This is a genomic window from Parvibaculum sp., assembly GCF_046297875.1.
GTDB lineage: Bacteria > Pseudomonadota > Alphaproteobacteria > Parvibaculales > Parvibaculaceae > Parvibaculum.
Window position 1 is genome coordinate 730088 of the sequence record NZ_JBKBHD010000001.1, and the last position, 56699, is coordinate 786786.

Genomic DNA, 56699 nt, shown 5'->3' on the forward strand with positions numbered 1-56699 from the left:
GGCGGACAGATCCTTCTTCGCCTCATGCCTCGCGATAGCGATAACCCACGCCATAAAGCGTTTCGATCGCATCGAAATCGTCGTCCACTTCCTTGAATTTCTTGCGCAGCCGCTTGATGTGACTGTCGATGGTGCGATCGTCGACATAGACCTGATCGTCATAAGCGGCGTCCATCAGCGAGTCGCGGCTTTTCACATAGCCGGGGCGCTGCGCCAGCGCCTGCAGGATCAGGAATTCGGTAACGGTGAGTACGACCTGCTTGCCGCCCCAGGTGCAGGTATGACGTTCGGGATCAAGCACCAGCTTGCCGCGCTCCAGCACCTGCTGGGCAGCGGCACCGTCCGCCGGCGCGCTCTCGCCCTTCGGCGCGGCGCGGCGCAACACCGCCTTCACGCGCTCGACGAGAAGGCGCTGCGAAAAGGGCTTACGGATATAATCATCCGCTCCCATCTTGAGACCGAAAAGCTCGTCGAACTCATCATCCTTGGACGTGAGGAAAATCACCGGCAGATCGGACTTCTGCCGCAACCGGCGAAGCAGCTCCATGCCATCCATGCGCGGCATCTTGATGTCGAAGACGGCAACATCGGGCGGATTGGCAGAAAGCCCGGCCAGCGCCGCGGCGCCATCCGTGTAGGTCTGAACATGATAGCCTTCGGCCTCGAGCGCGATGCTCACCGAAGTCAGGATATTCCGGTCGTCATCGACCAGAGCAATCGTCGGCATTTGCCCCTGTTCCTTCTGACCGGTCCCGCCCTTTTGGCCGGCCTGGTCTCTACAGTCACCGTCGTCCCGGACCTCTCGCATGGCATACCCCGCACACAAAACGCCGCCCAGCGTGGCGACGAGGCTTAGGGTCGCTTTTGGCCCAAAATGTGGCGGCAGTATAAGGGCTTGAGAGATTGTGCGCCATGCTTGGTGGAGACCGCCGGACGGGACGGCGTTTGACAGGCCGGGCGCCGCCCGCCAAGAGTTGCAAAACCGCGGGATGCGGATGGAGGCGAGGGGGATTTGTCCATGCTGAAGCGAATTCTGATCGGGGCAGGCGCGCTGCTGCTGCTTCTTGCGGCCATCGTCATCGGGCGGACGCTGATGATCCCGGCGGCGGAGCTTGCCGCGTCCGGCGCGCCGGCGAGCATCGATGCCGAGGGCGCGGCCGATCGGCTTGCGCAGGCGATCCGCTTTCCGACGATTTCCCATCAGCGCGGCGCAGACCCGGCCGATGTCGCGCGCTCGGACGCCGCTTTCGAAGGCTTCCGGAACTGGATGGATGCGACCTACCCCGCCTTAACGGGCGCGACCACGCGCGAGATATTCGGCGGGCATACGCTGCTTTACCGCTGGGAGGGCGAGGACGCGTCTCTCGAACCGGTGCTGATGATGTCTCATATCGATGTGGTGCCGATCGCTCCGGGAACGGAGGATCAATGGGAGCATCCGCCCTTCTCCGGCGCAATTGCCGATGGCTATGTCTGGGGGCGCGGCACGATCGACAACAAGGGCTCGCTGATCGCGATGGTGGAGGCGGCCGAGCTTCTCGTCAAACGGGGGTTCCGCCCGCAGCGCACGATCTATTTCGCCTTCGGCCATGACGAAGAAATCGGCGGCGGCGAAGGCAACAAGGCGATTGCCGCAGCGCTGATGGAGCGCGGCATCCGTCTTGCCTGGGTGAAGGATGAGGGCGGCATGATCGGCCACGGGCTGCTGCCCGGCGTGTCCACGCCGGTCGCCACTATCGGCGTTGCCGAAAAGGGTTCGATCTCGCTCGACATCATCGCCTATTCGAAAGGCGGCCACTCCTCCATGCCCTCACCCGCCGCGCAGACGGCAATCGGGCGGCTTGCGCGAGCCCTTGAGAGAATTGGCGATGCACCGTTCGAGTCCCGCGTCGACGGGGCAACGCGGGGCATGATCGAAAGCCTTGCGCCGGCGGTGCCGTTCATGCAGCGGATGGTCTATGCCAATCTCTGGCTCTTCGAACCGGTCGTGCGCGGCGTGATGGAACGGACGCCGACCGGCGCGGCGCAACTTCAAACAACCATCGCGCCGACCATCATCGAGGGTGGCAACAAGGAAAACGTGCTGCCGCCGGAGGCACGCGCGGTCGTCAATTTCCGCATTCACCCCCGCGATACGGCGGATAGCATTATCGAACATGTGCGAGAGGCGGTAGGCGACCCGGGTGTGAAGATCGAGCCGCTCGACGGTATCCGCGAGGCTTCCGCCGTTTCCAACATCAAGGGCGAGGGCTACAGGCTGATCACGCGGGCAATCGGCGAGAATTTTCCGGGCACGATTTCCGCGCCATACCTTGTCGTCGGGGGCACGGATTCGCGCCACTATCTGCCGATCACCGACAATGTGTTCCGCTTTATCCCCATCCATATGGGTCCGGACGACATGGCCCGCTTCCACGGCACCAATGAACGCGTGTCTGTCGCCAATATGGGCGAGGCGGTGGCCTTTTATATACGGCTGATGGAAATGCTGGACGAGGCGGACCGGGCGAACTGAGCGGTAGCTGCCGCTTTTTGCAGCAGCCGGTGCGTTAACCAAGGGAATGCCGCGCCATCGCGCGCAATACCCGTATTGGCGAACGGGTATTTTGCAGTGCAAAACCTCGCCGGACGCGCGCTTTTGCAGCGATGATGGACGCATCGCCGCAGGCCTTGCGAGCCGATTGCAAAGCGGTTGCGCGGAACCGGGGCGGCAACTATGTTGGCGCCGAATTTCCGGGGATCAGGGGCCGGCCCGCAACGGGCGATGGCCCCGCTTTTGCTTTGTCCCGGCAGAAGGCGCAGAAGCGATCTGCGGACTCTGCCAGCGGACAGGGCCCATGATAGAGTAAGGCCTCGCAGACAAGGCGCAGGCGGCAGGCGTTAAAACAGGGATGTTGGCCCGAGCGGCCACTGAGGAGCACGAGGAGAGCAGCGTGAAACAGACCGGGCCCTATATCAGCAAACATGGCGCCGACATCAGCGGCTTCAAAAATCTCGCGGCGACGCACTGGAACTATCGTCCTGCCGCGCTTTACGAAGAAGCGATCCGCCGGGGCGAAGGCCATGTCGCCGCCAATGGCCCGCTCGTCGTGAAAACCGGTGTCCACACCGGCCGCTCCGCGAAAGACAAGTTCATCGTTCGCGACGCCTCCACCGAAAAGACCGTGTGGTGGGACAACAACAAGTCGATGACGCCGGAAGCCTTCGACCTCCTCCATGCCGACATGCTGAAGCACGCCGAAGGCAAGGAACTCTTCATTCAGGATCTCTTCGGCGGCGCCGACCAGACCCATCGCCTCGCGACCCGCATCTACACGGAATACGCCTGGCACTCGCTCTTCATCCAGAACCTCCTCATCGAGCCGAAGGTGGAAGAACTCGACGACTTCCTGCCGCAGTTCACCATTATCGACCTGCCGAGCTTCGAAGCCGACCCTGAAAAATACGGTGTGCGCACCGGCACCGTGATCGCCTGCAACTTCGCCAAGCGCATCGTGCTCATCGGCGGCACCTCCTATGCCGGCGAAATCAAGAAGTCCGTCTTCTCGATGCTGAACTACGACCTGCCGGCCAAGCGCGTCATGCCGATGCACTGCTCGGCGAATGTGGGCGAGAAGGGCGACACGGCAATCTTCTTCGGCCTTTCGGGCACCGGCAAGACGACGCTTTCGGCCGTTGCCACGCGCACGCTGATCGGCGACGACGAGCATGGCTGGTCGGAGAATGGCGTCTTCAACTTCGAAGGCGGCTGCTATGCGAAGATGATCAAGCTCTCGGCCGAAGCCGAGCCCGAAATCTACGCGACGACGCGGCGCTTCGGCACTGTGCTCGAAAATGTGGTGATGGACGATGCGACGCGCGAGCTCGATCTCGACAGCGCGGCGCTCGCGGAAAATTCGCGTGGCGCCTATCCGCTCTCCTTCATTCCGAATGCGAGCGCAACCGGCCGCGCGCCGCATCCGAAGAACATCATCATGCTGACGGCGGATGCTTTTTCGGTGCTGCCGCCCATCGCACGGCTGACGCCGAGCCAGGCCATGTATCACTTCCTTTCCGGCTATACGGCGAAGGTCGCCGGCACGGAAAAGGGCGTGACCGAACCGGAAGCGACCTTCTCGACCTGCTTCGGTGCGCCGTTCATGTCGCGCCATCCGAGCGAATACGGCAACCTGCTGCGCGACCTCATCGCCGAGCACAAGGTGTCGTGCTGGCTCGTCAACACGGGCTGGACCGGCGGCGTCTACGGCACGGGCAACCGCATGCCGATCAAGGCGACGCGCGCCCTGCTCGCCGCCGCGCTCGACGGCTCGCTCAACAATGTCGAGTTCCGCACCGATCCGAATTTCGGCTTCGAGGTTCCTGTGAGCGTGCCGGGCGTCGACGACAAGATCCTCAACCCGCGCGACACCTGGGCCGACAAGGCCGCCTATGACGCGCAGGCGCAGAAGCTCGTGAAGATGTTCATCGACAATTTCGCGAAGTTCGAAGCGCATGTGGACCCGGATGTGCGCGCTGCCGCACCGGCGCCTGCCCGCGCCGCCGAATAAGCATTCGTCAGCGACGAAGCGGAAAAGCCCGGAGGGAAGCCTCCGGGCTTTTTCATTGAGCTTCAGTCGGGCCTACTTGCGCGGATTGTGACCGTCGCCCGCATGGGTGCCGGTCCATGACGGCGGATCGGAGGCGGGGAAGCTTTCATCGAGCGTTTCGTCCACCGCACCTTCCTTCGCCTTGCGGGCCTTTTCGGCCTTTGCCGCGAGACGCTCGGCGCGCGCTGCATCCTTTTCGGGCGAGATTCCGCCGCAGGTCCAGGCCGGTGCGTCGCTGGCCGGCATGGATTCCTTTGCGGCCTCGTTCACAAGCTTCTGCTCTTTCTTCTCGGTGCCGGACATTCCTGTTCTCCTGTTCGATACAGGGATATAACGCCCGGAACGCCTCCTGGTTCCCAGGGCCGCTAATGCGCCTCGTCCCAGTTCTTCGCCGCCCGCGCATCGACATCGAGCGGCACAGTGAGCGCGACAGCAGGCGCCGCCGCGCCCGACATGACGCCCGCGACGAGTTTCGCGGCTTTCTCCGCCTGCTTCTCCGGCACTTCGAAGATCAGTTCGTCATGCACCTGCAGCAGCATGCGCGCATCGAGTCTTGCCTTTGCGATTTCGCCTGGCATGCGGATCATGGCGCGGCGGATGATGTCCGCTGCCGAGCCCTGAATGGGCGCATTGATGGCAGCGCGCTCCATGAAGCTCTTTTCGGCCGGGTTCTTCGAATTGATCGCGGGCAGATGGATGCGGCGCCCGAAGATCGTTTCCACATAGCCGTTCTTGTGCGCGAAGTCCTTTGTGTCGTCCATATAGGCGCGGATGCCGGGGAAGCGCTTGAAATAACGCTCGATATACTCGCCCGCCTCGCCGCGCGAAATGCCGAGCTGGTTTGCAAGGCCGAAGGCGGAGATGCCGTAGATGATGCCGAAATTGATCGCCTTGGCGCGGCGGCGTACCGCCGGGTCCATGCCTTCGATGGGCGTGTTGAACATTTCGGACGCCGTCATCGCGTGAATGTCGAGCCCCTCGGCGAAGGCCTTTTTCAGCGCTGCTATGTCCGCGATATGGGCGAGGAGACGCAATTCGATCTGACTATAGTCGGCGGAAATGAGAAGGTTGCCGTTCTCTGCAACGAAGGCCGTTCTGATCTTGCGGCCATCCTCGGTGCGGACCGGAATGTTCTGCAGGTTCGGATCGGTGGAGGCGAGACGGCCGGTCGAGGTCGAGGCCAGCGAATATGAGGTGTGGATGCGGCCCGTGTCCTTGTCGATGAATTCGGGCAGCGCGTCCGTATAGGTGCTTTTCAGCTTGGACAATCCGCGCCAGTCGAGCACGCGCTGCGGCAGGTCGTGACCCTGCGCGGCGAGCATTTCCAGCGTGTCGGCATCGGTCGACCAGGCACCCGTTTTCGTCTTGCGGCCGCCTTCGAGGCTCTGCTTGTCGAAAAGGATTTCGCCAAGCTGCTTCGGCGAGCCGATGTTGAAGCGCTCGCCGGCGAGTTCGTAAATCTCTTCTTCGTATTGCGCCATCTTCTGCGCGAAATCGCCGGAGAGGCGCGCAAGCACCGTCTTGTCAACCTTGACGCCTGCACGTTCCATGTCAGCGAGCACAGGCACAAGCGGGCGCTCCAGCGTTTCATAAACCGTCATTCGATGCTCGGCGACGAGGCGCGGCTTCAATATGTGCCAGAGGCGGAGCGTCACATCGGCATCTTCAGCGGCATAGGCCGTGGCACGATCAATCGGCACCTGATCGAAAGTGATCTGCGCCTTGCCCTTGCCTGCGACTTCCGAAAAAGGGATCGGCTTGTGTCCGAGATGAAGCCCGGAAAGTTCGTCCATGCCGTGGCCATGCACACCGGCATCGAGCGCATAGGACATGAGCATCGTGTCGTCATGACCCCGAAGCTCGATCCCGTGCTGGCGGAAGACGAGCATGTCGAATTTCAGGTTCTGGCCGATCTTGAGGACAGAAATATCTTCCAGCAAAGGCTTCAGAGCCTTCACCGCTTCCTTCAGGGGGATTTGCGGCGCGGCACCGGTATCGGCGAAATCGAGACTGCCGCCTGCGCCATGCTGCAGCGGGATGTAGCAGGCCTCGCCAGGCACCAGTGCGAGCGAAACGCCGACAAGGCGCGCCTGCATGGGGTTCAGCGAGTCCGTTTCCGTGTCGACCGCGAGATAGCCCTGCTCTTTCGCGCGATCGATCCACGCCTTCAGTGTTTCGGTATCTGTGACCGTGCTGTATTTCGCGGCAGCAAAATCCGCATCGACACCCTTTGGCGTTGCGCTAGGCACGCCGCCTTTCGCCGTGCGGCTTACTTCCTGTTTTTCCTTCTTGATATCCTTCGTGCCGGTGTCTTCCGGCGGGTGGTCGCCTGCGGCCTCGATTGCATCGACATCGACATTGAAGCGCTCGCCGACGCGGCGCGTCAGTGTGGAAAATTCCATGTCCTTGAAGAAGCCGATCAGCGTTTCGGGATCGGGCTCGCGGACACCCATCGTCTCCAGCGGCTCGTCGATAGGGACATTATTGTCGAGCTCGACAAGCCGCCGCGAAATGCGCGCCTGCTCGGCAAACTCGATGAGATTTTCACGGCGCTTGTTCTGCTTGATCTCCGCGGCACGTGCGAGCAGCGTTTCGAGGTCGCCATATTCCTCGATCAGTTGTGCCGCCGTCTTGATGCCGATACCGGGGACACCCGGCACATTGTCCGTGCTGTCGCCCGCCAGCGCCTGCACATCGACAACCTTTTCCGGTGGCACGCCGAATTTCTCAATTACCTGATCGCGAGCGATGGTTTTCAGCTTCATCGTGTCGAGCATGTCGACGCGGTCGTTCACGAGCTGCATCAGATCCTTGTCGGAGGAGACGATGGTGACGCGGGCACCCGCCTCCGCCGCGAGACGTGCATAGGTTGCAATGAGGTCGTCGGCCTCGTAGCCGAGCTTCTCGATACTGGGAACGCCAAAGGCACGCGTCGCATCGCGCACCAGCGCGAATTGCGGGCGCAGGTCTTCCGGCGGCTCGGCACGGTTTGCCTTGTATTCGGGATAGATGTCGTTGCGAAAGGTTTTGGACGAGGCATCGAAGATGACGGCGAGATGGGTCGGCTCAAACTCGTCTTTCGTGTCTTCGATGAGCTTGTAGAGCATGTTGCAGAAGCCGGCGACGGCGCCGACGGGCAACCCGTCCGATTTCCGCGTCAGCGGCGGGAGTGCGTGATAGGCGCGGAAAATATAGCCCGACCCGTCCACCAGAAAGAGATGATCTCCCTCCTTCAGGGGCTTTCCGTCCGAAGATGCCTTTGCCGGTGCATTCTTTTGCGCCTTGCCGCTTGCCACGCGCCTCGCCTTTCCTATCTATCGGGGGTCTTCTATATTCCCTGTCTCGCAGGGCCGCCACTATAGCGCCCGGACACCCGCCCGCCAAAAGAAGAGCCCGCCCATGGCCCATTCGCTTGCCGATGTCGAACCGACCTATGATGAGCGCGTTCCCGGGGAACCGGCGCCGCGGGGCGACACCCCTCACGCCATCGAGGCGAAGGCGCTGCGCAAGGTCTACAAGGCGAGCGGCAACCAGCCCGCCAAGGAGGCACTCAAGGGGATCGATCTCGCCATACCTCGCGGTTCCATATTCGCGCTTCTTGGGCCGAACGGGGCGGGAAAATCGACCTTCATCAATATTCTTGCCGGGCTCGTTCTCAAGACTTCGGGATCTGCCTCGGTCTGGGGCTTCGACATTGATGTCAATCCGCGCCAGGCGCGGGGTTCCATCGGCGTGGTGCCGCAGGAACTCAATATCGACCCTTTCTTCACACCGGCCGAAGTGATGGAGATGCAGGCCGGGCTCTATGGCGTACCGAAGCGCGAGCGGCGGACCATGGAAATCCTGAAAGCCATGGGGCTCGACGACAAGGCGGATGCCTATGCGCGCACGCTTTCGGGCGGAATGCGGCGCAGGCTGCTGGTCGCCAAGGCGATGGTGCATAACCCGCCCGTTCTCATTCTCGACGAGCCGACGGCAGGTGTCGATATCGAGCTGCGCCGCCAACTCTGGGACTATGTGAAAGGGCTTCACGCGCGGGGCACGACGATCGTGCTCACGACACATTATCTTGAAGAAGCTGAGGCGCTTTGCGACACGATCGCTATCATAGACAAGGGGCAGGTCGTCTGCTGCGAGCCGAAGGAGCAGCTTCTGGCGCGGATCAGCGACAAGAAGCTCATCGTCCGCCCCGCATCCCCTGCCCGCACATTGCCGGCAGTACTGGAAGGCATGAAAGCAGAGCTTCGCGCCGATGGCTCGATCGCGGTGCAGTATAATCCCGCCGAAACGAGCGCCATGAAGATACTTGGGGCGCTGAATGCGGGCGGGATGGAAATTGCCGATATCTCGACGGTCGAATCCGACCTTGAGGATGTATTCCTGCAGCTGACTTCGAAATGAAGATCAGGCCGACGCGCGTTTCAGCAATTCACCCATGACCATGTCGACCGCGCCGCTGCCTGTCGTGAGCGGCATCAGCACGGCCTCGACTTCCGTTGCTGGGGCTTGCGCGAATGAGGCGCTGCCATACAGCCGCAAGGGACGGCGGAGCTGGCAGACAATGCCGAAGAGCTTGCCGATGGCGGCGGCGGATTTTTCCGCGAATGCGCCTTCGAGGCTTGTGCCCGTGAAATCGCGCGCGAAGAGATCGTTGAGCGCGGTGCCCATAAGGCGCACACGGAAATCGCCGATGGAAAGTCCGGGCGCCACGACATCCACCAGGAAGAGCGACGGCAGATGGCTGACGATTTCAGCCGGACTTACATCGGCGCGGGCCGGGAAGGGACGCCCCGCCCGCTTCTCCTCCCAATAGGCATACATGTCGCGCAGCCGCGCATCCTGAAACGACAGGAGCGGATCGATGAAGAGATCAAGGGGTGCAAGCCGCAATGGCTCCGACATGGAACTCAATACTTTCATGCCTTGCCCGACTGGGGCGCGCGGTTTTCCGGGGGCTCCTTCCTATAGGCCAAATCGGGACATGCGCCAAGCGCCTCGGAGGGCCACCCTATTTTGGTATATTGACCAATATTTTTCTTGTGCCTTCGCAATCCGCCGCCATAAATTGGTCATTAGACCAATATGAGGCAGGCAAATGACCATTGAAATCGTGAAAGCCGCGGGCGCGCAAGCAGCAGAAGCCGCGGCATATGTTCCAGACCTCGTGCTCGCCACAGGGCCGCTTTCCTACGACTACATTTTTGGCGGACGGCGGCTCTACGACCCTTTCATCGCGGCTGCGTGGGCGGCACCCGGCAATTTCTTTTCACATGAGCAGTCGGTACTCGCCTATGAGGACGGTGTCTTTTGCGGCGTATTGATCTCGCATGACGGGGCGGACCATTACCGGCTGAAGGATGCCGTCTGGCCGGTGGCTGTGGGGCTCATCGGTCAGCATGGCGTGACGGAGGCAGACATTGCCGCGCTTGCCGGGCGCGCCGAAATTGCGAGCTTCATGAACCCGCATGTGCCGGAGGACTGCAGCTACATCATTGTCGTGTCGGTGCCGGAGGCGGCGCGCGGGCGCGGCGCGGGACGAAAACTCATCGAACACGAGATCGCGCGCGCGCGGGAAAGAGGCTTTTCACGGCTTCATCTGGATGTGATGTCGGACAATCCGGCGGTCGGGCTCTACCGTGCGATGGGTTTCGAAGCGATGGCGGAAACGGTGACACCCATTCCCTGCCGCGAGCACGGACTTGCCATGGAATTGCGGATGATGCTGCGGCTTTGAGCGCGCATCACTCGCGCGAAAGCAGCCGCATGATGGCACGGGTCGCCTCGCGGGCGTTGAAGTCCGAATCGCCCGGCGGCCCCATATGGGGCCTGGTGATCGACATTCCTTCGATCAGGGCCACACATTGACGCGCGCGGCGCGCACGCTCGCGCGGCGCAAGCGCCGGGTTAAGCGTTTTCGCAATATCGCAGAAGAGTGCGAAGTAGATTTCGTAATAGCGCGACAGTGCCTCGGCGATCGTCTTGTCGCGGGCGGCAAAGCCTGCGACTTCGATCATGAAGATACCGCAGTCGCGGCGATAGGCCTCGTCGTTGAGCAGAAAATCGAGCGCGCGGTGGAGGCGCTGTTCGCCGCTGCCCTTCGCCGCGCCGAAGCGCGCCATGATTTCCTCCCCATAGCGGCGGACGAAACGATCTAGCAGCTCTGCAAGGATCGCGGCCGGGCTTGCAAAATAATACTGCACATGGCTGAGCCGCAGGCTCGCCCGCGCCGCGACGCCGCGCGCGGAAAACCCCGCATAACCCTCCTCCAGCAGAAGCGCCGAGGCGGCGGCGAGAATTTCCTCGCGGCGCGTCGCGCCCTTCTCGGTGAGCGGAATTTCGGCAGCGCTGACTGTCTCTCTTTTCATGAGCCGCAGATTACATCGCGGCGGGCCATTGACAAAATTGGTCTTATGACCAATATTTGGCAAGAATGAAACCGGAGGAAAGTTCATGTCGAAGCGGGTGCTGCTGGCAGGCGGATATGGCGTGGTGGGCGCGCAGGCGGCGCGGCTTCTGAGGAAGCACCACCCGGATGTGGAAATCCTGATCGGCGGGCGGCGCGAGAAGGAAGCGGCGAAGCTCGCCGAGGAACTCGGCAAGGCGCACGCCGCCGTGATCGATGTGACGAAGCCTTCGCCGCTCCAGGCGATTGAGGGAATCGACGCTCTCGGCGTCTTCATCCATGAGTATGACGATCACCTGCTCGACGAGGCGGCGAGACGCGGCATTGCCTATATGGACATCACGCGCGGTCTCGATGCGCAGTTGCGCGGGCTTGCGGCGGCGGCACTCCGCGCACCGTCCGCGCCGATGCTTTTCACCTCGCATTGGATGGCGGGCGGGCCTGCCATCGTCGCAAAGCGCCTTGCGCATGATCTGGACAAGGTCTCCCGCGCAGACATGTCGATTCTTTACTATACCGGCGACAAGATGGGCCCGGACTCCGCCAGCGCAGGCGCCGGCATGTCGCAAGGCTTCACGGCGCGCGTGGATGGCGAGTGGCGGAAGGTCGGACCGTTATCAGATGAGCGAGAAGTGCGATTTCCCTCCGGCGCAACGCGCCCTGTCTACCGGATGAACATGGGCGATGTCTTGACGCTCGCGCTTGCCAATGGCGCAAGGGAGGCCGGGGTGCGGCTCGGGCTCGACAGAGGCAATTCGCTTGGCAGCATGCGCCGCCTCATCAAGCTCGGACTTTGGGACCTGCTGATGAATCTGCCGGGCATGAGCGCGATTGCCGCAACGAAGCCGGGGCCGGGGGCCGCGCATGAAATCGTGATCGAAGTGGAAGGCGTCAAGGACGACCGCAAGGTCGCGCGGCGCGCGACGATACTTGACCCGCAAGGCCAGTCGCATCTCACTGCCGTCGGCGCGCTATACGGGCTGGAGCGGGTTTCAGGCCTCGGCATGGCGCCTCTCGGGCCCGGCGCGGCTCTGCCCGAGACCGGCTTCACGATGGCCGGCTTCGAACGCCTTGCGGCGCTTTACGAAGCGGAGGGAATTCAACTCGCGATGGAAGGCGCCTAGCGGCGATAGATCTCGGCAATGTCCAGCAGCGTCTCCATATTCAGGATGTTGAGACGGCCACCATTGACCTGCACGACATTGTTATCGCGGAAGCCGCTCATCACGCGGCTGACATGAACCTGAGTAAGACCCAGCGCATCGGCGATCGTCTGCTGGCGCAGGGGAAATGGCATGGAGGTCTCATCGGCGAGGCCGCGGCTCTTCAGCCGGCGATGCAGCTCCGCTATCAGCCGGGCGAGGCGCTGCTCGGCGTTCCGCCGGCCGAGATCGACCAGGCGCGCCTCGCTATCCTTGCGGCCTGTGGTGCAGATTTCAAGAAAGGACCAGACGAGCCCGGGGTCCTCGCTGCCAATCTCCTTCAATTCCCGCACATCAAAGGCGCAAAAGGAGATATCGGTGAGCGCCTGTACCGGCACTCTTACGCTGGGGCGGACAACCAGCTCGGCCCCCGCAATGTCGCCCGGCACCAGAATGGAGAGAACCTGGCGGCGGCCATCCGGCACATGGGTGAAGCGGGCGGCCCAGCCGTCACGCAGCACGACGATGCGCCCGGATACCTCGCCTGCCCGCAGGACATGCTGACGGGCGCGGACCACGCCTTCCGTCTTGCGGCGGCGCCTGTCCGACTTGGCTGTCATCACGGCACCGCAGATACCGCCGCTCCTGAACGGACAGGAAGCGCATCCCTCCGGCATATTGCTGGCCCCTTCACCGGACAAATTGCGACTTTCGTCCGGGCGGAATGGCCGTTCACTCATACTCTATCCTGTTCGTACCTGAGCGGATTTCAGGCCTATTGAGTCAAAACTCATTATTCCATATCGGAATCATTACCCGGTCCCGGCGGATGTTTCCACCAAAACCAAAGGTAAAACGATATTTCAAACTCAAGTTATAAATGCAGATAATAAATATAGTTTATAATAAAACTTGCCTCAATACTTTTTTATTAACCAATTATTTTAAGTCCATCACCAAAATCATCCTTAATCGCTCCAAATGGCGGGAAAAAATGTCGCAATACTTGCGCGTTCTTCCTCCCGGCGGGGCGTTCTGACGGCAGGCCGGTATCACCGGCAAATTTGGCGAGGGCAATCATGACGACGAACAAGGCTGTTGCGGACCGGGAAACGCGCATGCGTTTCATGGAAGTTTCTGAAACGACGGGTGAGGCGCTTCGGGATTTCTGGAAGGTGCTCGAACCGCACCTACCTTCGATTCTGGACGGTTTCTACGCCCATCTGGGTGCGGAGCCGGAGCTTGCCAAGCTCGTGGGCACCCAGGCCCCCCGCCTGAAGCAGGCACAGGGCTCGCACTGGGCACGGCTCTTCGCCGGCACTTTCGACGAAGGCTACATGCAGAGCGTCAACACGATCGGCCTGACGCATAACCGCATCGGGCTCGAGCCCCGCTGGTATATCGGCGGCTACAAGTTCGTGATGAACCGGCTCGTCGATATTGCCGTGAAGAAATATCGCTGGAACCCGGCCAAGCTGTCGCAGGTCATCTGCGCGGTGAACACGGCGGTCTGCCTCGATATGGACCTCGCCATCTCGACCTATCAGGACGCGATGGTGGAAGAGCGCGCGGTGCGCCAGCGGACGCTCGAGACGGCGATCAGCGATTTCGACGTGGCGGTGAACGAGATCATCAAGTCCGTCGCCTCCGCGGCGACTGAACTGCAGGCCTCGGCGCAGTCGATGAGCGTCACCGCAGAGCAGACCAGCGCAAAGACGACCACTGTCGCCGCGGCTTCGGAAGAAGCCTCGGCCAATGTGCAGACCGTCGCCTCGGCGAGCGAGCAGCTGTCGAGCTCCATTGCAGAAATTGGCCGTCAGGCATCCATGTCGACAAAGATCGCCGGCCAGGCGGTGCAGGAAGCGCATCGCACCGACGGCAAGGTGCAGGGCCTTGCGGATGCCGCGCAGAAGATCGGCGATGTGGTAACGCTCATCAACGATATCGCGGCTCAGACGAATCTCCTCGCCCTGAATGCCACCATCGAGGCGGCGCGCGCGGGAGAAGCCGGCAAGGGCTTCGCGGTCGTTGCCTCGGAAGTGAAGAGTCTCGCCAACCAGACGGCGAAGGCGACCGAGGAAATCGCCGAGCAGATCAAGGCGATGCAGGCTGCAACGCAGGAATCCGTCGATGCGATCAAGTCGATCGAACAGACAATCACCGAAATGAACCAGATTGCGACCTCGATTGCGGCTGCCGTCGACGAACAGGACGCAGCGACGAACGAAATCGCACGCAATGTGCAGGAAGCGGCACGGGGAACGCAGGATGTCTCCTCGAACATCGTGACGGTGGCAGAGGCGGCTGCCGAAACGGGCTCCGCTGCGGCACAGATTTCGGGATCGTCGGACATTCTCGCGCGGCAGGCCGAAACGCTTCGCCAGCAGGTCGACACGTTCCTGAACCGCGCCCGCGCCGCCTAAGCGTTGTTGCGTCTCTGGGAGGAGAGGACTCGTGGTTCATCGTTTGCCAGTCGTGGATCGGTCGCCTGCGGTTTTTGTGTTCGATCCGGCCAATGGGCAGCTCGTCTCGCAGAATGCGAGCGCGGGCGAGCTGCTCAGGACACTTAACTGGCCAGAGGGCGATGCACCAACTCTTTCGGGCATCGAGAAGCGCGTCGCGGGAGGGGGCAAGGTTCTTACCATCCCTCAGCGCCGCGAGAATCCGGAGGAGCAGAGCTTCGAACTGAAGCGCCGCTGCCGCCGGCCCGATGGCAGCGAGTTCATCCTCACCCGGATATGGACGCCCGGCTCCAGCACGACGTTGATTGCGGCGGATATCACCAGGCAGGTGCAGGAAGAACGGCAACTTCGTTTTGCCCAGGCCGTTATCGACCGGGTCATGAGAAGCAGGTCATTGCAGGATGCGCTCGACGCCGTTCTGCGGCTGATCCTGCTTTATGCAGGCTGGCAGAACGGATCCATCTGGCTGCCTAAAGAAGGCGAACTCTTGATGCGGCTGGCGCGTCCGGCGACAGCAAAGTCCGAAGAAACAGCCGCCCTTGCTGCGGAAGCCTGGCAAACAGGCGAATTGCTCTACCGCAATCGGATGACCGCTATCCCGCTCAAGGCTCATGATGAGATCGTCGGTGTTCTCTGCTTCAATTTCACCAAGGAGAAACCGCGTGACCAACTGACGCTCGACGTGCTGGACAGCGCTTCCGAACAGCTCGGCATGGCGCTCAAATGCCGCGTCAGCGGAGAGGAAATGAGAAACGCAAACCACCAGCTCGACGAACTGCTGGCGGCGGCGGGCGATGCCATTGTCTCGATGGGAAGCGATCACAGGATTCGCCTGTTCAACCGGCAGGCGGAAGCGATCTTCGGCTATAGCGCAAGCGAGGTGATGGGTCGCGATCTCTCAATCCTGCTGCCGGAGAGCGTTCAAGCGGGGCACCGCGCAAAAGTCACGCGATTCGCGCGCAGCGAAGCAGCGACGCAACTCATGGGCGGGCGACCGGAAATAATGGGCCGCCGCAAGGACGGCAGCGAGTTTCCTGCGGAAGCCTCGATTTCCAAAATGGTGATCGAGGGCGAAATCGTGTTCACCGCCGTTGTCCGCGACCTCACCTCATTGCGGCAGGCAGAAGAAGCCTTGCGGTCCCGCGAACGGCAAATGCGGATGATGGTCGAGGCTATGCCCTACGGACTAGCCATCGCACGGCAATCAACGGGTGAGCTCGTATTCTGCAACAGCGCGTTTGCTTCGCTTGTCGGCATCGATGCCGACGCTCTTGGCGGCTGCCACTTCTCCGACTTCATGAGTGGCGGGCTCGATGCCGGTGCCATGGCGGTGCGCGCCGTGGACGGGCGCGTTGCAGGTTTCGAGGCACCGATGAAAACGGCCGATGGCCACGAGCTCTGGTGCATGGTTTCGGCTGTGGCCATGACGATGGGCGGCGACGATGTGACCATGATCGGCTGCTACGATGTGACTGACCGTCACCTTGCAATCACGGCGCTACATCAGAGCGCCTACAACCTCGCCGAAGCGGAGCGGATCGCTCATCTCGGACACTGGATCTGGCAGATCGAGCCGAATTCCCTGCAATGGTCGGACGAGACCTACCGGTTGTTCGGTCTCGAGCCGCAATGCATTGAGATGACCTACCCGATCTTTCTCGAGCATGTGCATCCCGACGACCGGGACCTTGTGGAGGAAGCGGTCGCAAATGCCATCAAGGACGGCGGCGGGTACAAGGTCGAGCATCGCATCGTGCTGCCCGACGGCACTGTGAAATTCGTTCTCGAACAGGCGGAAATCGAATGCGATGGGCGCGGTCGACCCTTCCGCATGCGGGGTACTGTGTTCGATACCACTGCGATCAACCGCGCCACGGAAGAGCTTCAGGCCGCGCGCAATCGCGCCGAATGCGCAAACCGCGCGAAGTCGCAATTCCTTGCCAATATGAGCCATGAACTGCGGACGCCGCTCAATGCCATCATCGGCTTCTCCGAACTGATGGCAGGCGAACTTCTGGGCCCGATGACCGACAAGCAATACAAATCCTATGCGCAAGACATCAACGACAGCGGCCACCATCTCCTTGCCATCGTCAACGACATACTCGATCTGAGCCGCATCGAAGCGGGGGCGGCCGGCCTCGACGAAACCGAGATCGAGATCGCGGAGGTGTGCGCCAACTGCATCAAGACGGTGCAAGGGCGCGCCGACTTCGCGGGCCTTACACTCAGGCAGGTCATTCAGCCGGCGCTGCCGCTGCTTCACGGCGACAAGCGGCTGGTGACGCAGATCCTGCTCAACCTTCTTTCCAATGCGATCAAGTTCACCCCGGCCGGCGGCAGCGTGGTGCTTCGCGCCGAACAGGAGGGCGACGGCGCCATTCGCCTCTCGGTGGAAGATACGGGCATCGGCATAGCCCATGAGAATCTCGTGCGCGTGACGGAACCTTTCATGCAGGTCGAAAGTCATCTGTCGCGCAGCTACGAAGGCGTGGGTCTTGGTCTCGCCCTTACAAAGCAGTTCGTGGAGCTGCACGGCGGCGAGCTGCAGATCGAAAGCGAAGAAGGGCGCGGCACGTGCGTCGACATCCGCTTTCCGCCTGCCCGTTCGAGCCGCAGCCAGGTGAACATGCCGGCGGCGGCGGCTCGCTAGCACAACAACTCTTCAAAGGTTTCATAAGTGATAACAACATTAAATCAGGCATTCATTTTGATTTAAGCCGAGAGAAACAAGATGAACGGGCAAGAAGCGACGGGGCACGCAAATGGATGATCTGCTTACAGACTTTCTCACCGAAACATGCGAGGCGCTCGACGTGCTCGACAGCGAACTTGTCGAACTCGAGCAGCGGCCCGGCGATCCGGCGCTTCTTGGCAGCATTTTCCGCGTCATGCACACGATCAAGGGCACATGCGGATTTCTCGGCCTGCCGCGGCTCGAAACTGTGGCGCATGCCGCGGAAGACGTGCTGGGACGTGTGCGCGCAGGCGAACTCGACGTCTCGCGCGACGTGATCTCTCAAGTCCTTGCCGCGCTCGACCGCATCAAGGAACTGGTGGCGGCGCTGAGCGCAAGTGGCAGCGAGCCCGAAGGGCGTGATGACGACGTGATCGATGTCCTGCGCCGAATGGCGGAAAGCGGTGGAGCGCCGGAAGCGGCCAGGGAAGCACCCGCTGCGCCGAAGCAGGGAGCACTTTACGAGCGCGCGGGAAGCGCCTCCGGTATCGACACGGCATGCGAACTTGCCTGTGGCGGCTTTCTGACGAAATCCCCCGAGGCGGCAGCGCTGGCGCCCGACATGCTGAAGCTTCAGTTTGCCCTTGCCAAGGGCTTCGAGGTTTCGCTGCAGCATGTGCCCGGCATCGATATTGCCGATGTAATGACATGCCTTACCGAAAACGGCTGGAACGACGACGACGTCTCGCTGCTTGCCGGCGAACTCGCGGAAGCGTTCCGCACGCTTGGCGTCGATGAGGCCGACATCGCTTCACTCACCGGTCTCCTGCGCCGTTCGGCGGAACCTTCCGAGACCCCTGCTGCCCGCAAAGATGCAGACACGCAATCCGCTCCGGCGTCCGAGGCTCCGAAGCCCGCCGCACCGGCGCAGGTGAACGCAGAAAAGCCCGATGCGGCACAAGCGACCCAGACGCAGACGCTGCGCGTCAATATCGACGTGCTGGAAGATCTGATGACGCTGGTGAGCGAGCTGGTGCTGACCCGCAACCAGCTGCTGCAGATCATGCGCGGCCAGGGCGACAACCCCTTTGCCACGCCGCTGCAGCGCCTTAACCAGGTGACGACCGAACTGCAGGAAAGCGTGATGATGACGCGCATGCAGCCCATCGGGAATGCCTGGGGCAAGCTGCCGCGCCTCGTCCGCGACTTGTCGCAGGAGCTTGGCAAGAAGATCGACCTGGTGATGACCGGCGCCGACACGGAACTCGACCGGCAGATCCTTGACTCGATCCGCGATCCGCTCACTCATATGGTTCGCAATTCCGCCGATCATGGCATCGAAGAGACGGCTGACAGGATCGCGCGGGGCAAGCCGGAACATGGCACTATCGAACTCTCCGCGCGGCATGAAGGCGGACATATCGTCGTCGTCGTATCGGATGATGGCCGCGGGCTGCCTACGGCGAAGATCCGCGAGAAGGTCATTGCCAACGGCCTCGCAACGGACGCTCAGCTCGACGGGATGAGCGAGCAGCAGATCCAGCAGTTCATCTTCCGGCCGGGTTTCTCGACGGCCGCTGCCGTGACAAGCGTTTCCGGGCGTGGCGTCGGCATGGATGTCGTGCGCAACAATATCGAGAAAATCGGCGGCATCATTGAGTTCCAGTCGACGGAAGGCGCCGGATCGCGCTTCATCATCAAGATCCCGCTGACGCTCGCAATCGTGTCTGCGCTTATCGTCGAATGTTCGGGCGAGCGCTTTGCACTGCCGCAGAACAGTGTGGTGGAACTCGTCCGCATCAGCCGGAATTCACAGAAGGGCCTTGAGAACATCAATGGGCGGCCAGTCTACCGGTTGCGCGATAGGCTGCTGCCGCTGGTATCGCTGCGGGAAATTCTCGGACTCCCCGAAGAGGAGACCGACCGCGCGGGCGCACAGAACGGGGCCGACGGCACCTATGTGGTCGTCTCGCAGGTGGGCGCCTTCGTCTTCGGCATCATCGTCGACAAGGTTTTCGACACGGAAGAAATCGTCGTGAAACCGGTGTCGCGTTCGATGCGCCATATCTCCTGTTTCTCGGGCACGACTATACTTGGCGATGGCCGCGTAATCATGATCCTCGACCCGAACGGCCTTGCTTCTGCCGTTTCCGCCACACCGCATGTCGAGGCGGGGGAGCAAGCCGGGCGAGGCGAACGCGGGGCACATGGCAGCGAAGCCGTTTCGATGCTCGTCTTTGAGGCGAAATCCGGTGGACCGAAGGCTGTACCGCTTTCGCTCGTGGCACGGCTAGAAGAGGCCGATCTCGCGACGGCCGAAAGGGCCGGGTCGAGGACCGTACTCCAGTATCGCGGCGGCCTGATGCCGCTCATCGGTCTCGACGGAAACTCACCCGAACTCAGCGGCAAGCACCCGATCCTCGTTTTTGTCGACGGTGCGCGCATGCTCGGACTCGTTGTCGACCGCGTCATCGACATCGTCGAAACGGTGCTCGACCTCCAGCTCGCCGGCGGCAGCCGCCCCGGCCTACTCGGGAGCGCGATCATTTCAGGTGCTGCGACCGATATCATCGACACTGTCCACTATCTGCGGCTCAGCGATGCGGACTGGTTCGAGGTCGAAACCGAGAAGCCATTTGGCGCCGAGGGCGAACGGAATGTGCTTCTTGTCGAGGACAGCGCCTTCTTCCGGAACCTGCTTATCCCGATGCTGACGATTGCCGGCTACTCGGTGACGGTGGCCGAGCACGGCGAAGCCGCGATAACCATGTGCAAGGAAGGCGCACAGTTTGACATCATCGTCTCGGACATCGAGATGCCAGGCCTTTCCGGTTTCGATCTCGTGAGGGAACTGCGCGCCGACAGCCGGATGAAGCAAGTGCCCATCGTGGCGCTGTCTTCCCACGCCAACCCGAAAGACATCGAACGAGGCATGGAAGCCGGGTTTACCGACTATGTGACAAAGCTCGATCCGAAGGCACTTCTCGGTGCCTTGTCACGGACGTCGGCCGCCAGCCCGGTAAAGGAGATCGCAGCATGACCAGGACCGCTCAGTCCGCCACCCGCAATTCCGGCACATCCAAAGAGGACTATGTGACGATGACAATTGGCGGGCAAACATTCGGCATTCCGGTTCTCAATGTTCGGGACGTACTTGGCCCGCAGGCCATTACCCGGGTGCCGCTGGCGCCGGCCGAGATCGCCGGTTCGCTCAATCTGCGCGGCCGCATCGTGACCGCGATCAACATGCGCCGCCGCCTCGATCTACCTGCCGATGGCTTCGCCGAACGCGCCATGGCCGTGGTTGTGGAGCATGACGACGAACCCTTCAGTCTGCTTGTCGATGAGGTCGGCGAAGTATTGAGCCTGCCATCGACGCAGCGCGAGCCCGTTCCGGCGACACTTGACCCTCGCTGGCGCGATGTTTCGCAAGGCATCTACCGGCTCGAAGACAAGCTGCTTCTTGTGCTCAGCGTCGGCAATGTGCTGGGCGCGATCAGCACCGAGGCGATCCATTGAGATTCAATTTCGAGGAGTGATCGACATGGCCGTCGATATGAAAATGCCCATCCTGATCGTCGACGACTACAAGACGATGCTGCGCATCGTGCGCAATCTGCTGCAGAAGCTTGGCTTCTCGGACATCGACGAAGCGATGGACGGAACCGACGCACTGGCAAAGCTCAAAGGCCGCCGGTACGGACTTGTCATCTCGGACTGGAACATGCAACCGATGACGGGCTACGAGCTGCTTCAGAAAGTTCGCGCCGACGAAAACCTGAAATCGCTGCCTTTCGTAATGGTGACGGCCGAATCCAAGGTCGAGAATGTCGTGGCTGCGCGGCAGGCCGGCGTCAACAACTACATCATCAAGCCGTTCAGTGCGGAAGTGCTGAAAGCGAAACTGAAGACCGTGCTTGGAGATTTCTGATGGCGGAGACGGGAAAACTCGACCTCGTCGAGCGCCTCACAAATGAGTGCGTCGACCTGTGCCGCGCGGTCCTTCGTGGCCGCAAGTTTATCGATCCGTTGCTTGACCCGGCCTTTCGGATGGAGAAGCTGAAGCGCGCGCTGGATGAGCAGAGGACGGCGATCAGTGAAATGGAAATGGCCGTCGACCGGATCATGAGTGCGGTCGAGAAAATGGCCGAGATCGATTTCTCGGCCGCTGCAACTTCAGGACAGCAGGTCGCTGCCTCTTGCGGGGAAATCATGGAGGCGTGCTGCTTCCAGGACATCACCGGTCAACGGCTCACGTATGTGATGGGAACGCTCGACGAAGTGGGACGAAGCCTCGACGGTCTTGCGGAAGGGCGGTCTCAGGCGGCAGCAGCCCCGGCCGAGCAAGGGTTGCTCAACGGGCCGGCGCTTCCCGGAAACGGCATGGAGCAGGACGCCGTCGATGTGCTGCTCGCCGGTGGACGCAAGTAACGGGAAGACTGCAAACCGAATGAAAAGCGAAGCAGGAAATCGCAAGGACGAAGAGAGCGGTACAGTCTGCCGCGTGATGGTTGTCGACGATTCCGCCATCGCGCGCGGTATCGTTACCCGCACATTGAGCGAGGCACCCGGCATAAGCGTCGTCGCGTCGGTTCCCAACGGGCTGATGGCACTGAAGGCGCTCGGCAATCACGATATCGACGTTGTCGTGCTCGATATCGAGATGCCGGAGCTTGACGGGCTTGCCGCCCTGCCGCGCATGCTGGAACTTCATCCGGCGCTCAAGGTCATCATGGTATCGGCGGCGAGCCAGAAGGACGCCGATATTTCACTGAAGACGATGGCGATGGGTGCGGCGGACTATGTCGAGAAGCCGAAGGCGGGTCTAGGCGGCGCCGATGCCTTCTATGCCGAGCTTGTGCGCAAGGTGCGCCAGCACGCCGGTGCCGGCGCGCAATCCGTACAGGAACGGCACGCCGCACGGCTGGCACGGCCATCGCAGCCCAAGGCTGCCGCCACTCCCGCTGGCCCCGCGCCAAACCCGAAAGCCAGCCGCCGGAAGGAGACATTTCCGCGGCCTGAGATCATCGCCATCGGCTCTTCGACGGGCGGACCGCAGGCGCTGGCTGAGGTTCTGAAGAACATTCCTCCTTCGCTGACCCAGCCGATCCTCGTAACCCAGCACATGCCTGCGACATTCACCGGGTTACTGGCACAACACATGACGCGCTATTCCGGGCGCCTCGCCGCCGAAGCCCGGGATGGCGAACGCATCGAGCCGGGTCGCGTCTATATCGCGCCGGGCGGCAAGCATCTTGTGGTCGAGCAGGCGGCAGCCGGCGGCCTTCTCGTCCGGCTCGATGATGGGCCACCCGAGAATTCGTGTAAGCCCGCCGTCGATCCCATGCTGCGAAGTCTTGCGCGGATTTTCGGCGACCGGCTTCTCACGATCATTCTGACAGGCATGGGTTGCGACGGGCTCAAGGGTTGCGAGGCGGTCGTGCAAGCGGGCGGGCGTGTGCTGGCGCAGGATCGCGAGACCAGCGTCGTCTGGGGAATGCCAGGTGCCGTCACGCAGGCGGGCCTGTGCAGCGACGTGCTGCCGCTCCAGCAGATCGGTCCGGCAATAATGCGTATTGCAGGGGGAGAGGGAGAGAGAAATGAACGCTCCTGAGTTCGAATATCTGAAACAGATTCTCTATGAACGCTCAGGCCTCGTGGTGACGCCCGAGAAGGGCTATCTCATCGAGAGTCGGCTTTCCCCCATCGCGCGGCGGCGAGGTGTTTCGAGCGTCGGCCAGCTCATCGAAGAAATGCGGCGAACGCGGAACGAAGAGGTGCTGAACCAGATCGTCGATGCCATGACGACGAACGAGACGCTGTTCTTTCGCGATGGCTGGCCTTTCGAGCGGCTCAAGACGAGCCTTGTGCCGGAGGTCATGAACATGGCGAAGACATCGCGCCGTATCCGCATCTGGAGTGCGGCCTGCTCGAGCGGGCAAGAGCCCTATTCGCTGGCCATGACGCTCGCGGAAATGGGGCCGCTCATCGCAGGCTGGCAGGTCGAGATCGTTGCGACCGATATTTCCGACGCCATGCTCGCCCGCGCGGAGACCGGCCGCTACTCGATGTTCGAAGTTTCCCGCGGCCTGCCCGACCACCTGCTCCGTAAATATTTCACGCCCGAAAATGACGGCTGGCGCGCAAAGGACACGCTGCGGCAAATGATCGAATTCCGCCGCTACAATCTGCTCGACGACCCGCATGCTGCAGGCATGGGTCCCTTCGACATCGTCTTCTGCCGGAACGTCCTCATCTATTTCGACGAGAATACGCGGCGGCGCGTCTTTGCGGGTATTGCCAGAGTGCTGCGGCCGTGGGGGTATCTCTGCCTCGGCGGTGCGGAGACGGTGGTCGGCATATCGGACGCCTTCCGGGTGCTCTCCGGCGAAAGGGGCCTTTTCGGGCTGGCAAAATAAGGGGCACCGGCCGGTCCGGCCGCCGGAAGCCTCGCCCGCCAAACCGGCAGTTGTTTGAGGGGCCGGTTTGTTCTACCTTGCGCCCGCTTCGGCAGGCCGTTCATCCTTTGCGGGCCTGCCCCTGGCACCCGTAGCTCAGCTGGATAGAGCGCTGCCCTCCGAAGGCAGAGGTCACACGTTCGAATCGTGTCGGGTGCGCCAAATCTCCGGGCGGACCGTGGGTTTGCGGAGTTCCGATGTCCAGGATGCTTTATCTTATTACCGGCTTTGTTGCCCTTGGACTGGGCGGCATTGGCATCCTGCTACCACTGCTGCCGACCGTTCCCTTCATCATCCTCGCCGCCTTCTGTTTTGCGCGCAGCAACAGGGAGCTTGAACGCTGGCTTGTCGAGCATCCCGCTTTCGGCAGTCATATTCGCGCCTGGCGGGAGCGCGGCGCCATTTCGCGCAAAGGCAAGCAGGCGGCGCTCGCGGCTTTCGCGGTCAGCGTTCTGATCGCCCTCTTCTTTGCGCCGATGCCCTGGGCGCTGGCGCCCGTTGCCGCGGCGCTGATCGGCGGAAGCTGGATCTGGACGCGGCCTGAGGCCTGACGCCAAAACGAAACGCCGCCCACCGTTTCCGGGGGCGGCGTTCACGGCAGCGGCAGGCGCGCCGCTTACTTCGCGATGTTGATGATCTTCAACTGCGTGAATTCGGCAAGACCTTCTTCGCCAAGCTCCGAGCCGATGCCCGAAAGGCGCGCACCGCCGAAGGGTATGTTCGGCGCAAGATCGGCATGCTTGTTGATCCAGACGCTGCCGCTGTCGAGCTTCGTCGCCAGTTCATAGGCCTTGTTCTTGTCGTTCGACCAGATGGAACCGCCAAGGCCGTAAGGCGAGGCATTGGCGCGGGCGACGGCATCTTCGGGATCGGAATATTTGATGACCGGCAGCACCGGGCCGAACTGTTCTTCGTCGACAAGGCGGGTGCCGTCCGAAATATCGCGGACGATGGTCGGGCGGATGAAATAGCCCTTCTCGTCCGGCACCTCGCCACCGGCAATCACCTTGCCGGTTTTCTTCGCGTCCTCGATCAGCTCCTTCACCTTCTCGAACTGCATCCTGTTCTGGAGCGGCCCAAGCTGCGTGCCCTGCTTCAACCCGTCGCCGATGATCGTGTTGTTGGCGATGGCGGCAAGCTCATCGCACATTTCGTCATAGATACTCTCGTGCACATAGAGCCGCTTCATGGCGATGCAGACCTGACCCGAATTCTGGAAGGCGCTCTGGAAGAGCTTCGGCGCCGCTTCCTTCGGGTTCACGTCGTCGAGTACGATGCCCGCGTCGTTGCCGCCGAGTTCGAGGGTGATGCGCTTCAGGAGCCCGGCTGCGCCGACCATCACCTTCTGGCCGGTCGCCGTGGAGCCGGTGAAGGAAATCTTGCGGACATCGGGATGGGCTGTCAGCGGCGCGCCGAGATCGTTTTCGTCGGCGAGAATATTGACGACGCCTGCCGGCAGAATGTCCTTGATGAGTTCGCCGAGTTTCAGCGAGGTGAGCGGCGTTGTCGGCGCGGGTTTCAGCACCACCGTGTTGCCGGCGAGTAGAGCGGGCGGCAGCTTGAAGGCCATGAGGATCATCGGGAAATTCCACGGCACAATGGCACCGATGACGCCGAGCGGGCGGCGATGCGCCTCGACCTTCTTGCCCTCACTGTCCTCAATCACCTTCACCGGCAGATCGAGCATGGTGAAATAGCGGAAGAAGGCGGCGGTGCCGTAGACCTCGCCCGTTGCATCGCCGATGGGCTTGCCCTGTTCCTGCGTCAGAAGACGGGCGAGCTCGGCACCGTTTGCCTCGATGACATCAGCGATTGCGCTCAAAGCCTTCTTGCGCTCGGCAATCGGGGTTGCGGCCCAGGCGGGGAAGGCAGCCTTGGCGGCGGCGACGGCTTCGTTCAACTGCGCTTCCGAGGCTCGCGGACAAAGGGCAACGGGCTCTTCGGTTGCCGGATTGATGACAGGCGAGGACTTCGCGCCGTCGACCAGTTTGCCATTGATGAGGAGCTTGTATTCGCTCATGGCTTCATTCTCCCTGTGGGCTCCGGCCTGCCGGAGCATTCTTTCAATAAGAAGGCCGGACGAAGCTTAGCCCCGCCCGGCCCTATTTGCGATTCGCAAGTGGCGGCGGTTCAATGCGTGCCGGTGCGCAGTTCCGCATCGGCGCGGCCGGCGCGGGGCGCGGAGGCCTTTATGGCCTCGCCACCGAAACGCGCGCAGGCTTCCTCGAGACGGACGATCTGGCTGTCCACGAGGCGGCGCTGCTCCTTCACGGCGTCGAGGCGCTTGCGGAAGAACTGCGCGGCAAGCCGGTTCTGCTCGGTCAGGTCGTCCTTGTTATAGGCATCGAGAATCTGACGTATTTCATAAAGCGTCAGCCCGACATCGCGGCCATTGACGATCAGGCGGATGCGCGCACGGTCACGATGCGAATAGATGCGTGTCTGGCCGCGGCGCTCGGGCTCGATCAGCCCCTTCTCTTCATAGAAGCGCAGCGCGCGATGCGTGATGCCGAATTCATTGGCAAGATCTGTGATCGTGTAAGTCATGTGATGCAACTTCCCTTGAGGGCGGGCGGAAACGGCATGGCCGCTTCCGCCCGGTCGGTCACTGGTTACTTCAAACGCTCGACGATGACGGCAGGTGCCATGCCGCCTGCGGCGCACATTGTGACGAGGCCGTAGCGCAGGTCGCGGCGCTCCAGCTCGTCAAGCACGGTGCCGATGAGGATGGAGCCCGTGGCGCCGATCGGATGGCCGAGCGCCATGGCGCCGCCATTCACATTCACCTTTTCGCGGTCGAGCTTGAGATCGCGGATGAACTTTTCGGCGACGACGGCGAAGGCTTCGTTGATCTCGAAAAGATCGATGTCCTCGATCTTCAAGCCGGCCTTCTGCAGCACCTTCTTCGCGGCAGGTACCGGCGCGTTGAGCATCAGCGTCGGGCAGTCGCCCATGTTCGCGGTGGCGACGATGCGCGCGCGGGGCTTCAACCCGTTCTTCTCGGCATATTGCTTCGAGGCGAGCAGGATCGCCGCCGCACCGTCCACGACGCCCGACGAATTGCCGGCGTGGTGGATGTGGTTGAACTTCTCAAGCTGCGGATACCGCTTGCGGATCAGGTCGCCATAGGTCGTGCCTTCGGCGTCGACCGGGATACCGGCCCAGGCTTCGAACGATGCCTTGAGGCTTGACAGGCCTTCCATCGTCGTTTGCGGACGGGGGAATTCCTCATGGTCGAGCGCGACCGAGCCGTCGTCATTGTAGACGGTGACGAGCGACTTTGCGAAGCGGTTCTCCTCGATTGCCTTCGCCGCACGCTGCTGCGAAACGAGCGCAAGCTCGTCAACGGCCTTGCGGTCGATGCCTTCAAGCGTGGCGATCGCATCGGCGCAGACGCCCTGCTGCGACTGCGGATGCTGCTTGCGCAGATGCAGATTGCCCGCATCCATCATTGGCGGTGTCTTCGGATCGGCGGTGGCAGCAGTGTAGCTCATCATCTCGGTGCCGCCGGCAATGACGAGATCTTCCATGCCGGACATGATCTGCGCTGCGGCGAGGTTCACAGTCGTGATGCCCGAGCCGCAGAAGCGGTCAAGCGTCACGCCCGACGCCTTTATGGAGTAGCCGGCGTCGAGTGCAGCCATACGGCCCATGTCGCCGCCCTGGGCGCCGCGCTGGGACGAGGTGCCCCAGATCACGTCATCGACTTCATCCGTCTTCAGATTGTTGCGTGTCGCAAGCGCGGCGAGAACCGTGCGGGCAAGATGCTGGGGGTGCAGGTGGGCGAGCGAGCCCTTGCCGACCTTGCCGACGCCGCGCGGCGTACGGCAGGCGTCGATGATATATGCGTCAGACATTCATGTTTCTCCCTGAGGTCCTGTTATACGGGTTTTGCATTTTCAGTTCTGGCCGGTGAGAAGCACAACCTTCACACAGTCACCATGATGCTGGTCTGCGATGGCCTGGTTGATCTCGCTCAGCGGATAGGTCTTGATAAATCTGTCGAAGGGCAGCTTGCCCTGCCGGTGAAGCTCCATCATTTCGGGAATGAAGGTATCGGGGTCGCTGTCGCCCTCGATGATGCCCTTCACCGTGTGGCCGAATGTGACGGCCTGCATGAGGTCGCCCGGCATGGGCGTGCCCGGAGGCGCGATGCCGACAATGCCGAATGTGCCATGGGGCCCGAGGCACTGCATCACCGACTGGAGCAGCGGGGGGATGCCTGTCGTGTCGAAGGAGTAGTCGACGCCGATGGGCACGATTTCGCGCACGGCGGCGGGAAGGTCCGTTGCCACGGCAGGATCAAGCACATGAGTTGCGCCGAGTTCGAGCGCGAGCTTGCGGCGCGCTTCATGCGGCTCGAGCACGATGATCGTTTCGCAGCCCTGCACCACCGCGCCCATGACGGCCGAAAGGCCGACGGCGCCGCCACCGAGAACAAGAAGTGAAGATCCCTTTTCGCAGGCAAGCGAGCGCATGATGCCGCCCGCGCCCGTCTGGATACCGCAGCCGAGGGGCCCTGCGAGTTCCAGCGGAAAGTCCGTGGGCACCTTCACGACGTTGCGCTCATAGGTGATGCAATGCGTGGCGAAGGAGGACTGCCCGAAGAAATTGCTGCCGATGTCTTCGCCCTTGCCTTGCAGCGACTTCGAGCCGTCGGGCCGCATGCCGGCATAGTTCAGCAGGGGCATGGTGTGGCAATAAGCCGGGTCGTCCTTTTCGCAGCGCGCGCAGGCGCCGCAGGAGCGGAAGGTGATGGCGACGCGGTCGCCGGGCGCGACCTTTGTCACGGCCGAGCCGACCTTCTCGACGATGCCCGAGCCTTCATGGCCGAAAACGGCGGGAAGCGGGATCGTCTGGCTGGCTTTAAAGACAAGATCGGTGTGGCAGAGACCAACACCGACCACACGCACCAGAATCTCGTCGGGGCGCGGCTCGTCGATTTCCAGCTCTTCGATGCTGAAATCCGCCTCTGGGGCGCGCGCGACCGCCGCTGTGATCTTCATGCCCTGCCTCCCGGCCTCCCGCTATGTCGCAGGTTATTTTTAATGGCGCATTTAAAAATTTAAATCTATATTTAAATCGAAAAAGGCACGGATGCAAGGAGGCCTTTCGTGGAAGCGCAAGAGAAGGGAAAGGCGCGGGCAGCACCCCAGCGCCCGGCAGCCCGGGATCTGCTGCTCGATGCCGCCAGCGCCGTGATGAGCGAGCGCCAGACGATCGACGTGCCGCTTGCCGACATTGCGGCGCGGGCGGAAGTGAACGTGGCGCTGGTCAGCTATTATTTCGGCGGCAAGGACGGCCTGCTGCTCGCGCTTGCCAAGCGCGACGCGGCAACGGCGCTTGGCGAACTCGACCGCCTTCTCTCGCTCGACATGCGCCCGGCCGAAAAGCTGCGCAGGCATATTGCAGGCGTCATCCGCACCTTCTTCCGCTATCCCTATCTCTACCGGCTGCTTGCCGTGCTGATGCGCGACAGCTCCGAGGAAAACGCGCGCGAGATCACGACCTTCTTTGCCGAGCCCCTGGCGCGCACGGCGAAGGAACTGATGGAAGCGGGGATCGCCGACGGCACCATCCGCCCGATGGACCCGACACTCTTCTATATGGCCGCGCTTGGCGCCTGCGAGCAGATCTTCGCGAACCGCTCAATCCTCAAATTCGTTCATGGCATCGACGGCATCGACGAGGCGCTGATGCGGCGCTATTCGGATGTCGTTCTCGAAGTGCTGACACGCGGCTATCTGGAACCCACGGCCAAGTAGCAGCCAAAACGTTAAAATTCGTTCCGCATTGGGACGGCACCTCGCCCCCGCAATCAAATGCGCTGCAAGCACTTCACGCCCATTGAAACCTGCTATAGTCCCGCCACCTCTTTTGCCGAGGCGGTGAGGCATGATCAGGTTTGCACTGAAGATGCTGTTGGTGATGGTGGCTGCGGGATATTTCATCCGGCAGGCCGAGCCCGCTTCTGCGCCGCGCGACAAACCAAATATCATCCACGCTTCATATATGACGGGTACGGACGAACCGGCGCCTGCCGAAGTCGCGAGGCATCTTTCGAGCTTCGCCAACGTGCAAATCGTCTTCATGCAGGCGTCGAGAGACATTGCGGGATTTTGCGACCGGCAGGCGCTTGCCTGCGAGGCGGGACGCGAACTTGTACGCCGCGCTGCGGCAGGCATTCGCGATGCGTCGGCGCGCCTGGCGGGCGACCGAGAAGAGCAGGCAAAGGACGAAGCCATGCCGCTTTTGGTTCATCGCGGTAACGGCCCCGTTCTCCCTGCTGCCCCGCCACCCCGCTATGTAATGTTCTGATCGGGCGTTGATTGGCCATAAAGCCTTGGGCCGCGGGGCAGTTCGCTCAGCAGACCCTTCAGCCGCGTTGTCATTCCGGGCATTTTTTCCTTCAGTTCGGAAATCCGTTTCAGCATGTTCTCCGCCGTCAGATGGGCAACATCGAAGCGGCGGCTCACCTGAGAAATGGTAAGCGGCGTACCGGCAACCTCGATCAGATGGAAAAGCCGCACCCAATGGGCGACGGGCAGGCGCGTCCGATGCAGCGGTGTGCCGGACGTCACCGAAAACTGACACCGGCGGCAGGCGCGGCAGGTCCAGAGGCCTGGCCGTGTTGCAAGTTTGCTCGCTTCGCCCGTCGCACCGCAATTCGTGCAGACGGGTCCCGCCGGCCAGCGGGCCGCTTCAAGAAGGCTGCGGCAAAACTCGTCCGAACGAAGCAGATCCTGCATTGAGCTTCGCGAACCAGGCAGTTCATCGGAGAGGCCGGCGCGCGGCATTCGGGCGCGATACGAGTATGACATCGTTCTTTCCTCGCGATGCTACCAGTCTGAGCCGATAGAACGACCGGATGGCCCGTCTGGTTCCCGCGACCTTCTAATGGCGGCCATTGCGGCCGATGCCGTCAAGGAATCGGTATAGCGCGGCGAAATCTCTCCTTTCGATGCAACGAATTCCGGCGCGACACGTTCTCGCCACAAAGCATTCGTGCAGGGGGCGATGACGATGTTCTCAGATCGGGAACAATTCAAATGGGAACGGCGCCTGCGCTCTTTCTGTATTCTGTGCGGAACCGCTCTCATGGCGAGCCTGCTGGTGGCGCGGCCGCTGACTGAATCCTTCGAATTGATGTGGCAGGTCGTGCCCCTTCTCATCATTTCGCTCTTCGCACTGCTGGTTGCCGGCGGCACCGTCTGGTTCGTTCTTCACCTCTCGATAGCGCAGCTTGCCGCGCGCGACATGACCGCGCAGCCAAGGCACGCACGCATTCGCCCCATGCGCGGCTTCTAACGAGGGAACCGGGAAGCGCCAGGCGCGTTGTTGATCCCGAGACGGATAAGCCGGACGCCGCGACAACGGCCCGGGCACACAACAATGGACCGGTGACTATCATGCTCTACTGGACAGCCGTTTTCTTCGTCATCGCCGTTATCGCAGCCGTGTTCGGCTTCGGCGGTATCGCTGCCGCCTCGGCGGAAATCGCGAAGATTCTCTTCTTCATATTCGTCGTTCTGTTCCTCATCAGCCTGATCTTCGGGGTTGCAGGCCGAGGGCGCCCACCGCTCTAGACCGCACAAACGAACAAGTCTCGAAGGGCCCCTCGCGGGCCCTTCGTCCGTTTGCGCGGTTAATACGCTCGCGGAACGAAAAGCGCTGCCATCAGTTCTATTTGCAGGTCCTGCCAAAAGGCGGACTCGCAATCTCAACATAGGAGGCCGGCATGAACTGGGATCAGGTTGAAGGCAACTGGATGCAGATGAAGGGCAAGGTCAAAGAGACCTGGGGCGATCTGACCGACTCCGACATCAAGAAGGTCGAAGGCAAGCGCGACAAGCTCGCCGGCGTTCTGCAGGAACGCTATGGCAAGAAGAAGGAAGAGATCGAGAAGGAGATCGATGGCTGGCTGAACCGCCACTGAAGCTGACGCACGGTCTTCGCAGATCCTGCCGCCCGGAGATTTTTCCGGGCGGCTTTCTTGTGCCCGGCCGGCAAATGGCATCCGCTTACGGATAAAACTTTCGGCGGTTGACCTTCACATCTGCGCCACAATTGGCGGCGCTGCATGGCAGTCCCGATTCAGGATAACCCGTGCATTAAAGCGGGTATTCGAGGAATCCCGGCGGAGTTGCCCGATTTTCGGCGCTGAACCTTTCCTGCCTTCGTGCGTTTTAGAAGCACCAGCCATTTGCGCGACAGACACATTCGCGCCCAATCGACGATTAGACTGAGCATCATGATTGAAAACAGCCAAAAAGGAGCACGGACAGCGGATGCAGTTGCTTCACGACGCGAAGTCGGTGCCCGGGGAGCCGCCCTTGGCAGGGATCTCCGCCAGATGTATCGCGACGTCACGCAGGAGCCCATCCCCGCGGAGTTCCGCAAGCTGCTCGAGCAGCTCGATAGCAACGGCGGCAAGTGAAATCATGACGGACTCGAGCGAGATAACAGAGCCCGTAGCGTTGAGCGACAATGAGTTCAAGAAGGAACTCGAAGCGCTTATTCCGCATTTGCGTGCCTTCGCCCGCAACCTTTGCGGCCGGGCGGACATGGCCGACGATCTGGCGCAAGACGCATTGCTCAAGGCATGGGCCGCGCGCAAGCGTTACAGGGCGGGCACGAACATGCGCGCCTGGGTATTCGTCATCCTGCGCAACCAGTTCCTGTCGCAGATGCGCCGCGCGCGTTTCAAGGGCGAATGGGATGAAGGCATCGCCGAGCGAACCCTCTCGACACCCGCGCATCAGGACCACGAGATGCAGCTTTCCGATCTGCAGCGCGCGCTGATGCGTTTGCCGGAAGCGCAACGCGAGGCACTCATTCTGGTGGGTGCCGGTGGCTTTTCCTACGAGGAAGCGGCCGGCATTTGCGAATGTGCTGTCGGCACAGTGAAAAGCCGTGTTGCGCGAGCCCGTGTGGCGCTCGACGAAATGATTGAGAAGGGTCTCCTGCCGGCGCGAAGCGAAGGCACGCTCAGCGCAGGCGAGGCGACCGACGCGATCATGAACGAAATGTCGAGGATCGCCCGCTGAAAAGGCCTCGTCAGAGATACGAAAGGCGCCATCGAAAGATGGCGCCTTTCCTGTTTCGCCAATGCCCCGTCAGGCAGCAGCGCTTTCCCGCATACTGAAGAATAATGCCTGGCCGATAGCCGCCTTCACCGTACTCTGGAGAAAGGGCTTGGTGATGAGGAATGTCGGCTCCGGGCGCTCGCCCGTCAGCAGGCGCTCCGGATATGCGGTGATGAAAATGACCGGGACGGAGAAGCGCGCAAATATGTCCTTCACTGCGTCGATGCCGGAGCTGCCGTCGGCGAGCTGGATGTCCGCGAGGACAAGGCCGGGACGGCGTGTCGAGACGGCGCTGATGGCTTCATCGCGCGTGACGACCGTTGCCATTACGTCATGGCCGAGCTCGCGCACGATCTGCTCCAGATCCATCGAGATGATCGGCTCGTCCTCGATGATGAGGACTGTGGTCGCGATCTGCTCATCGATCTCCTTCAATGCGGCCTCGACCAGCGCCGCAATTTCGCCCGGCGCAACGCCCAGAATCGTCGCGGCCTCCTGATTGCTGAAGCCCTCCATGGCGGTCAGCAGCAGGGCCTGCCGATTGATCGGCGTGACATGAGCAAGGCGCCTGGTCACGACACCCTCGACACCGGCCGAGGCCTCATATTCGGGCAGGCCGATATCCACACTCGTCCAGATCGCGCGGAAGGCCCGATAGAGAGCAACCCTGGGATCGAGCTTGCGGTCGAGAATGGCCCCGTCGGCAATGATCGCTTCCAGAAGCGTTCGGACATAGGCATCGCCGGCCTTTTGGGTACCGGTGAGCGCCCGGCCATAGCGGCGGAGATGCGGCAGAAGCGGGGCAATCTGTTCAGCGAGAGACATAGGTTTTCTGGACTCCGTGAATGACGGCAGGATGTGAGTTCGCAGACGATCGGGCTGTCTGCGGTTGAAAACCGCAAAAAATCTTGTTGTTTATGGAACCCGCGCAGGTGGAAAGAGTTTCATCCCGTAGAAAATATTTTTCCCACGGCCCGAAAGGGCAGCAGAAACGCCGATTTCGGGCGCGAGGAGTACGATTGTCGTGGCGGACGATACCGAAAGGCAGGCCGGCCCCGGCAAGGAAATGAAGGATGCGCGCAGCAGAGTTGAGCAGAATGCGCGGCGCGAAGCGCTGGGCATGGGGCTGCGACGGGCCTATCAGAAGGTTCTTCATGAGCCCATTCCGGAAGAATTTTCGGCCTTGCTGAGCAAATTGTCGGAGAAGGACGACGGTGCGGACAAGGACTAGCAATCCCGTATCGGCTTTCTCCGGCCATGCCGTTCGGCCCGCCCGGAACCTAACAAGATGAAGACAGGGGCCAGCCGTTGGCATTGGGGGCCAAAACAGCGAATTGGTTGACACATTTCGGACGGTCGCCCGAGGGACGGTTGACGCTTCGAAGCCGTGTGGCCATGCGGTTGGCGCTGATCCTGTTGCCGCTCTGCATCGCGGCCGAGGTAGCCCAGTACAGCCACATGCTGCATACCCGCGCGTTGCGCGAACAGGTTGCGATCGCGTCGGGTGAATCGGTGCTTGTTCGTCAGCGCAACGCCCTTCAGGAAATCAACACATTCCTCGACACGATTTCGGCGGCGCTGCCTGCCGATATCGGGGATGCGGATGCCTGTGCGGACGTGTTCCGGCGCGTCCTGCCACAAAGCAGGAATGTCACCTCGCTGCGTCTTTTCACGCTGAGCGGCGAAACCGTGTGCAGCGTGCCCACGCGGGCCGCAGGCAGCCTCGAAATGGCAGCGCCGTCATGGTTCGAGAAGGCTCTTTCCGCACCACAATTCATCATCCGCGCGCCCGACATCTCGCGACCGCCCGATGAGGAGGCGGAGCAGGTTCCGATGATGATGGCAACGATCCCCGTTTTCGATCGCGAACAGCGGGTGGCGGGGCTGATCGCCGCCCATGTTCCCACACGTTTTCTCTCGCTGCTGCTGGAAGAAGCGGAGCTACCTGGCTCCGCCGCCGCCGTCGCCATCGCCGATCCGTCGGCGCGGATACTCGCGCAGCGCAGCCACGGCACGGCGATAGATGGCTGGATACCGTCCAGCCTGTCGCAGCCCGGCGAACTGACCACGGGCGCCTTTGCCCATGCCGGGGAAGACGGTATCCGGCGCATCTATGTGGTTTCGCCGCTTCCCGGCAATCTGTTCGGTATCTATGCGCAGGAGCCGGAAGACCTCTCTGCGGGCGGGCGCACCATTCTCTATTTTCTGCTGATCTTTCCCCTGCTCATCTGGATTGCGGCAAGCCTGCTGGCGGGCTGGGCGGCGGATCACATGGTCATCGAGCCCTTGAACAAGGTTCGTCAGGCAGTCCGCCGCTATATTGCGGGCGATGACAAGGCACGCATCGAGCGCGACGACGGCGCACCCGCCGAGGTGCAGGCATTGGCGACGAAGTTCAACACGCTCGCCGACGCCATCCATTTGCGCAACGAGGATCTGCGCGCCGCGGTCGCACACCAGAAGGCGCTGGTGCGGGAAATAAACCACCGTGTACGGAACAACCTTCAGGTGATGAACAGCCTGCTCAGCTTGCAGAGCCGGCGCGCGGAGACGCCCGAGCAGGCGGCGATCTTTCAGGATGTTCAACGCCGTCTCAATGCGCTCGGCATCGTTCATTCGGCCTTCTATCAGGGCAACGATCTGCGCTCGGTCGATCTTGCGGATCTGCTGCGCGATCTCTGCCACTCGACCGAACAGCAATTGTCGACAGAGTGGGGACGGCCGGTCGTCACCATGCATTGCCCGAAGCCGGTCCATGCGCTGCCCGATGCCGCGCTGACGCTGGCCTTTCTGGTCACCGAACTTATTGCCGAGGCGGCGCCTCAGTTTTCGCCGGACGGCCAACCGGCGAGCCGCTTCGACTTCGAGCTGGCGCTTGCACCTGGCGGCGGCTCGGTGCTCACCATGCGCGTCGACCAGCCCGTGCTGGGGGAACTCATGGAAAGCAGGCCCGGCGAGGTTCACATAAAGCTGTTCCGCGGCCTCATTCGCCAATTGCGGGCCCGCATGGAAGTCGACGGCGACAATTGCGTCGTTACGGTCACCCTGCCGCCGCTCGCCTGACATTTTCCCTCGGAAACCCCCAAAGTAAAATCTCTGTTCTGCTACAAAAAATGCGAGTCATTTGCATTTACAACGGCTGCGCGCCCTTGTATGACGCTTTCTTGAAATTGAGAACCATACGCAAGAAGGGGGACTTCATGGCGTTCAAGAGCGGAAAAATCGCGCCGGCAGCGGGTGTCCTGGCGCTGGTGCTGGGCGCCTCGCCCGCCCTGTCGCAAAGTGTGGCACCGGAAGCCGGAGACGAAGAAAAGGCGTCGTCACGGACCTATATTCTCGACACGCTGCTTGTCACCGGTTCCCCGGAAAGTGCGGCTAAGGTCGGTGGTTCGGCGAGCTTCATTTCCAACGAGGAAATCGAGAAGTTTTCCTATACCGACGTCAACCGCACGCTGCGCATGGTGCCGGGCGTGCAGCTGCAGGAAGAAGACGGCTACGGCCTCAGGCCCAATATCGGCATTCGCGGCTCGGGTACCGACCGCAACAACAAGATCGTCATCATGGAAGATGGCGTGCTGATGGCACCCGCGCCCTATGCCGCGCCTGCCGCCTATTACTTCCCCTTCATGGGCCGCATCGAGGCCGTGGAAATCGTCAAGGGTCCGGCCGCCATCAAATACGGCCCCTCAACCATTGCCGGGGCGGTCAACCTGTTCTCGACCTCCATTCCCGACAGCGAGGATGGCGGCCTTTCGGGCTCACTGAAAATTCTCAGCGGCGAGAATTCCACGCTGCGTGTGCATGGCTATGCGGGCGGCTGGATGCCCATGTCGGATGCCTGGGAAGCCGGCATTCTCGGTGAAACGCTGCAGGACCGCACGGACGGGTTCAAGAAGCTCGATAGCGGCGGTGACACGGGCTACCGCATCCAGGATTATCTCGGGAAACTCGCCTTCCGCTCCACGGCGCAATCGGGGTTACGCCACTCTTTCGAATTCAAGGTGCAGCGGTCCGATGAGGTTTCCGACGAAACCTATCTCGGCCTGACGGTTGCCGACTTCGCGGCCAATCCCTATCGCCGCTACGCGGCAAGCCAGGTCGACGAGATGAATGTCGATCACCTGACGCTGCAGGGCTCGCATCGCGTCGATTTCACCAACGATCTCAGTCTGACGACGACCGCCTATTACACCGAGACGAAGCGAGCATGGTACAAGCTCAACGACGTCTGTCTGAGCGGCAGCAACTGCGCCGCCGGAGCGACCCGGCGCTCCATCTCCGCCGTCTTGCAGGACCCTGTCGCCAACGCCGCCTATTACGACATTCTGGTCGGGGGCAATGGCGAACTTCGCGTCCGCAACAACAATCGCGAATACTATACGGCCGGCATCCAGTCCGTGCTCGGATCGTCCTTCCTGACCGGAGATCTCGCGCACTATCTCGAATTCTCGGTGCGATACCACGAAGACGAGGAGGACCGTCTCCAGAATGACGACATCTACACGATGGCTGGCGGCGTGATGACGCTGACGACACGGGGCGCACCTGGCAGCCAGGACAACCGCGTAGGCGATGCCAAGGCTTGGTCCTTCTTCGTTCAGGACACGATCGACTGGGGCAAGCTCACCGTCACGCCGGGCCTGCGCTACGAATCGATCAAGCTGCGGCAGACGCGCTGGGGACTCGCCGATCCGGACCGCACCGGCCCGGCGACAGTCGCCAAAAATTCGGTCGATGTTCTCATCCCCGGCATTGGCACGGTCTACTACCTCAATGATGAGTGGCAGCTTGTCGGCGGGGTGCATCGCGGCTTTGCAGCGCCGGGGCCCGGCTCCACGTCGGATGCGGAAAAATCCATCAACTATGAGGCCGGATTCCGCTATGGCGCCGGCGCCCTGTCCTTCGAAGCAATCGGCTTCTTCAACGATTATTCGAACCTGCTCGGCACCTGCACCGCGTCGACGGGCGGCGGTTGCGCGATCGGCACCCAGTTCGATGGCGGCGATGTCGATGTGAAGGGCGTTGAACTGACCGCCGGCTACGATGCGGCGGGCCTCCTCGGCACAAGCTTCTCTGTCCCGCTCGCCGCGGTCTACACCTATACCGATGCCAAGTTCAAAACGAGCTTCGCAAGCGGCTTCGGCCCCTGGGGCACCGTGACGGCGGGCGATGAGTTGCCCTATGTGCCGAAGCACGCTCTCACGCTTTCGGCCGGGCTCGAGGGCGAGGGCTGGCGCGCGAACCTCGTTGCGAACTATGTCGATGAGACGCGGTCGGCCGCTGGCCGGGGCGCCATCCCGGTCAATCAGCGTATTGACGAGCGGATCGTTCTGGACTTCTCGACGGAGGTCGAAATCGTGCCGGGCGTCAGCGTGATCGGCATTGTCGAGAACCTGACCGATGAGGTCTACAACGTGGCGTTCGATCCGGCGGGTGCGCGGCCCGGCAAGCCCCGCACCATTCTGGGCGGTATCCGTTTCGAGTTCTGAACGGCGACCCAACGAACCGGTCAGGGCGGCGAAGCTTCGGCTTCGCCGCCTTTTTTCTTTTCCGCTCCGCAACCGTGACAACTGCGCGGCGATGCAGGCTTGCCACAGTCGGGGGCCGTCATCTGTCTGTCATAAAACTGGGGCCATTTCGTCACATGCGCCTGTTACTTGCGGACTCATGGGGGGTGTTCGCGGCGATTGTCGCGGCTGCCAAACCTGCAACAGAAGTCCAATCATTGAACACGGAGACGTCAAATGACGTTGAGAAACATTCTTCTGGCCGGCACTGCACTTGGCGCCGCTGCCCTTCTCGCGGGACCGGCATTCGCCGCCAGCAATACCCAGTCCGAACTGAACGCTCTCAAGGCGCAGATCGAAGCCCTTCAGCGCAAGATCGACGACGTCGAAATCCAGCAGGGCAACCGCATCAAGACGCTGGAAGAACGCAAGAGCGACGTAGAAGTCAGCCTCAGCAACGGCCGCCCGGTCTTCAAGACCGCCGATGGCAATTTCTCGTTCGCCATCACCGGCCGCGCCCATCTCGATGTCGGCGGCTACCACATGAGCGACACCGACGAAACGCAGATGATCCTTGCGACGGGCAATTCCGGCCTCCGCGGCAATGCCAACTTCCGCCGCGCCCGTCTCGGCTTCAACGGCACACTCGCCAAGGACTTCAAGTACAACATCGAGTTCAACTTCGGTGACAGCGGCACGGAATCGAACGCCCGTATTTATGAAGTTGCGCTCACCTATGCCGGCTTCAAGGGTACCGAAATCGTTGTCGGCGCCACGAAGCCGAAAATGACGCTCGACGACTCGACCTCGTCCAACGACACCACCTTCATCGAACGTGCGACGGCGGTCAACCTCGCCATCACTCCGGCCGCCGGTGAAGCGCGCATGACGCTCGGCGCTTCGCATGCGACCGACAACTTCTTCGGCGCTGCCTACTACACGATGAGCTCGGCCGCGGCCGGTGGCGGCCTCGACGACTATGACGCATCGAATGTCGTTGGCCGTCTGGCCTATGCGACCTCGCCCAAGGAAGGTGCGAACTTCCATATCGGCGTTTCTGGCTCGCACTCGTTCAACCTGCCGGGCGACGCCATCCGCTTCCGCGACCGTCCCGAACTCCGCATCGACGGCTCGCGTTACATCGACGCGAACTTCGCCGGCACAGCCGACACGGTGTCCGTATATGGCCCAGAACTCGCGTTCAACTTCGGTCCGTTCCGTGCTCAGGGCGAATATTACCGCTACGAAGTGAGCCGCATTGTCGGCAATGACTCGACCTTCGACGCGTGGTACCTGCAGGCTTCGTGGATCATGACGGGCGAAGCCTACCGCTACGATATGAAGAAGGCAGCTTACTCCGGCGTACGCCCGGCCAATCCTGTTACCAGCGGTGGCATGGGTGCGTGGGAAGTCGCGGCTCGCTACAGCCAGGCTGACTTGAACGACACCAGCAACGGCGTCTTCGGTGGTGAGCAGCGCATCATCACCCTCGGCCTGAACTGGTACGTCAACAACAACATCCGCTTCATGCTGAACTACCTCGACGTCGACGTCGACGATCGCGGTGCCGCCCAGCGTGACTTCGGTCATCAGGCTCTCGCGCTGCGCACGCAGTTCGCGTTCTAAGAAAACGTCCGATCCTCGCAGATCACAAGACGGCAAGGCCCCCGGCGGAGAAATCCGCCGGGGGTTTTGTTTTGGGCGCCGTCGCGCATGGGGCGGAGAAATCCGCCGGGGGTTTTGTTTTGTGCGCCGTCGCGCATGGGGCGGAGAAATCCGCCGGGGTTTTGTTTCGCCTGAAGGGAGTTCCCGGTGGCCGGGCTCAATCAAGGCCGAGCTTCCGGCGCGCTTCCTCGCCGAAAACATAAGGCAGCATGAAGTGGCCTGCGATGACCGCATCGCGCTGGCCATGCGAGGACAGCACATAGTCGAAGAAGGCAAGCGTCGCGCCTTCGGCCTTGCCTTCGAGCCAGACGAAACGTGACAAGGGATACTCGGCGCGGCTTGCGCTGGTTTGCGTCGGCGCTGCGCAGGCGCCGCGGTCCATCAGTTGAAGCGCCTTTGCGCCATCTCCCCGATAGCCGGCCGGCAGGAATGTCATGCCGCCAGGCATTGCGGCCAGAGCCTTCAGAAGCCGCGAGGCACGGGAATATCGAGCCGTATCGGACGGCAGTGCCGCATTGCCAAGAACCGCTTCCCGGAAAAATGCCGCCTCGCCGAGGCCTTCCTCGCGCATCAGAAGTTTGACGGGTTCCGCCGCGAACGGCCCATCCGCGCCAGCCGCTCCCCAGACCGCACCCGGCACATAGAGCGCCCGCAACTGATCGAGCGAAATGCAGGTGAGCGGATTGTCCTTGTGGACGAGAATCGCAAGCGCTTCGATTGCGGCACGGATTCGGATGCCGCCCTCACCCTCTGCGATGACGGTACCGGGCTGCTGCGCGCGGAAACTCTCGCCCCATAGCACGAGCAGATTGCCCGGTGCCGGTCTGCCCCTCATTTCAACATGGCCCGCAAGTTCGGGCCGCGGCTGGTAGGGCTTGTAGCGCTCGTCTATGGCATATGCAGGCGACGAGCCGAGGATCAGGGCGGCGAGGAGCGGGAGAGAGCGTTTCATAAGATACTCGGGCAGGACGGACATGAGCGAGCCTAGCCGGAGAATTGCAACAGGCGCATGACATTTCCGCCAATTCACCAGGCCGCGCCAGTACCTCGCCTGCCTGCCCGGGCGGCAGTGCCCGAAAAGGACATGGCGGGGCTCCTTCACCCCGCCATGTTTTCACAACAGGTCCGCTCGTTCGAGCGGACATTTCATCGCGTCAGGCGCCGAGGCCCTGCGTCTTCGCCCGCTCGAGATCGGCCTTCAGCGTCTTTGCGCCAAGGACGAAATGGATGCCCGCCCAGATCCAGACGAACATGATGGTGAGAAGCGCATAGCGCAGCGACTCCTGGCCATAGGTCGGCAAGTAGAAATCGCTGACGAGGCCAACCGCTTGCGGGCCGAGGCCCATGCCGATCAGGTTCAGGATGAGGAAGAGAACGGCCGAGGCGACCGCGCGCATCCTGAGCGTGACGAGGGCCTGCGTCATGGCGAGGCATGGCCCGATATAGGCCGCACCTGCAAAGGCCGGAATGAGGAAGAATGCGAGCGTGGTGTATTTGTCGCCCGCCAGATACATGCCCACCGAAAAGGGAAAGCTGATGAACATGATGATGGCGACAACCCAGAGGTTCCATCGCACGTCACCCTTGCCGAAACGGTCGGCGAGCCAGCCCGTGACATAGGTCCCCGCACCGCCGACAAAACCGATGATGAGCGCGAGCCAGGTGCCGATCTCGCCAGGGCCCATCTGATAGGAGCGGATCAGGAAGGCGGGAATCCAGGTGACGCCCGCATAGCCCGCAAAGGCGGCAAGCGCACAACCAAAGGCGATATGGCGGAAGGACCGCTGCGCCCAGAGAAGTTTCCAGACTTCCCCGAATTTGGGGGCAGCCGCAGTGGCCTGCGCCGAAATACCATCGGCATGGCCGCGCTCGGGCTCCTTCAAGGTGAAGCGGATCAGAAGCGCGATCAGGATGCCGGGCGCGCCGACAACGAAGAAAGCCGCGCGCCAGCCATACCATTGGCTGACCCAGCCGCCGACAAGGAAGCCGACTAGAATGCCGATATTGATACCGAGCGAATAAATGCCCATGGCCGATGCGCGCTTCTCCGGCGGGAACATGTCGGAGATCATGGAGTGCGAGGGCGGGCTCGACCCCGCCTCGCCGATGCCGACGCCGATACGGGCGAGTGCCAGCTGCACGAAGCTCGTCACAAAGCCGCAGACCACCGTCATGGTCGAGAAGATGGCGATGGCGGCCGCGACGATGTTGCGGCGGTTGCTGCGGTCGGCGAGCATGGCAATGGGTACGCCGAGCGTTGCGTAGAAGATTGCGAAGGTGATGCCCGAGAGGAAGCCTAGCTGCGTGTCGGAAACGCCGAGATCCTGTTTGATCGGCTCGAGCAGGATTGCGAGGATCTGACGATCCACATAATTCGCCGTGTAACCGAGCATCAGAACGAAAAGTGCGTAGTTGCGATAGGCGGCGCTGAATCCTTGCGATGGCGCAAGTGCACCCACGGCGCCCGACGCGGCGCCTCCCCTCTCCGACATGATGTCCTCCCCGGATGTCTCTCCGGGGCGAGGTTCGCACCGGAGCCTGTTTCTGATTTTTTGTTGGGTGGAATCGTAGCAGCGGCTTCGGGGAACTCAAATGCACAATCGGAAGAGAGCGCGGTTCCACCGAAAATTCTTCGATGAATGGGTGACGGGGCGTCAACATGCCCACTGACGGCCATGTCCGATTTTGGCGAGCGCGGTTGGCGGCAGGCGCCTAGACTGCTTCCATGAACATGATCGACGGACATATCGTGCCCGCTGCGCTCGACGAAGACCAGTGCTACCGCGCCATGCAGGCGAAGGATGCACGCTTCGACGGTCGCTTCTTCGTCTGCGTGACGACGACGGGTATCTATTGCCGTCCGGTCTGCCCGGCGCGGGTGCCGAAGCGGGCGCATTGCCGCTTCGTCGCTTCGGCTGCAGCCGCGGAAGAAGCAGGCTTCCGGTCCTGTCTGCGCTGCCGCCCGGAAACCGCGCCGGGCACGCCCGCCTGGGCGGGGACGACGGCGACAGTATCGCGCGCGCTCCGTCTCATCGAGGAAGGGGCGCTGGACGAAGGCAGCGTCGACGCTTTGGCGGCGCGGCTCGGCCTTGGCGAGCGGCAGCTCCGCCGCCTCTTTCTCGCGCATACCGGCGCGGGGCCCCAAGCCGTGGCGGCGAACCGGCGGCTCCTGACCGCAAAACAGCTCATCACCGACACGGCGATGCCGCTTTCCGATATCGCCTTTGCGGCGGGCTACCGGAGCCTCAGGCGTTTCAACGATGCGATCCGCCAGGCCTATCGCATGGCGCCGACGGAACTCCGCCGCGCAAGCGAGACACAGGCAGGAAGCTCAATTCGCATCAGGCTCGGCTATCGCCCGCCTTTCGATTTAGGGCAGGTGCTTTCCTATCTTGCCTTCCGGGCGATACCGGGTGTCGAAAGGATCGAGGCATTGCGCTATGCGCGGAGCTTCGAGATTGACGGCACGACGGGATATCTGAGCCTCGAGCCTGCACCCAAGGGACATGCGCTTGATGCACGGGTGAGGTTTTTCGAGGCGGGCAAGGGCGCCTTGCCGATCCGCACGATCGCGGCGCGGCTCCGGCGGCTGTTCGATCTCGATTCGGAGCCGGGTGCGATCGCGGCCGCGCTTGGAGGCGAGGAGCTGATAGGCCCGCGGCTCGGCCGCGCACCGGGGCTTCGCGTGCCGGGCAGTTTCGACGGCTTCGAACTTGCGACACGCGCGGTACTCGGCCAGCAGATTTCGGTGAAGGGCGCGACGACGATTGCGAGCCGCATCGTGGCGAAATTCGGCGCGGCGTGCCCTGCCAATGACGAGGGCCTGACGCATTTCTTTCCGCCCGCGCGTGTCCTCGCAAAAGCGGATCTTTCCGGCCTCGGCCTTACGGGCGGGCGGATTGCGACGCTCACCTCGCTTGCGCGGGCGACGGCGAGCGGCAAGATCGACTTCACGCCGCGCGAAAGCCTTGAAGCTAGCGTAGCGGCGCTTACCGCATTGCCGGGCATTGGCGAGTGGACGGCGCATTATGTGGCGCTGCGCGCCATCGGCGAGCCGGATGCCTTTCCCGCCTCCGACCTCGGATTGCGGAAGGCGGCTGGCAAGAGCGCGCCCGTTTCCACCAAGGCAATCGAAGCCATGTCTGATGCATGGCGGCCCTGGCGCGGCTACGCGGCGCTGGCGCTCTGGACCATCGAAGGAGAAACGCGATGAAACTTCCCGATGACGAGGCGCTTGCAACGGCGGTGCTCGACACGCCGATCGGCCGATTGCGCCTCGCAGCCACGGACGCGGGCCTTGCCACCGTGCTCTTTCCAAACCAGAAGGATGTGTCCTTTCCGAAACGCGAGGGCAGCGCCAGAGCGCGCACCCATCTCGACAAGGCGGTGAAGGCTCTCGAAAAATATTTCGAGGGAAAGAAGAAGGGCTTTTACGATCTGACGCTTGCGCCCTCCGGCACCGCGTTTCAGCTAAGCGTCTGGCGCGCGCTTTCCGCCATTCCCTTCGGAGAGACGCGGAGCTATGCCGAGATTGCCCGCGAAATCGGCAATCCGAAAGGCATGCGCGCGGTGGGGCTTGCCAACGGGAAGAACCCGATCCCGATCATCGTGCCCTGCCACCGGGTGATCGGCGCGGACGGGTCGCTGACCGGCTTCGGCGGCGGATTGCCGACGAAGAAATGGCTGCTCGAATTCGAAGGGCTCGCAAGCCCGCGCCTCATCTGAAGGTTGCATGGCGGAGCGAAGGCCCTAGTCTGTCCTTCCTGCTTGTTGCTCGAACTGGAAAGACGATCCCATGCCCGGTGGACCTTTTGGCGGATTTTTCGGCGTTCTCCTGCTCGTCGCGGTGATCTATGCGATCGTCCGCATTGCGCAGAGCAATGCCGAACCCATCTGGAAGGCGATCTGGATTGCCGCCGTGATCCTGGTGCCGGTCATTGGCCTCATTCTCTGGGCGTTGATCGGGCCGAAATAGTCCCGATCAGAAGAACTCGCGGAGCGATGCCGCGCCGCCGCGCGGCACGATGCGAACCGGTACGCCGCCGGAAAAGCGCGCAATCGTGTCCGCTGTTTCTTCGGCAGGAACCGGGCCCGGCTCCTTCTCACTCAAAACAATCACGCGGGGCGTCAACCCTTCGGCGCGCATGACGGCGAGCGTCGTCAGCGTATGGCTGATCGTACCAAGATAGGCGCCGACGACGAGGACGGAGGCGAGGCCTGTTTGCGCGTCGAGCGCCTTCATCCAGTCGAGAACGGTGTGCGTGCCGTCGAGCGGCACCATGAGTCCGCCGACGCCTTCAATCAGCAGCGGGTCATGCTTCTTTGCCACGCCCACACATTCATCGACGAGTTCGCGGAAGTCGATGCTGCGGCCTTCGCGTTTCGCCGCCATGTCCGGCGACAGCGCCGCCTTGAAGCGCCAGCGCGAGACGAGGCCTGCATTGGCGAAGCTCACTTCCTCGCCCATCGCGGCGAGAAGTGCGGCCGGATCGCTTTCTGCAAATGTTTCCTCGTCGATGCCGCTGACGAGCGGCTTGATCGCGCGCGCCTTCAATTCGCGCGTCAGCATGGCCGAGACATAGGTCTTGCCGATTTCGGTGCCGGACGAGGTAACGAAAATGGGAGGCATGGATCTCATTTCTATTCGGCGGCGGCGCGGGACAAAATCTTTTCACCGACGATTGAGGCAAGCCGCGCAATATCCGCGTCGTCATGTTCGGCGGTGAAGGTGAAGCGCAGACGCGCCGTGCCCGCCGGCACCGTCGGCGGGCGGATGCCGGTGACGAGATAGCCTTCGGCTTCCAGCAGCATCGATGCGGCGAGCGTCACCTCCGCATCGCCAAGGATCAGCGGCACGATGGGGCTTTCGGGATCTGGCAGACTCAGCGCGCGGGTAAAGGCGCGCGCCTTCTCGACCGGGCGACGGCAGTAATCGGGATTATCCCTGATGAAATCGAGCGCGGCGATGGCAGCAGCGGCCGTGCCGGGCGGCAGGCCCGTCGAATATATGAGCGTGCGGGCGCGGGTGCGGATGAGGTCCGAAACGGGGGCGCTGGCGCAGAGATAGCCGCCATAGGCGCCGATAGCTTTCGAGAGCGTGCCCATCTGCAGCGGCACATCGGCCTTTGCGTGCCCCATGAAGCTCGACCCGCGGCCTTCATGGCCGACGACGCCGAGCCCATGCGCATCATCCGTCATCAGCCAGGCGTCGTGATGTCTTGCGATTTCGGCCATTTCGGCGACGGGCGCCGCATCGCCATCCATGCTGAAAATGCCGTCGGTGACGACAAGGCAATGCTGCGCGTTGCCGCGATGCGCGGCGAGCAGGGCCTCGAGATGGGCCATGTCGTTGTGACGGAAGATCTCGACATGGGCGCCTGACAGTTTCGAGCCCGACAGCAGGCAGGCATGGGAAAGCTCATCGGCGACGATCAGATCGCCCTCGCGCGTGAGCGTGGGAATGATGCCGAGATTGGCCATGTAGCCCGAGCCGAAGACGACGCAGTCTTCCGCCTGCTTCCAATTGGCGAGCCGCATTTCGAGTTCACGGAAGAGCGGGTGATTGCCGGAGACAAGGCGGGAAGCGCCGGAGCCGGTGCCGTATTTTTCAGTCGCCTCAATGGCGGCGCGCTTGACCGCCCCGTTCTGCGAGAGATTCAGATAATCGTTGCAGCAGAAGGAGACGAGGCGGCGGCCATCGCGGAACGCGACCGAGCCTTCGCGCCTGTCGGTCTCGATCAGGCGGCGGCGCAGCGCCTGTGCTTCCAGTGCCTCTAGCTTCGCCCTGGCGAAATCGTCGAGACTTTCTGCCGGATTACGGGCCATGGCCATATTCCTCTCGTTCCGGGGAGGTATGGGGGCGAGAGGCGCTCCTTGCAAGCCTCTTTTCGGCAAAAGGGCGCGCGCCCGCGCCGCTACGTAAAGCCGGAATGGCGGCGGAAACCGAGGCTTGGCCGGATCCTTTCACCATAAGCCGGGAGGCCGCCGCGGCGCCGGCGTCCCCCGCGAAATCTTGCATTGGGGCGGAAGCCGCCTATGCTGCCCGGAAATGTTCCGACCCCGCATCGAGAGAAGGCGCGGCCCATGACCATCCAGACCCGTATCGACAAGCCCGAAGCCATTGAGAGCACCGGCATCTCCCGGCGCACCAATCCGGACGAGACGCGGCATGACTGGACACGGGCCGAGCTGCAGGCGCTTTTCGACCTGCCCTTCAACGATCTTCTGTTCGAGGCGCAACTCGTTCACCGCCGCTGGTTCAAGGCAAACGAAGTGCAGATGTCGACGTTGCTCTCGATCAAGACCGGCGGCTGCCCCGAGGATTGCGGCTATTGCGCCCAGAGCGCGAAGTTCGATACCGGGCTCAAGGCCTCCAAGCTGATGGAGGTCGAGAAGGTGCTGGCAGAAGCCCGCAAGGCGAAGGAAGCCGGCGCGACCCGCTATTGCATGGGTGCGGCCTGGCGCGAGCCGAAGGACCGCGACATGGACATGATCTGCGCCATGATCGAAGGCGTGAAGGAAATGGGCATGGAAACCTGCATGACGCTCGGCATGCTTTCCGGCCAGCAGGTCCACCGCCTCGCGCAGACGGGCCTCGACTACTACAACCACAATGTCGATACGTCGGAAGAATATTATCCGAATGTCATCAGCACACGGACCTATCAGGACCGGCTCGACACGCTGGAGCGTGTGCGCAATGCGGGCATCAATGTCTGCTCGGGCGGTATTGTAGGCATGGGCGAAAGCCCCGACGACCGCATCGGCATGCTGATGACTCTGGCGAATCTCGATGAACATCCGCAGAGCGTGCCGATCAACATGCTGATGCCGATGGAAGGCACGCCGCTCGGCCGCAGCGAGAAAGTCGACCCGATCGACTTCGTGCGCATGATCGCGGTGGCACGCATCGCCATGCCGAAATCGGTCGTGCGGCTTGCCGCGGGCCGCGAGCTCATGTCGGAAGAACTGCAGGCGCTCTGCTTCATGGCGGGAGCGAACTCCATCTTTGTCGGCGACAAGCTGCTCACCGCAAAGAACCCGGAAGAGGACAAGGACCGGCGCCTGTTCGACAAGCTCGGCATCGTGCCGATGCCCGCGCATAGCTGCCCCTCGGAGAAGTGACGCGGCAGGCATGCCCGTTCCGCCGCTCAATCCGCTGATCGAGAATCCACCGGCGTGGCTGACGGAAGGCGCGCCGCATCTCTGGCTGCCCTATACGCAGATGCAGACGACGCCAATGGCGCTGCCTGTCGTGAGAACGGACGGTGTACGCCTTACGCTTTCCGACGGCCGCGAACTTATCGACGGCATTTCATCCTGGTGGACGGCGGCGCACGGCTACAACCATCCGCATATTCGCGAAGCCGTCATCGGGCAGCTCGAGAAGATGCCGCATGTCATGCTTGGCGGGCTTGCGCATGAGCAGGCCTGCCGTCTCGCCACGCGGCTTTCGCAGAAGCTGCCAGGTGACCTGAACCATGTGTTCTTTTCCGAATCAGGCTCCGTCTCCGTCGAGATCGCGATGAAGATCGCGGTGCAGTTCTGGATCAACAACGGACGGCGCGGGCGCACGCGCTTCGTCTCCTTCAAGGGCGGCTATCACGGCGACACGCTGGCCACCATGTCTGTCTGCGACCCGGACGAAGGCATGCATACGCTTTTCAAGGGCGCCATCGCGGAGCAGTTCATCTGCGATCTCCCGGCCGATGACGAAAAGACGGCGGCGCTCGACGCATTTCTTGCCGCGCATTCAGGAGAGATTGCGGCGGTCGTCACCGAACCGCTGGTGCAGGGCGCGGGCGGCATGCGCTTCCATACGCCGGAGACGCTGAAAACACTGCGTGCGCTTTGCGACAAGCATGATCTCTTGTTGATCCTCGACGAAATTTTCACCGGCTTCGGCCGCACCGGCAGCATGTTTGCCTGCGAACAGGCGGACATCGTGCCCGACATCGTGACGCTGTCGAAGGCACTGACCGGCGGAACGATGGCGCTTGCGGCGACCATCGCGCGCGGAAAAGTGTTCGAGGCCTTTCTCGGCGAAGAAGCGGGCAAGGCGCTGATGCATGGGCCGACCTATACAGGCAATCCGCTTGCCTGCGCGGCGGCCAATGCATCGCTCGATCTCTTCGAGCGCGAGCCCCGGATCGACCAGGTGAAGGCGATTTCTGCCCAGCTCGCGCGTGAACTGGAGCCCGCGAGAGGCCTGCCGGGTGTGCGCGATGTGCGCGTGAAAGGCGCGATCGGCGTGATCGAACTGGAAAAGATGAGCGACCTCAATTTTCTGAAGCGACGCTTCGTCGAGGAAGGCGTCTGGATCCGGCCTTTCGGCAACATCGTCTATACGACGCCGCCTCTTGTCATCCAGCCGGACGAGCTTGCCCGTCTGACAGGCGCGATGGTGAAAATCGTGGCAGAGGCCGGCCGGTGCTGAACCGGCGCCGCACGCGCCATGTGTCCCCATCAACACATTTTATGGTGGCATCGCGATTTTTCACTGCCACATGTTGAGCCAGAATGGGTCAGCCATTACTCTCGCTGCGGGGGCTGATTCGGCCTTTTCTATATTCGATCACGCACATGCCGGCGGATCGCGGGAGCGCGAAAGCTCTTTCCCGGGTCGTGACCGGCGCGTCACATTTTCAGGGCCGCGATCAAAGGATTTGAGCGGGCGGCCGGTCATCGGGAATAAGCCATGCATGTCATCGCGTTTGCGTCCCAGAAGGGTGGCTCCGGGAAAACCACGCTTGCCGGCCATATTGCCGTCGAAGCCGAACTCCGGGGCGCAGGGCCCGTTGCCCTGATCGATACCGACCCGCAGGGGTCTCTCTCCCAGTGGTGGAATGCGCGCGAGGCCGAGAGGCCGTTCTTCGTGCGCGCGTCCAGTGAGGGGCTCGAGGCCGATCTGGCCCGCCTCAAGGATGGCGGGGTGAGGCTCGTCATCATCGACACGCCGCCGGCCATTACCGCGACCATCGGCCAGGTGATCGGCCAGTCCGACCTCGTCGTCATTCCCACGCGCCCGAGCCCGCATGACCTGCGAGCGGCCGGCGCCACCGTTCGCCTGTGCGAAGAGATCGGCAAGCCGCTGGTCTTCGCGGTCAATGGCGCATCGCCCCGCGCCCGCATCACGACCGAGGCCATTATCGCCCTGTCGCATCACGGCGCTGTGGCGCCCTCGATCCTGCACCAGCGAATCGACTTCGCCTCCAGCATGATCGATGGCCGGACCGTCATGGAGATCGGCTCCAATACCAAATCCCCGGAGGAAATCTCCGAGCTCTGGCGCTTCCTCGACGACCGGCTCAAGGGCCGCGAAACCTCGCCGCTTGCCTCCGGTTCCTTCATTGCCGGCGGCACTGACACGACCTCTGACGAGGTGCTGAGGGGCGCTGCCTGATGTCCAAGAAGCCTGCCTCATTGACGAGTGACCTTCTGGCGCGCAAGGGTGAAGCAGGGCCTTCCTCTGTGGACCCGGTTTCGCGGGTGACGCTCACGCCCGGGCGGCAGCCCAGCTTGAGCGGAATCGGCGCCGATGAAGGCCCGTCCCCGGCGCTTTATGCGAGCGCCGCCACGGAGAGGCCGGATATGTACGGATCGGATGAAGAAGAGCGGCCAAGCCCGCCCGAACCCGAAATCATCTATACGCCCGAAGAAGAGAGCGGCGGCAGGCGCGGGCGCCTGATCGCCGGTGCGTTTGTGGGGCTCGCTCTGCTTGTGGGCGTCCTCGTCGCCTATTCGCTGAATGAAGGTGGCGGCGGTGTCGCCCCAGTATCGCCGGATCTGGCGGCCCTTCCCGGGACTGCAGCGACAGAACGCTCTGCGGCCGAAGAACCCGCGGAAGACGTCTTTGCCGACCTGCGCGAGGAAGAGGCGACAGCGGCAGAAGCCGAGACTGCAGCCGAACCGGCGGTTGAGCCCGAGATTGCAGCGGACACGGCCCCCACCGCCATCGTTCCGCCTGCCTCGACCGCGCCGGAGCCTGCTTCCGCGCCCGAACCCGAACCCGAAACGGCTGTTGCCGAAATGGCCGAACCTGCGGCACCAGCGCCTGCAGCAGCGCCCGCGAGCACGGGCGCATTCGTCGTGCAGATCATGGCAATGCGCGAGGAAGCGGCTGCCCGCAGCGCATGGGCCGCACTTCAGGCAAAACATGGCCCCATTCTCGGTGGCCATGCGCTCGATATCGAGCGCGCCGATCTCGGCGACAAGGGCATCTTCTACCGTGTCCGTGCTGCCGGATTCGAGACCAGGGCGGCTGCCATATCGGCCTGCGAGAAGCTCAAGGCAGCCGGTCAGGACTGCATGGTCAAGGCGCGCTAGACGCGGCTTGGCTCTTGTCCCTCCAAACGTGTAGGTTCCCGCGAAACGGCATTTCGCAGGCGAGGAACTTACATGGTCGAGGCTGTCATCTGGGATTTCGGCGGAGTGCTGACATCGAGCCCCTTCGAGGCATTCAACCGCTATGAGCGCGAGAGGGGGCTGCCGGCCGATTTCATTCGCGGCATCAACGCAACCAATCCCGATACCAATGCCTGGGCCCTGTTCGAGCGCAGCGAATGTTCGCTCGACGAGTTCGACCGGCTCTTTGCCGAAGAATCCGCCGCCAGGGGCAGCCGCATTCCCGGACGCGACATCATCGAACTCCTCGCGGGCGACATCCGGCCCGAAATGGTGACGGCGCTGAAGCGCTGCAAGGAGCGCACGAAAGTGGGCTGCATCACCAACAATGTCTCCGCCGGCAAGGGCGCAGGCATGGCACGCAGCAGCGAGAAGGCCGAAGCCGTCGCAGAAGTCATGTCGCTTTTCGACCATGTCATCGAAAGTTCCAAGGTTGGTATCCGCAAGCCCGATCCGCGCATCTATCAGATGGCCTGCGAGGCCCTTGGGGTTTCCGCTGCGGCAAGCGTCTATCTCGACGATCTCGGCATCAATCTGAAGCCCGCGAAGGCACTCGGCATGACGACGATCAAGGTCGTCTCGCCGGAACAGGCGCTGAAGGATCTCGAGGCGGCGGTCGGCTTTCCCCTCGCTTGAGCGCAAGCACCGAGGGGCCTTAGACTTCTCCCCAACAAGAACATGGGGAGGATGTTCCAATGCTCAGGCCAAAGGCGAAGGCGATCGATCTTGGCGGCAAGCCGGATCTGAAAGATCCCGATCTCTATCTGCACGAGGAACATCACGGCGTGTTCCGCCGTCTGCGCGCGGAGGAGCCTGTCTACTGGAACCCGGAAGCGGACAGCACCGGCTTCTGGGCCATCACGCGCTATGACGACATCGAGGCGATCTCGAAGAACCCGAAAGTCTTTTCCTCGGCGAAGGACATGGGCGGGCATCGCATCTTCAACGAGAACGAGATCGGCGGAAACGCGACCGAAGCGAGCATGATCTCGATGGACCCGCCGGAACATGCGGGCTACCGGCGCATGGTGACGCCGGGCTTCGTACCGAAGAGGATTTCCGGTATGGAAGACCGCATCCGCGCGCGCGTGACGCGGCTTCTCGACAATCTACCGAAGACGGGCGATGCGGAATTCATTTCGGCCGTCGCAGCTGCGCTGCCGATCGAAGTGTTGGCCGAACTTTTCGGCGTGCCGGAAAGCGACGGCGCCAAGCTCTTCGAATGGTCGAATGCGACGGTGGGCGAGGACGACCCGGAGCTTCGCGTTTCCGACGAGTATATGCACAAGTGCCTGTCGGAAATGGCCGCCTATTCGGCGGGGCTCTGGCAGCAGCGGCTCGAAAAGCCCGGCGACGATCTCATTTCAATGCTCGCCCATTCGAAGATCGACGGGCAGTCGATGAGTTTTCCGACCTATATCGGGACCTTTATCCTGCTCGTCGTTGCCGGCAACGAGACGACGCGCAATTCGATCTCGGGCGGCCTGCTGGCGCTCTCCGAGAACCCGGCGGAGCGGCAGAAGCTTCTCGACGATCCATCGCTTATTCCAAGCGCGGTGCAGGAGATCGTGCGCTGGGTTAGCCCCGTGCTCCATATGCGCCGCACGGCGACCGAGGACACGGAAATCCGCGGGCAGAAGATCGCCAGGGGTGACAAGGTTGTGATGTGGTATGCCTCCGCCAACCGCGACGAAGACGCCTTTGACGATCCTTTCCGCTTCGACGTGACGCGCTACACAAAGCCCGATGCCGCAACGCAGCTTGGCTTTGGCGTCGGCCAGCATTTCTGTCTCGGATCGCGGCTTGCCGAATTGCAGCTCACGGTGCTGTTCGAGGAATTGTTGCGCCGCTTCCCGGACATTCATGTCTCCGGACCTGTACGCAGGCTTCGCTCGAACTTCATTTACGGCATCAAGGAAATGCCGGTGCGGTATACGCCGGAGGCCTGAGCCGCCAGTCGTCTTCGCGCCACCCCGCCTCAGGATAGAAAAAGGCCGCCGGATAACCGGCGGCCTTTTCATTCGGCAGTCGCGCCCTAGTGAACGGGCGCGGCCTGGCGGGCCATCGGGCGCTTGCGCGGCACGAGCTTTTCGAGCGTTACCGCGAGGGCCGGAAGCACGCTCACCGCCATGACCATGTTGACCATGAACATGAAGGCAAGCAGCAGACCCATATCCGCCTGGAATTTCAGGTCGGAGAAGGCCCAGGTCGACACACCCACCGCCAGCGTGAGCGCGGTGAAGAAGGTCGCCATGCCGGCTTCCTGCAGCGACTGACGGAAAGCGTCGCTCACCGTCATGCCCTCGCCCATGTAGTAGGGAACGCGGTTGTAGATGTAGTAGGCGTAGTCAACGCCGATACCGACAGCGAGCACCATCACCGGCAGCGTCGCCACGGTGAGACCGATCTGCAGCACTTCCATGAACCAGTAGCCGAAGAAAGTGCCGAAGGTGAGCGGCAGACAGCATGCAAGTACCGCACGCCAGTCACGATAGGTCAGCATGACGAGCGCGACGATAACCGCATAGACCCACATCATCATGGGCAATTCGGTTTCGGTGATCTCCTCGTTCACCGCCGCCTGCACACCCATGTTGCCGGAGGCGAGACGGATGGTGACGCCTTCCATGTGATTATTGGTGCGCCATTCCTTCACGGCCTCGACGGCGCGATTGATCGTGGTCGCCCTCGAGTCGCGCAGATAGAAACTGTGCGGAAGGATGGTGCAGTCCTGGTTATAGAGGGAGGAGGAACCCGGCACCGTGTTCGCCGCCTGGGCGAGCGCCGGCCGGTTGCGCGGAATGTCCTTCCATTTCAGATTGCCTTCGTTCCAGCCGGCGGCCGACCCCTTGATTGCAAAGGGAAGCGAACCGACCAGCGTCACGTCCGGCACGTTCTGCATGTACCACGAGAACTTGTTCAGGAACTGCATGTAGGGATATTGCACACAGCTATCGGCGGGCGTTTCCACCACGACGATCAGCACGTTGAGACCGAGCGCGTAGTCGGCGGCAATCTTGTTCGAGTCGATATTGTAGCGGGCATCGGGGCGAAGCTCCGGTGCGCCGGCATGAAGCGCGCCGACGTGGCGGTTCATCGCCTGATGGACCGCAATGCCGAAGAGGACCGTTGCACCGATCAGCACGAAGGGCGCGATCTTCGGATTTGCCACGAAGCCGAGCGAACGCATGATCTTCAGGCGAATTTCACGCGAGCGGTGTATGCGCTTGCGGAAATCGTCGTCGAACTTCATGTAGCTGACGAGCAACGGCAGCATGATCAGGTTCGTGAGAACTTTCAGGATGACGCCGATCGAAGCAGTGATCGCAAGTTCGCGGATCATCGTGACCGGGATCAGATAGAGCGTTCCGAAGCTCACCAGCGTGGTGATGAGCGCCATGGAGCCGGGCACGAAAAGCCGCGAGAAGGCGGAACGTGCGGCCGCCATGCCGTCGGCGCCCGCCTCCAATTCCGCGGTGACGACGTTGATCTGCTGCACACCGTGACTGACGCCGATGGCAAAGATCAGGAACGGCACCAGCACCGCCAGCGGGTCCAGACCATAGCCGAGGAAGGTAAGAAGGCCGAACTGCCAGACTACCGATGTCAGCGAGGCAAAGAGCGTCGCGGCGGTGAGCATGATCGAGCGGGCAAAGAGATAGAGCGCCAGCGCAGTCAGCGCGAAAGCGAGCGCAAAGAACCCGACCACCGTGCCCGCGCCATCCGCGATGTCGCCAACCAGCTTGGCGAAACCGATGATACGGACGGTATATTCGTCATTCTCGTATTTTGCGCGAATTTGACGCTCGAGCTTTGCGGCAAGGTCGAAATAGTCAAGGCGCTGGCCGGTCGACGGGTCGAAGTCCTGGAGTTCGGCAACGACCAGCGCGGAGCCGAAATCGTCGGCAACGAGACGGCCGACAAAACCGCCGCGAATGACGTTGCTCTGAATCTTCTGCAGGTTCTGTTCCGTCATAGAATCGGCGGTGACCTTGCCGGAAATGACATCGTCGGCGCTTATGCCGTCTTCGGTGATTTCGATGTAACGGGTGTTGGGCGTCCAGAGCGATGTCACCGTGTGACGGGAGACGCCGGGAAGGAAGAAGATGTCGTCGGTGAGGTCCTTGTAGACCTTGAAGAATTCCTTGGTCCAGACATCGCCCTCATTCGGTTCGAGAACCACGATGATGCGGTTCGAGCCGAAGAGCTGCTCGCGATATTCGGTGAAGGTCTCAATATATTCGTGACCGATCGGGAGCTGCTTGTCGAAGCCTGCATCCATGCGCAGCTGAAGCGCATAAAAGCCCGTCAGGACCGTGAAGACGAAAAGGCCAAGAAGGATGATCGAGCGGAGGCTAAAAACGACATTCTCGAGAAGTTTAATCATCGACTGTACCCATCATTCCCCTCGCCGCGCTCCACAAGCGGAGCGTGGCCCGTTGCAAATCACAATTCCGCCGTGTCGCTGCCGGGACGCGGTTCAGCGTCCTTCGCCAGCGGCCCCGGCCGGCCTTTTGACTTCCGGAGGATTGCCCGCTTTCGCTGCGGGGCGGCCTCGAAGGACCGCATATCCCCGATGTTTGCGGGAGATCTGCCTGTCAGGACAGAACACCGCCTTGTCATTCTATCGGGGTTAAGCCCCCTCCCAAGACGCCGGTCTCTTTTCCCGGCTAACGGCGCTTCCCCGCGCTGCCGGACCGGACCGGTCATCCTTGCTGATATTCACCTACCACATTCGGGGCCAATTTGTAACAGTTGCGTAGCTCTAATCCGCGAAGTCGCGCGCAAAATCGTCCTTTTCAGCAAAGTTGACGTAAGCGTCATTTTTAACTTGACGCTAGGGAGAGGCACCCTATTCTCTCGTTCCAAAGAATAGACCGGCGCGAGGGCAGCGGCCCCGCAAGTCCGGCATTGGACGTTTCCGGCCCCTTGAGGGCCGCCCCTTTCTGGAGGACCCGATGACCGAAATTCGGCAGATCACCAAAGACAATGCCTATGACGCCGTCGCGCCGGACGATTTTCCCGCGATGATGGACGTCGACCGCTACAACGCGCGCTCGACCGCCTTCGACAAGATCATCTCCGCGACCCACGACCATTTCTGGGATCCGCTCGACACGAAGTACATCGACTTCTCCGAACCCTTCGATCTCGAAAATCAGATGGTGATGCCCGAAGAGATGGTGCCGGAACTGCGCCTTCCCTGCGTGCAGGCGCTGGACCGCAAGGCGCAGATCAAGCTCGCCAATGAAAGCGCCCGCTGGGCCCTTTCCTCCATCCTTCACGGCGAACAGGGCGCGCTGAACCTTT

53 protein-coding genes and 1 tRNA gene (1 of these 54 cut by a window edge) are annotated in these 56699 nt (G+C 62.1%); 36 read left to right on the forward strand and 18 right to left on the reverse strand.

Annotation, left to right across the window (positions count from 1 at the left end; translation table 11 throughout):
• Positions 1-22: 22 nt before the first annotated feature.
• The gene (locus ACK4FH_RS03605) at positions 23-727 is read right to left on the reverse strand and encodes a response regulator transcription factor (protein ID WP_409811236.1); all 705 of its coding nucleotides are present in this window, start codon (positions 725-727) and stop codon (positions 23-25) included.
• A 291-nt stretch (positions 728-1018) separates the two neighbouring features.
• Here ACK4FH_RS03605 and ACK4FH_RS03610 point away from each other — a divergent pair, with 291 nt between their 5' ends.
• Together ACK4FH_RS03610 and ACK4FH_RS03615 are read left to right on the forward strand one after the other, a co-directional pair.
• Positions 1019-2515, forward strand: a complete 1497-nt coding sequence (locus tag ACK4FH_RS03610; RefSeq protein WP_409811237.1) for a M20 family peptidase — start codon at positions 1019-1021, stop codon at positions 2513-2515.
• 418 nt (positions 2516-2933) lie between these two features.
• Positions 2934-4547, forward strand: a complete 1614-nt coding sequence (locus tag ACK4FH_RS03615; protein ID WP_409811238.1) for a phosphoenolpyruvate carboxykinase — start codon at positions 2934-2936, stop codon at positions 4545-4547.
• Between the two features lie 72 nt (positions 4548-4619).
• Here ACK4FH_RS03615 and ACK4FH_RS03620 read toward each other — a convergent pair whose 3' ends face one another.
• Both ACK4FH_RS03620 and polA read right to left on the reverse strand, forming a co-directional pair.
• Positions 4620-4889 (reverse strand): hypothetical protein, encoded by a 270-nt coding sequence (locus ACK4FH_RS03620; protein WP_409811239.1) that lies wholly within the window; start codon positions 4887-4889, stop codon positions 4620-4622.
• Positions 4890-4951: 62 nt separating this feature from the next.
• Entirely contained in the window at positions 4952-7822 is a 2871-nt protein-coding gene (polA, locus tag ACK4FH_RS03625) for a DNA polymerase I (RefSeq protein ID WP_409815135.1), read from the reverse strand.
• A gap of 163 nt (positions 7823-7985) precedes the next feature.
• Between polA and ACK4FH_RS03630 the strand changes: the two genes are divergently transcribed.
• A complete protein-coding gene (locus ACK4FH_RS03630) occupies positions 7986-8987 on the forward strand; it encodes an ABC transporter ATP-binding protein (protein ID WP_409811240.1) in 1002 nt (333 codons plus the stop codon).
• Positions 8988-8990: 3 nt separating this feature from the next.
• Here the strand turns inward: ACK4FH_RS03630 and ACK4FH_RS03635 are convergent, their stop codons facing one another.
• Entirely contained in the window at positions 8991-9506 is a 516-nt protein-coding gene (locus tag ACK4FH_RS03635) for a PAS domain-containing protein (RefSeq protein WP_409811241.1), read from the reverse strand.
• 175 nt (positions 9507-9681) lie between these two features.
• On the opposite strand from ACK4FH_RS03635, the gene ACK4FH_RS03640 reads away from it, so the two are divergent.
• A complete protein-coding gene (locus ACK4FH_RS03640; RefSeq protein ID WP_409811242.1) occupies positions 9682-10320 on the forward strand; it encodes a GNAT family N-acetyltransferase in 639 nt (212 codons plus the stop codon).
• A gap of 7 nt (positions 10321-10327) precedes the next feature.
• Here ACK4FH_RS03640 and ACK4FH_RS03645 read toward each other — a convergent pair whose 3' ends face one another.
• On the reverse strand, positions 10328-10951 hold the full coding sequence (locus ACK4FH_RS03645) for a TetR/AcrR family transcriptional regulator (protein ID WP_409811243.1): 624 nt from the start codon (positions 10949-10951) through the stop codon (positions 10328-10330).
• Positions 10952-11036: 85 nt separating this feature from the next.
• Here ACK4FH_RS03645 and ACK4FH_RS03650 point away from each other — a divergent pair, with 85 nt between their 5' ends.
• Positions 11037-12113, forward strand: coding sequence for a hypothetical protein (locus ACK4FH_RS03650; protein ID WP_409811244.1), 1077 nt, complete (start codon positions 11037-11039; stop codon positions 12111-12113).
• Here ACK4FH_RS03650 and ACK4FH_RS03655 read toward each other — a convergent pair.
• Together ACK4FH_RS03655 and ACK4FH_RS03660 are read right to left on the reverse strand one after the other, a co-directional pair.
• Positions 12110-12751 carry a Crp/Fnr family transcriptional regulator gene (locus ACK4FH_RS03655; protein WP_409811245.1) on the reverse strand — a complete coding sequence of 214 codons (642 nt, stop codon included), beginning with the start codon at positions 12749-12751 and terminating at the stop codon, positions 12110-12112. The genes ACK4FH_RS03650 and ACK4FH_RS03655 overlap by 4 nt on opposite strands.
• A 311-nt stretch (positions 12752-13062) precedes the next feature.
• Positions 13063-13260: a hypothetical protein gene (locus ACK4FH_RS03660; RefSeq protein ID WP_409811246.1), complete on the reverse strand. Its 198-nt coding sequence runs from the start codon at positions 13258-13260 to the stop codon at positions 13063-13065.
• Here ACK4FH_RS03660 and ACK4FH_RS03665 point away from each other — a divergent pair.
• The 10 genes from ACK4FH_RS03665 to ACK4FH_RS03710 all read left to right on the forward strand — a co-directional run bounded on the left by ACK4FH_RS03665 (position 13259) and on the right by ACK4FH_RS03710 (position 24279).
• Complete coding sequence (locus tag ACK4FH_RS03665) at positions 13259-14554, forward strand: protoglobin domain-containing protein (RefSeq protein WP_409811247.1); 1296 nt, start codon at positions 13259-13261, stop codon at positions 14552-14554. The two genes, ACK4FH_RS03660 and ACK4FH_RS03665, sit on opposite strands and share 2 nt — an antisense overlap.
• Before the next feature lie 31 nt (positions 14555-14585).
• Complete coding sequence (locus tag ACK4FH_RS03670; RefSeq protein WP_409811248.1) at positions 14586-17246, forward strand: PAS domain S-box protein; 2661 nt, start codon at positions 14586-14588, stop codon at positions 17244-17246.
• Between the two features lie 112 nt (positions 17247-17358).
• The gene (locus ACK4FH_RS03675) at positions 17359-20310 is read left to right on the forward strand and encodes a chemotaxis protein CheW (RefSeq protein ID WP_409811249.1); all 2952 of its coding nucleotides are present in this window, start codon (positions 17359-17361) and stop codon (positions 20308-20310) included.
• On the forward strand, positions 20307-20789 hold the full coding sequence (locus tag ACK4FH_RS03680) for a chemotaxis protein CheW (protein ID WP_409811250.1): 483 nt from the start codon (positions 20307-20309) through the stop codon (positions 20787-20789). The genes ACK4FH_RS03675 and ACK4FH_RS03680 overlap by 4 nt, the downstream gene beginning before the upstream one ends.
• Positions 20790-20814: 25 nt before the next feature.
• Positions 20815-21201, forward strand: a complete 387-nt coding sequence (locus tag ACK4FH_RS03685) for a response regulator (RefSeq protein WP_409811251.1) — start codon at positions 20815-20817, stop codon at positions 21199-21201.
• Positions 21201-21701, forward strand: a complete 501-nt coding sequence (locus ACK4FH_RS03690) for a protein phosphatase CheZ (protein ID WP_409811252.1) — start codon at positions 21201-21203, stop codon at positions 21699-21701. The genes ACK4FH_RS03685 and ACK4FH_RS03690 overlap by 1 nt, the downstream gene beginning before the upstream one ends.
• 19 nt (positions 21702-21720) lie before the next feature.
• Positions 21721-22884, forward strand: coding sequence for a chemotaxis response regulator protein-glutamate methylesterase (locus ACK4FH_RS03695; RefSeq protein WP_409811253.1), 1164 nt, complete (start codon positions 21721-21723; stop codon positions 22882-22884).
• Positions 22871-23689 (forward strand): CheR family methyltransferase, encoded by an 819-nt coding sequence (locus tag ACK4FH_RS03700; protein WP_409811254.1) that lies wholly within the window; start codon positions 22871-22873, stop codon positions 23687-23689. Before ACK4FH_RS03695 ends, ACK4FH_RS03700 begins: the two co-directional genes overlap by 14 nt.
• A gap of 124 nt (positions 23690-23813) precedes the next feature.
• Positions 23814-23890: transfer RNA gene (locus tag ACK4FH_RS03705), tRNA-Arg, on the forward strand.
• A 35-nt stretch (positions 23891-23925) separates the two neighbouring features.
• On the forward strand, positions 23926-24279 hold the full coding sequence (locus ACK4FH_RS03710) for a YbaN family protein (RefSeq protein WP_409811255.1): 354 nt from the start codon (positions 23926-23928) through the stop codon (positions 24277-24279).
• A 65-nt stretch (positions 24280-24344) separates the two neighbouring features.
• On the opposite strand, the gene ACK4FH_RS03715 is transcribed toward ACK4FH_RS03710, so the two are convergent.
• From ACK4FH_RS03715 to ACK4FH_RS03730, 4 genes are all read right to left on the reverse strand, one after another.
• Positions 24345-25748: an aldehyde dehydrogenase family protein gene (locus ACK4FH_RS03715; protein ID WP_409811256.1), complete on the reverse strand. Its 1404-nt coding sequence runs from the start codon at positions 25746-25748 to the stop codon at positions 24345-24347.
• Positions 25749-25858: 110 nt separating this feature from the next.
• A complete protein-coding gene (locus tag ACK4FH_RS03720; protein WP_409811257.1) occupies positions 25859-26275 on the reverse strand; it encodes a MerR family transcriptional regulator in 417 nt (138 codons plus the stop codon).
• 65 nt (positions 26276-26340) lie between these two features.
• Positions 26341-27585, reverse strand: coding sequence for an acetyl-CoA C-acetyltransferase (locus ACK4FH_RS03725; protein WP_409811258.1), 1245 nt, complete (start codon positions 27583-27585; stop codon positions 26341-26343).
• Between the two features lie 42 nt (positions 27586-27627).
• The gene (locus tag ACK4FH_RS03730) at positions 27628-28734 is read right to left on the reverse strand and encodes an NAD(P)-dependent alcohol dehydrogenase (RefSeq protein ID WP_409811259.1); all 1107 of its coding nucleotides are present in this window, start codon (positions 28732-28734) and stop codon (positions 27628-27630) included.
• A 108-nt stretch (positions 28735-28842) separates the two neighbouring features.
• Here ACK4FH_RS03730 and ACK4FH_RS03735 point away from each other — a divergent pair, with 108 nt between their 5' ends.
• Both ACK4FH_RS03735 and ACK4FH_RS03740 read left to right on the forward strand, forming a co-directional pair.
• Positions 28843-29493, forward strand: a complete 651-nt coding sequence (locus tag ACK4FH_RS03735; RefSeq protein WP_409811260.1) for a TetR family transcriptional regulator — start codon at positions 28843-28845, stop codon at positions 29491-29493.
• 130 nt (positions 29494-29623) lie between these two features.
• Positions 29624-30046, forward strand: coding sequence for a hypothetical protein (locus ACK4FH_RS03740; protein WP_409811261.1), 423 nt, complete (start codon positions 29624-29626; stop codon positions 30044-30046).
• On the opposite strand, the gene ACK4FH_RS03745 is transcribed toward ACK4FH_RS03740, so the two are convergent.
• A complete protein-coding gene (locus ACK4FH_RS03745) occupies positions 30031-30549 on the reverse strand; it encodes a transposase (protein WP_409811262.1) in 519 nt (172 codons plus the stop codon). The genes ACK4FH_RS03740 and ACK4FH_RS03745 overlap by 16 nt on opposite strands.
• A 277-nt stretch (positions 30550-30826) precedes the next feature.
• Between ACK4FH_RS03745 and ACK4FH_RS03750 the strand changes: the two genes are divergently transcribed.
• The 5 genes from ACK4FH_RS03750 to ACK4FH_RS03770 all read left to right on the forward strand — a co-directional run bounded on the left by ACK4FH_RS03750 (position 30827) and on the right by ACK4FH_RS03770 (position 32775).
• On the forward strand, positions 30827-31036 hold the full coding sequence (locus ACK4FH_RS03750) for a hypothetical protein (protein ID WP_409811263.1): 210 nt from the start codon (positions 30827-30829) through the stop codon (positions 31034-31036).
• A gap of 101 nt (positions 31037-31137) precedes the next feature.
• Complete coding sequence (locus ACK4FH_RS03755; RefSeq protein ID WP_409811264.1) at positions 31138-31314, forward strand: DUF1328 domain-containing protein; 177 nt, start codon at positions 31138-31140, stop codon at positions 31312-31314.
• A gap of 152 nt (positions 31315-31466) precedes the next feature.
• Positions 31467-31664: a CsbD family protein gene (locus tag ACK4FH_RS03760; protein WP_409811265.1), complete on the forward strand. Its 198-nt coding sequence runs from the start codon at positions 31467-31469 to the stop codon at positions 31662-31664.
• A gap of 315 nt (positions 31665-31979) precedes the next feature.
• Positions 31980-32165 (forward strand): NepR family anti-sigma factor, encoded by a 186-nt coding sequence (locus tag ACK4FH_RS03765; protein ID WP_409811266.1) that lies wholly within the window; start codon positions 31980-31982, stop codon positions 32163-32165.
• A 4-nt stretch (positions 32166-32169) separates the two neighbouring features.
• Entirely contained in the window at positions 32170-32775 is a 606-nt protein-coding gene (locus ACK4FH_RS03770; RefSeq protein WP_409811267.1) for a sigma-70 family RNA polymerase sigma factor, read from the forward strand.
• A 69-nt stretch (positions 32776-32844) separates the two neighbouring features.
• Here ACK4FH_RS03770 and ACK4FH_RS03775 read toward each other — a convergent pair whose 3' ends face one another.
• Positions 32845-33639 carry a response regulator gene (locus ACK4FH_RS03775; protein ID WP_409811268.1) on the reverse strand — a complete coding sequence of 265 codons (795 nt, stop codon included), beginning with the start codon at positions 33637-33639 and terminating at the stop codon, positions 32845-32847.
• A gap of 199 nt (positions 33640-33838) precedes the next feature.
• Between ACK4FH_RS03775 and ACK4FH_RS03780 the strand changes: the two genes are divergently transcribed.
• From ACK4FH_RS03780 to ACK4FH_RS03795, 4 genes are all read left to right on the forward strand, one after another.
• Positions 33839-34045: a NepR family anti-sigma factor gene (locus tag ACK4FH_RS03780; RefSeq protein WP_409811269.1), complete on the forward strand. Its 207-nt coding sequence runs from the start codon at positions 33839-33841 to the stop codon at positions 34043-34045.
• 140 nt (positions 34046-34185) lie between these two features.
• Positions 34186-35877, forward strand: a complete 1692-nt coding sequence (locus tag ACK4FH_RS03785; RefSeq protein WP_409811270.1) for a histidine kinase dimerization/phosphoacceptor domain -containing protein — start codon at positions 34186-34188, stop codon at positions 35875-35877.
• A 137-nt stretch (positions 35878-36014) separates the two neighbouring features.
• Positions 36015-38303, forward strand: coding sequence for a TonB-dependent receptor family protein (locus ACK4FH_RS03790; RefSeq protein WP_409811271.1), 2289 nt, complete (start codon positions 36015-36017; stop codon positions 38301-38303).
• 255 nt (positions 38304-38558) lie between these two features.
• Positions 38559-39947, forward strand: coding sequence for a porin (locus tag ACK4FH_RS03795; RefSeq protein WP_409811272.1), 1389 nt, complete (start codon positions 38559-38561; stop codon positions 39945-39947).
• Positions 39948-40143: 196 nt separating this feature from the next.
• Here the strand turns inward: ACK4FH_RS03795 and ACK4FH_RS03800 are convergent, their stop codons facing one another.
• Both ACK4FH_RS03800 and ACK4FH_RS03805 read right to left on the reverse strand, forming a co-directional pair.
• A complete protein-coding gene (locus ACK4FH_RS03800; protein WP_409811273.1) occupies positions 40144-40938 on the reverse strand; it encodes a substrate-binding domain-containing protein in 795 nt (264 codons plus the stop codon).
• A 202-nt stretch (positions 40939-41140) separates the two neighbouring features.
• On the reverse strand, positions 41141-42478 hold the full coding sequence (locus ACK4FH_RS03805; protein WP_409811274.1) for a spinster family MFS transporter: 1338 nt from the start codon (positions 42476-42478) through the stop codon (positions 41141-41143).
• A 233-nt stretch (positions 42479-42711) separates the two neighbouring features.
• On the opposite strand from ACK4FH_RS03805, the gene ACK4FH_RS03810 reads away from it, so the two are divergent.
• The 3 genes from ACK4FH_RS03810 (at position 42712) to ACK4FH_RS03820 (ending at position 44961) form a co-directional block, all read left to right on the forward strand.
• On the forward strand, positions 42712-44199 hold the full coding sequence (locus ACK4FH_RS03810; RefSeq protein ID WP_409811275.1) for a DNA-3-methyladenine glycosylase 2 family protein: 1488 nt from the start codon (positions 42712-42714) through the stop codon (positions 44197-44199).
• Complete coding sequence (locus ACK4FH_RS03815; RefSeq protein WP_409811276.1) at positions 44196-44711, forward strand: methylated-DNA--[protein]-cysteine S-methyltransferase; 516 nt, start codon at positions 44196-44198, stop codon at positions 44709-44711. Before ACK4FH_RS03810 ends, ACK4FH_RS03815 begins: the two co-directional genes overlap by 4 nt.
• A 70-nt stretch (positions 44712-44781) precedes the next feature.
• Positions 44782-44961: a PLDc N-terminal domain-containing protein gene (locus ACK4FH_RS03820; RefSeq protein WP_409811277.1), complete on the forward strand. Its 180-nt coding sequence runs from the start codon at positions 44782-44784 to the stop codon at positions 44959-44961.
• A gap of 6 nt (positions 44962-44967) precedes the next feature.
• On the opposite strand, the gene bioD is transcribed toward ACK4FH_RS03820, so the two are convergent.
• Both bioD and bioF read right to left on the reverse strand, forming a co-directional pair.
• Positions 44968-45615 (reverse strand): dethiobiotin synthase, encoded by a 648-nt coding sequence (gene bioD, locus ACK4FH_RS03825; RefSeq protein WP_409811278.1) that lies wholly within the window; start codon positions 45613-45615, stop codon positions 44968-44970.
• Between the two features lie 11 nt (positions 45616-45626).
• Positions 45627-46811 (reverse strand): 8-amino-7-oxononanoate synthase, encoded by a 1185-nt coding sequence (gene bioF / locus ACK4FH_RS03830; protein ID WP_409811279.1) that lies wholly within the window; start codon positions 46809-46811, stop codon positions 45627-45629.
• Between the two features lie 258 nt (positions 46812-47069).
• On the opposite strand from bioF, the gene bioB reads away from it, so the two are divergent.
• The 6 genes from bioB to ACK4FH_RS03860 all read left to right on the forward strand — a co-directional run bounded on the left by bioB (position 47070) and on the right by ACK4FH_RS03860 (position 53338).
• A complete protein-coding gene (gene bioB, locus ACK4FH_RS03835) occupies positions 47070-48110 on the forward strand; it encodes a biotin synthase BioB (RefSeq protein WP_409811280.1) in 1041 nt (346 codons plus the stop codon).
• 10 nt (positions 48111-48120) lie between these two features.
• Complete coding sequence (locus ACK4FH_RS03840; protein ID WP_409811281.1) at positions 48121-49422, forward strand: adenosylmethionine--8-amino-7-oxononanoate transaminase; 1302 nt, start codon at positions 48121-48123, stop codon at positions 49420-49422.
• A gap of 261 nt (positions 49423-49683) precedes the next feature.
• Positions 49684-50388 (forward strand): AAA family ATPase, encoded by a 705-nt coding sequence (locus ACK4FH_RS03845; RefSeq protein WP_409811282.1) that lies wholly within the window; start codon positions 49684-49686, stop codon positions 50386-50388.
• 116 nt (positions 50389-50504) lie between these two features.
• On the forward strand, positions 50505-51311 hold the full coding sequence (locus tag ACK4FH_RS03850) for an SPOR domain-containing protein (RefSeq protein ID WP_409811283.1): 807 nt from the start codon (positions 50505-50507) through the stop codon (positions 51309-51311).
• Between the two features lie 72 nt (positions 51312-51383).
• Positions 51384-52025: an HAD-IA family hydrolase gene (locus tag ACK4FH_RS03855; RefSeq protein ID WP_409811284.1), complete on the forward strand. Its 642-nt coding sequence runs from the start codon at positions 51384-51386 to the stop codon at positions 52023-52025.
• Between the two features lie 59 nt (positions 52026-52084).
• A complete protein-coding gene (locus ACK4FH_RS03860) occupies positions 52085-53338 on the forward strand; it encodes a cytochrome P450 (RefSeq protein WP_409811285.1) in 1254 nt (417 codons plus the stop codon).
• 86 nt (positions 53339-53424) lie between these two features.
• Here the strand turns inward: ACK4FH_RS03860 and ACK4FH_RS03865 are convergent, their stop codons facing one another.
• The gene (locus ACK4FH_RS03865; RefSeq protein WP_409811286.1) at positions 53425-55776 is read right to left on the reverse strand and encodes an efflux RND transporter permease subunit; all 2352 of its coding nucleotides are present in this window, start codon (positions 55774-55776) and stop codon (positions 53425-53427) included.
• A gap of 571 nt (positions 55777-56347) precedes the next feature.
• Between ACK4FH_RS03865 and ACK4FH_RS03870 the strand changes: the two genes are divergently transcribed.
• A protein-coding gene (locus ACK4FH_RS03870) for a ferritin-like domain-containing protein (RefSeq protein WP_409811287.1) crosses the window boundary here: on the forward strand, positions 56348-56699 show its beginning. It continues 782 nt past the right edge of the window; only the first 352 of its 1134 coding nucleotides appear in the window; the start codon lies at positions 56348-56350; its stop codon lies off the right edge, out of view.

Coding starts and splice junctions, on each gene's coding strand:
- ACK4FH_RS03605 (WP_409811236.1), bottom strand. CDS start 727: ATGCCGACGATTGCTCTGGTCGATGACGACCGGAATATCCTGACTTCG.
- ACK4FH_RS03610 (WP_409811237.1), top strand. CDS start 1,019: ATGCTGAAGCGAATTCTGATCGGGGCAGGCGCGCTGCTGCTGCTTCTT.
- ACK4FH_RS03620 (WP_409811239.1), bottom strand. CDS start 4,889: ATGTCCGGCACCGAGAAGAAAGAGCAGAAGCTTGTGAACGAGGCCGCA.
- ACK4FH_RS03630 (WP_409811240.1), top strand. CDS start 7,986: ATGGCCCATTCGCTTGCCGATGTCGAACCGACCTATGATGAGCGCGTT.
- ACK4FH_RS03635 (WP_409811241.1), bottom strand. CDS start 9,506: ATGAAAGTATTGAGTTCCATGTCGGAGCCATTGCGGCTTGCACCCCTT.
- ACK4FH_RS03640 (WP_409811242.1), top strand. CDS start 9,682: ATGACCATTGAAATCGTGAAAGCCGCGGGCGCGCAAGCAGCAGAAGCC.
- ACK4FH_RS03645 (WP_409811243.1), bottom strand. CDS start 10,951: ATGAAAAGAGAGACAGTCAGCGCTGCCGAAATTCCGCTCACCGAGAAG.
- ACK4FH_RS03650 (WP_409811244.1), top strand. CDS start 11,037: ATGTCGAAGCGGGTGCTGCTGGCAGGCGGATATGGCGTGGTGGGCGCG.
- ACK4FH_RS03655 (WP_409811245.1), bottom strand. CDS start 12,751: ATGACAGCCAAGTCGGACAGGCGCCGCCGCAAGACGGAAGGCGTGGTC.
- ACK4FH_RS03665 (WP_409811247.1), top strand. CDS start 13,259: ATGGAAGTTTCTGAAACGACGGGTGAGGCGCTTCGGGATTTCTGGAAG.
- ACK4FH_RS03660 (WP_409811246.1), bottom strand. CDS start 13,260: ATGAAACGCATGCGCGTTTCCCGGTCCGCAACAGCCTTGTTCGTCGTC.
- ACK4FH_RS03675 (WP_409811249.1), top strand. CDS start 17,359: ATGGATGATCTGCTTACAGACTTTCTCACCGAAACATGCGAGGCGCTC.
- ACK4FH_RS03680 (WP_409811250.1), top strand. CDS start 20,307: ATGACCAGGACCGCTCAGTCCGCCACCCGCAATTCCGGCACATCCAAA.
- ACK4FH_RS03685 (WP_409811251.1), top strand. CDS start 20,815: ATGGCCGTCGATATGAAAATGCCCATCCTGATCGTCGACGACTACAAG.
- ACK4FH_RS03690 (WP_409811252.1), top strand. CDS start 21,201: ATGGCGGAGACGGGAAAACTCGACCTCGTCGAGCGCCTCACAAATGAG.
- ACK4FH_RS03695 (WP_409811253.1), top strand. CDS start 21,721: ATGAAAAGCGAAGCAGGAAATCGCAAGGACGAAGAGAGCGGTACAGTC.
- ACK4FH_RS03700 (WP_409811254.1), top strand. CDS start 22,871: ATGAACGCTCCTGAGTTCGAATATCTGAAACAGATTCTCTATGAACGC.
- ACK4FH_RS03710 (WP_409811255.1), top strand. CDS start 23,926: ATGTCCAGGATGCTTTATCTTATTACCGGCTTTGTTGCCCTTGGACTG.
- ACK4FH_RS03715 (WP_409811256.1), bottom strand. CDS start 25,748: ATGAGCGAATACAAGCTCCTCATCAATGGCAAACTGGTCGACGGCGCG.
- ACK4FH_RS03720 (WP_409811257.1), bottom strand. CDS start 26,275: ATGACTTACACGATCACAGATCTTGCCAATGAATTCGGCATCACGCAT.
- ACK4FH_RS03725 (WP_409811258.1), bottom strand. CDS start 27,585: ATGTCTGACGCATATATCATCGACGCCTGCCGTACGCCGCGCGGCGTC.
- ACK4FH_RS03730 (WP_409811259.1), bottom strand. CDS start 28,734: ATGAAGATCACAGCGGCGGTCGCGCGCGCCCCAGAGGCGGATTTCAGC.
- ACK4FH_RS03740 (WP_409811261.1), top strand. CDS start 29,624: ATGATCAGGTTTGCACTGAAGATGCTGTTGGTGATGGTGGCTGCGGGA.
- ACK4FH_RS03745 (WP_409811262.1), bottom strand. CDS start 30,549: ATGTCATACTCGTATCGCGCCCGAATGCCGCGCGCCGGCCTCTCCGAT.
- ACK4FH_RS03750 (WP_409811263.1), top strand. CDS start 30,827: ATGGCGAGCCTGCTGGTGGCGCGGCCGCTGACTGAATCCTTCGAATTG.
- ACK4FH_RS03755 (WP_409811264.1), top strand. CDS start 31,138: ATGCTCTACTGGACAGCCGTTTTCTTCGTCATCGCCGTTATCGCAGCC.
- ACK4FH_RS03760 (WP_409811265.1), top strand. CDS start 31,467: ATGAACTGGGATCAGGTTGAAGGCAACTGGATGCAGATGAAGGGCAAG.
- ACK4FH_RS03765 (WP_409811266.1), top strand. CDS start 31,980: ATGATTGAAAACAGCCAAAAAGGAGCACGGACAGCGGATGCAGTTGCT.
- ACK4FH_RS03770 (WP_409811267.1), top strand. CDS start 32,170: ATGACGGACTCGAGCGAGATAACAGAGCCCGTAGCGTTGAGCGACAAT.
- ACK4FH_RS03775 (WP_409811268.1), bottom strand. CDS start 33,639: ATGTCTCTCGCTGAACAGATTGCCCCGCTTCTGCCGCATCTCCGCCGC.
- ACK4FH_RS03790 (WP_409811271.1), top strand. CDS start 36,015: ATGGCGTTCAAGAGCGGAAAAATCGCGCCGGCAGCGGGTGTCCTGGCG.
- ACK4FH_RS03795 (WP_409811272.1), top strand. CDS start 38,559: ATGACGTTGAGAAACATTCTTCTGGCCGGCACTGCACTTGGCGCCGCT.
- ACK4FH_RS03800 (WP_409811273.1), bottom strand. CDS start 40,938: ATGAAACGCTCTCTCCCGCTCCTCGCCGCCCTGATCCTCGGCTCGTCG.
- ACK4FH_RS03805 (WP_409811274.1), bottom strand. CDS start 42,478: ATGTCGGAGAGGGGAGGCGCCGCGTCGGGCGCCGTGGGTGCACTTGCG.
- ACK4FH_RS03810 (WP_409811275.1), top strand. CDS start 42,712: ATGAACATGATCGACGGACATATCGTGCCCGCTGCGCTCGACGAAGAC.
- ACK4FH_RS03815 (WP_409811276.1), top strand. CDS start 44,196: ATGAAACTTCCCGATGACGAGGCGCTTGCAACGGCGGTGCTCGACACG.
- ACK4FH_RS03820 (WP_409811277.1), top strand. CDS start 44,782: ATGCCCGGTGGACCTTTTGGCGGATTTTTCGGCGTTCTCCTGCTCGTC.
- bioD (WP_409811278.1), bottom strand. CDS start 45,615: ATGCCTCCCATTTTCGTTACCTCGTCCGGCACCGAAATCGGCAAGACC.
- bioF (WP_409811279.1), bottom strand. CDS start 46,811: ATGGCCCGTAATCCGGCAGAAAGTCTCGACGATTTCGCCAGGGCGAAG.
- bioB (WP_409811280.1), top strand. CDS start 47,070: ATGACCATCCAGACCCGTATCGACAAGCCCGAAGCCATTGAGAGCACC.
- ACK4FH_RS03840 (WP_409811281.1), top strand. CDS start 48,121: ATGCCCGTTCCGCCGCTCAATCCGCTGATCGAGAATCCACCGGCGTGG.
- ACK4FH_RS03845 (WP_409811282.1), top strand. CDS start 49,684: ATGCATGTCATCGCGTTTGCGTCCCAGAAGGGTGGCTCCGGGAAAACC.
- ACK4FH_RS03855 (WP_409811284.1), top strand. CDS start 51,384: ATGGTCGAGGCTGTCATCTGGGATTTCGGCGGAGTGCTGACATCGAGC.
- ACK4FH_RS03860 (WP_409811285.1), top strand. CDS start 52,085: ATGCTCAGGCCAAAGGCGAAGGCGATCGATCTTGGCGGCAAGCCGGAT.
- ACK4FH_RS03865 (WP_409811286.1), bottom strand. CDS start 55,776: ATGATTAAACTTCTCGAGAATGTCGTTTTTAGCCTCCGCTCGATCATC.